The following is a 49,790-nucleotide window of genomic DNA, read 5'->3' as shown; positions in this document are numbered from 1 at the left end:
CCGCCGGGGCGGGCGTCGTGGCCTTCTCCGCCGGAGCGGAGGAGGCGCACGAGGTCATCAGCGCGGACGCGCACACGGCGACCCATCCGCGGGCTGCATGGGAGAAACGTAGGGGGTGCGGTTTCAAGGGAAGCTCCTGGACGATGGACCTTCAGCGCCGGCAGGGGGGCAGGGCCCCGGTGCCTGGAAGACCCGCGATATAGACGGTCTGGCGCCGCAAGGGGTGGTGCGAACACCGGCACCGTCGATTTCATCCCGACCCGTGTGAGGGAACCCCCGGGTGGAGGGAGACTCCGACGGGCGGTGGGGGGCACCATGACCTGCCGCGTTACCTGAGGTGTCGAGAACTTCTCGCGCGCTCGTCCGTTGAGAGGCCCCATGACCTTGCATGTCCCGCGCGCCTCGCGCGTGCTCCTGGGCCTGGGCCTGGCCTCCGTTCTCCTTCTGTCGTCCCCCCGGGTCTTCGCGGCTCGGACCTCCACCCGCGCCCTGGGCGGTGCGAACCGGTACGTGACCTTCGTCACCACGGACAAGCCGTTCTACCGCGCTGGAGAGCAGGTGCTGGTGCGCGGCCTCCTGCTGGAGGCCCTCACCCGCAAGCCCTACGCGGGCTACCTCCAGGCGCAGTTGGAACTGAAGGGGCCGAAGGGCGACGTCATCGCCAGGAGCGTGGTGTCCAGCCAGGACGCCGTCTGGGGCTACGCCTGGACCGTTCCCGCCGGGCAGCCCGGCGGTGAGTACACCCTGCGCGTCACCTATCCCTGGACGGGCGCGGCCCCCGCGGAGCGGAAGTTCGACGTGCGCGCGTACCGCGCCCCGCGCCTCAAGTCACAGATTGTGTTCCTCCGCGACGGCTATGGCCCCGGTGACACCGTCACCGCCACGCTGGACGTGAAGCGCGCCGAGGGCGGCGTGCCCGAGGGCGCGAGGGTGAACGCCACCGCGCTCGTCGACGGCGTCACCGTCGCGCAGGTGCCGTGCACGGTGGACGGCAAGGGGCGCTGCACCGTGCGCTTCCCGCTGCCGTCCGCCATCGAGCGCGGCGAGGGCACGCTCGCCTTCACCATCGAGGACGGCGGCGTGGTGGAGACGGCGGCGAAGACGCTGCCCATCCTCCTCCAGACGCTGGACCTGTCCATGTACCCGGAGGGCGGCGAGCTGGTGGCGGGGCTGGCCTCGCGCGTCTACTTCGAGGCGAAGACGCCCGCGCGCAAGCCGGCGGACCTGATGGGCGCGGTGGTGGAGGTGGGCACGGGCCGCGTGGTGGCCCGCGTGCGCTCCGAGCACGAGGGCCGTGGCCGCTTCGAAATCACCCCCGAGGCCGGCGCGCGGTACGCGCTGCGCATCGACTCGCCGTCGGGCATCCGCAAGACGTTCGCGCTGCCGGAGGTGAAGCCGTCGGGCGCCGTCCTCCGCGCGGCCGAGGATGTGGTGGCCGCGGGCCGGCTGGTGCGGTTCGACGTGGGGCTGAAGAACGTGGGCAAGGGGACGGTGACGCTGAGCCAGCGCGAGGTGCGGGTCGCCTCGGTGGTGCTCCAGGATGGGCACGTGGGCCCCGTGACGCTCGACCCCGGTGAGGCGGACGGCGTGCTCGTCGCCACCGTGTGGGACCATGACGGGCGCCCGCTGGCGGAGCGGCTGGTGTTCCGCCAGCCGTCGAAGGAGCTCACCGTCGAGCTGAAGGCGGACCGCGAGCGCTACGTGCCGGGCAGCCCCGTGCGGCTCACGGCGCGCACGACGCGCGGCGGGAAGCCCGTCTCCGCGCTGGTGATGCTCAACGTCACCGACGACGCCGTGCTGGAGCTCCAGGAGAAGCGCGACCAGGCGCCCCAGCTCCCGGTGATGGTGCTGCTGGAGCCCGAGGTGAAGGAGCTGGCCGACGCGCAGCTCTACCTCGACGCGAAGAATCCGAAGTCGCGGCTGGCGGTGGACCTGCTGCTCGGTACGCAGGGCTGGCGGCGGTTCGCGCTGGTGGACTCGAAGGCCTTCCTGGCCCGCCACGGCGAGGCGGCGATGCGCGTGCTCGCCGTGCGGAATCCGGAGGAGCGGCGTCCGGTTCGCTCGACTCGTGGCTCCGGCGCTGTCCGCACGAAGAGCCGGGCCGGACTCGTGCAGCCGGAGCCGATTCCGGAGATGCCGGTGGATTTCGAGTCCGGGGAGGACATCGCGTTGGAGGCCCTGGCCGGGGCTCCGGCCGTGGCGGCCGCTCCGGTGCCGCAGCTGGCGGCTGCCCCGGCGGCCGCGCCGGCGCCCGCGCCCGCGCAGCAAGCCATGCCCGTGGTCGAGGCGAAGGCCAAGGAGGAGGCGCCAGCGGAGCCCATCATCCATGAGGCCAGGGAGATTGCCCCGGAGAGGGCGAAGAGGCGAGCGCCGGCCATGGACGACGGGCTCCGGACCCTGGTCTACCTCCGCGAGTACGCGCACACGGTGCGGCCGGGCCGCAAGACGGGGGACCGCGTGGACTTCGCGGAGACGCTCTACTGGAACGCGGGCGTCCGCACCGACGAGCGCACGGGCGAGGTCCGGGTGTCGTTCGGCCTGAGCGACTCGGTGACGACGTTCAAGGCGTTCGCCGGAGCGGTGGGCGCGGACGGCGCGCTCGGCTCGGCGGTGGCGGAGCTGGAGTCGGTGCAGCCCTTCTACGCGGAGCCCAAGCTGCCCCTGGAGGTGACGTCCGGCGACGTGGTGCGGCTGCCGGTGGCGCTGGTGAACGGGACGGAGTCGGCGCTCACGGGGGCGGGCGTGAAGGTCGAGCTGAAGGGCGACGTGAAGGTCTCCGGCGGCGCGCCCATGAGCCTGGCGTCGGGAGCGCGGGCGCGGCAGCTCTTCGCGCTGGAGATTGGCCCGCAGGCGCGGCCCGTGGACGTGAAGCTCACGGCGAGCGCCGGTGACTTCACGGACGTCGTCACCCGCACGCTGTCCGTCCAGCCCCGCGGCTTCCCGGCCCGCGTCTCGTTCGGCGGGCTGCTGTCGGCCGGCAAGCCGGTGGCGCACCAGGTGGTGCTCCCGGACAGCGTGGTGCCGGGCAGCATCCGCGCGTCCATCGCCGTGTACCCGGCTCCGCTGGCCAACATGACCGAGTCGCTGTCCCGCCTCATCCAGGAGCCTAGCGGCTGTTTCGAGCAGACCAGCTCCACCACGTACCCGATGACGATGGCGCAGCAGTACTTCCAGACGCACAGCGGCGTCAGCCCGGCGCTGGTGGCGGATGCGCGCGACAAGCTGGAGCGCGGCTACCGGCGGCTGGTGGGCTACGAGACGTCCGAGAAGGGCTTCGAGTGGTTCGGTGAGAACCCGGGCCACGAGGCGCTCACGGCCTTCGGCCTGTTGCACTTCATGGACATGCGCCAGGTGCGCGACGTGGACGCGGCGATGCTGGAGCGCACGCGGGCGTGGCTCCTCCAGCAGCGCGACGGGCAGGGCGGCTTCAACCGCAAGCGCCGCGCGCTGCACGTGTGGGTGGAGGACCCGGACACCTCCAACGCGTACATCCTCTGGGCGCTGCTGGAGAGCGCGGAGCAGCCGGCGGCGCAGGCGCGCGAGCTGGCGAAGGAGGTGGCCGCGCTGAAGGCCTCGGCGGCGAAGAGCCAGAACAGCTACGTGCTGGCGCTGGCGGCCAATGCGCTGTCGCTCGCGGGGGACGCCGGTGGGGCGAAGGTGCTGATGAGCCGGCTCGCGGAGCAGCAGAAGCAGAACGGCGTGGTGGCGGGGGCGACGCAGTCCGTCGTGGGCAGCTCGGGGCAGACGCTGGAAATCGAGACCACGGCGCTGGCGGTGCTGGCGTGGATGCGTGACTCGGCGTACCGCGGCAACGTGGAGCGCTCGATGAAGTTCCTGGCGGAGTCGAACGAGGGAGGCCGCTACGGGGCGACGCAGAGCACGGTGCTCGCGCTGCGCGCGGTCATCGCCTACGACAAGCTGCGCGGCTCTCAGCTCCGGCCGGGCCGGGTGCGCGTCTACGTGGAGGGCAAGCCCGTGGGGGAGCCGGTCCGCTTCGATGGCTCCTCGCAAGAGGCGCTCAAGCTCCCCGACGTGAGCGCGCTGCTCGGGCCGGGGGGACGCCGGGTGGAGCTGCGCATGGAGGACGGCGCGGAGCTGCCGTACACGGTGGAGGTCACCTACAACGCGCTCGTGCCGGACAGCTCGAAGGACACCCAGGTGATGCTGGAGGTGGCGCTGGCGAAGACGGAGCTCACCGAGGGCGAGCCGACGGAGGCGCGGGTGATGGTGGCCAACCGCACGGGCCAGCACCTGCCGACCGCGGTGGCCATCTTCGGCGTGCCGGGCGGGCTGGAGGTGCGGCATGACCAGCTCAAGGAACTGGTGAAGCGCAAGCTCGTGGACGCGTACGAGGTGCTCGGGCGCGACGTGGTCCTCTACTGGCGGGGCATGGAGCCGCGCAAGCGCATCGACGTGCCGCTGTCCCTCGTGGCCGCGGTGCCCGGCACGTACACGGGGCCGGCGAGCCGCGCGTACCTGTACTACGCGGACGAGCACAAGGTCTGGAGCGAGGGCGTGAAGGTCTCCATCGCGCCGAAGCCGTAGCGGTGGTGGGGCCGGGCGGGCCGGGCGTCCACCGCCTGCCCGGTGCCCCGTCACAACCCGCGCCTTGCCTCCTCCCTCCTCCCGGACACGAGAAGGGAATCGCGATGAAGCACGGAGCGCGGAGGGCTGGCTTCTGGCTGGGCGTGGGGCTCATCACCGCCATGCTGGGCGCCTGTGGCCATGTGGAGCGGGCCGAGGACGAGCGGGTGGCCCAGGTGGAGGAGGCCATGGGCGGAGCGGGGACGGCGGGGACAGCGGCGTCCGCGAAGCACCGTGACTCATGCCCGGAACACTTCTCGCGGGAGTGGTACGTGAGCCCGTCGGGCTCGGACGGGGCGGAGGGTTCCGAGGGAGCCCCGTTCCACACCATCCGCCGGGCCCTGAAGGCGGTGGGGCCCGGTGAGGCCATCATCGTCCTGCCTGGCGAGTACGCCGAGAGTGTCGTCATCGATGGCGACGTGAAGGCGGGGCGGAAGGACGCGCCCATCACCCTCATGGCCCGGGGACACGCGCGAATCCTTCCGGGCGCCGGGGGCGCGCTGGTGCAGGTCCGCAAGCCCTACTGGGTGGTGGACGGCTTCGACATCGACGTGAAGGGGCAGCGGCGCTTCGCGGTCGTCTTCGAGGGAGACACCGAGGGCTCCGTGCTGTCCGGCTCGAACGTGCACCATGGCGCGCTGGGCGGAGGCGTCACCACCTACGGTGGAGCCCGGGGCGTGCTCATCGAGGGCAACGACATCCACGACTTCCGGAAGCAGCCCCGCGGTGACTCCCACGGCGTGGTCATCCAGGCGACGTCGCGTGACATCACCCTCCGAGAGAATGACATCCACGACAACTCGGGTGACTCCGTGCAGTGCCTCAAGCCCGACCGGGCCGGGCAGGCGCCCGCGCGTGGCGTGCTCATCGAGAGCAACCGGTTGTACTCGAACGACGAGAACGCGGTGGACATCAAGACGTGCAGCGACGTCGTCGTCCGCGCCAATCACATGCACGGCTTCCGCAAGTCGGCCACCTCCGCGGGCGAGGCGGTGGTCATCCACTACTCGGCCCGGAACGTGCGCGTGGAGGGCAACGACATCGCCGACGCGGGGCGGGGCATCTCCGTCGGTGGCGTGAGGGACGGCAACCAGCCCCATCCTTCCGAGGTGGAGGTGAAGGACAACCGCATCTCCGACATCTCCCAGAATGGGGGCGGCGACGGCGTGGGCATCCGCGTGGAGAACGCGCGGGACGTGGAGGTGGTGGGCAACACCATCGAGAAGACGGAGGGCTACGGGATGATGCTCGGCCTGGGAGCCAACGACGCGCCCAGCGAGAACGTCACGGTCCACGACAACTCCCTGCGCGGCCAGAACCTCGTGCGCCTGGGCCGGCACCGCCCCGGACTGAGGATGGACCGCAACCGCTACGCCGCTGGAGGGCGCTTCAAGGCCGACCCGAGGGAGGTGAGAGGCCTCGACACGTGGAAGCAGGTGTCGGGAGTGGACGAAAAGTCGGTCGAGCTTCCTTGAGGGTTGTCCGTACGGTGGGCCGGGTGGCAGGGTGGGGAGCACCGAGGGCCTGCATTCCGAGGCGGGCCGACGGACCTTGCCCCCTGGAGGCGTGAGCACATGGCCTGGCAGATGCCCGACGAGCCCTACATCGAACCTGGACCGGAATGCGCCGTGGAGACCATCGTCGTGCCTCGCACGCGCGACCTGGGAGACGGCTTCGAGGTGCGCCGCGCGCTTCCCTCGGTGCGGCGGCGGATGGTGGGCCCCTTCATCTTCTTCGACCAGATGGGGCCGGCCGCGTTCCGCTCGGGCCATGGACTGGACGTGCGGCCGCATCCGCACATCGGCCTGGCCACGGTGACCTACCTCTTCGAGGGCGAAATCCTCCACCGCGACAGCCTGGGGACGGTGCAGTCCATCCGTCCCGGCGCGGTGAACTGGATGGTGGCCGGGCGTGGCATCGCCCACTCGGAGCGTACGCCGCCGGAGCTGCGGCCCACGGGCGGGAAGCTCTTCGGCATCCAGATATGGGTGGCCATCCCGAAGGAGCACGAGGAGACGGCGCCCTCGTTCGCCCATACGCCCGCCGAGTCGCTCCCCGTGGTGGAGGACGGAGGGGCGCGCGTGCGGCTCATCGCCGGCTCTCTGTACGGGGCCCGCTCGCCGGTGCGCACGCTGTCGGAGCTGTTCTACGCGGACGTGGTGCTCGCGGCCGGGGCGCGCGTGCCCCTGGACGCCGGGCACGAGGAGCGCGCGGCGTACGTGGCGGAGGGCTCGGTGGAGCTCGGAGGTGACACGTACACGGTGGGGCAGCTCATGGTGCTGCGGCCCGGTGTCGACGTGGTTCTCAAGGGGCTCGGTCCGACGGGAGCGCGCGTGCTGCTCTTCGGCGGCGAGCCCATGGATGGGCCGCGCCACATCTGGTGGAACTTCGTCTCCAGCTCGAGGGAGCGCATCGAGCAGGCGAAGGAGGACTGGAAGGCCCACCGCGTCGGCCAGGTGCCCGAGGAGACGGAGTTCATCCCGCTCCCCGAATCCGAGCCGACCGGCGTCGTGAAGTACCCGTGAGCGCGCGGGCTACCGGGTGACGTCCACGTTGTACGTGCCGTCGCCCGACGTGGCCGTGCCCGTCACGCGGGTGGCGCCGGAGGTGCGGCGGACCTTGCCCGTGCCGTCGTCCTCGATTTCGCCGGTGAGGGTCAGGTTCAGGGTGACCTTGCCCTTCAGGTCTCCGGTCATGTCGAAGTCGCCCTTGAGCTCGCCGGTGAACGTGCCGCCGGGGATGTTGCGCAGCTGGAGGGTCAGCTCCGGCTGAGCCTCCGTGCTGGCGTTGGTCGCGTAGGTGATGTTCACCGGGTCCTCGTCCTCGCTGACGGCAATCTCCCCGTCGGAGTAGCCCGTCATTCCCACGCGCAGGCGCATGCCCTTGTTGTCGGACGAGCCCTGGTCCACCTGGCCGGTGATGAGCAGCGTGCCCGCGGCGTCTCCCGCGCCCGACTGGGGCGGGATGTTCGCGCTCGACGCGGCGTTGAAGCCGGCGAAGCCGAGCTGCAGCGACTTGCTGATGGACTCGTCGAGTCCCAGGTACGCGCGGCGGGCCTGCTCGTCGGAGCTGACCTCGTCATCACCGCAGCCAACCAGGCCCACGGACAGCAAGCAGGAGATGGCGACAACGCTCACGACTCGAGAGAGGGATGGGTGCATGGGCATGCGTGTAATGCACGCCATGCCTGATGCGCCATGCGGAGTCGGGCTTATGAAAATGCGGGGCTTCGGTGTGGCCGATGCGCGTCAGCGAGGGTCCGAGCCTGCGTAGAGCTTGAGATATCTCCGCGCCTCCTCGGCCGAGGGACCTTCGTGTTCCAGGGCGAGGTGGTGGGTGAAGTGTTTCATCGCGTCGCGGATGGCACCACGGCGCGCGTAGATACGAGCCAGCTCCAGGTGACACCGCGCCGAGGAGCGGTCGTGCCGCAAGCACTGCTGGAACCAGCCGAGCGCCCGGTTGTCGTCCGCGCGTGAGAGCCAATACAGCCCGTTCTCCATCGCGAGCCGTGTCTCATCCTCCGCTGACGTCGGCGCGGTGGAGGGCTCGCCGGCCGCGGGAGCCGCATGGGCGGACTCGGTGCCGGCCAGATGGGTGGAAGACTCTCCGGTGGCGGGAGCCACATGGGCGGACCCGGTGCCGGTCGGCGGGGCCGACGTCGGCGCCCCATCAATCATGCCCATCTGTCCCGACGCCGTGGTGATGCGGGGCTGCGTGGAAGAAGCGTCACCGACGACGAGCCTCGCCTGGAGCCCAGCGGAGGTGGCGGCGGACACGGAAGGCTCCGCGCGAGCCGGCGTCATCGTGGGCGGTTGCGCGGGCGCACTCCCGCCCGCGGTGGCCGTGGTGCCCGGAGCCGGGGCAGGGGAGGCCGTCGCAACCCGGTGCGCCCCCGCGTGCGACACCCAGAACGCCGTCGTGCCCACGATGCCCAGGACCGTCACCACGAGCGCGGCGAGCACGCCCTTCACCACGGCCGAGCGGCGCAGGAGCCGCGCACGGAACCGCGAGCGCATGCTCGCGCGTGGTGGTGTCTCGGCGGTGGGCGCGGCGGCGTTGCCCGCGCCCAGCGCGGGTCTGCCCAGGGGGAAGGCCCGGGGCGGACTCATGGGCGTCGTCATCCCCCGCGAGGCCGGCGCGGGCGCGGCGCTCCTGCCTCGCCAGGACTGGAGCTGCGCGAGGAAGTCCGAGGGAATCGTGGGTGCGCGCTTCATCGCCGTGAGCTCTTCCTGGAAGAGCCAGCTCATGAAGTGCTTGCGCGCGTTGGCCGGGAAGCGCGGCGCGCGGAAGCCCATCCAGTCGGACAGCGCCTGCTGGAGTGCCTCCGCGCTCAGGTAGCGCTTGTCCCGCGAGGTGCCCAGCGCGAGCTGGAGGATGCCCTGCAGGTCCGAGTCCAGCGTGGGGTTGAGGCTGAGCGCGGGCGTCAATTCGCCCTCGGAGATTCGGCGCATCACCTCCCACTCGCTGGAGCCATCCACCGGCCGCTGGCCGCACAGCATCTGGTACAGCACCGTGCCCACCGTGTAGACGTCGGAGCGCGCATCCAGCACCTCGCCTCGCGCCTGCTCCGGCGAGAAGTAGAGGTACTTGCCCTTGACGATGCCCACCTCCGTCTCCGGCCTGCCCGCGAGCCGCGCCTTGGCGATGCCGAAGTCGGTGAGCTTCACCTCGCCCTCGTAGCTCAGCAGCACGTTGTCCGGAGACAGGTCGCGGTGCACCACGCCGAGCGGCTCGCCGCGCGCGTCCAGCCGGGTGTGCGCGTGGTGCAGCCCCCGGCACATCTCCAGGGCGATGCCCACCGCCAGCGGCGCGGGGATGCAGGCCAGGCCCTTTGCCTTCGCCGCCCTGAGCACCCGGCCCAGGGTGTGGCCATCCACCAGCTCCATGGCCAGGAAGTACTCGCCGTCGACCTCGCCGAAGTCGAACACCTGCACGATGTTGCCGTGGCTCAGCCCCACCGAGATGCGTGCCTCGTTGAGGAACATCTGCGCGAATGCCGGCTCCTCCGCGTAGGTGCTCAGCACGCGCTTGATGACCACCGGCTTCGTGACGCCGGGAGCCGCCGTGTACAGCGCCCGGTACACCACGGCCATGCCGCCGCTGCCCAGGCGCTCCTGGAGCTCGTACTTCCCGAATCGCTTGGGGCGGAGGTCGCTCACGTCTTCCGAAGTTACCAGGGAGGCGGTAAAGCCAGGGAACTCGGGGCTCCGTGCTCTTGTTGACATGGGGACGGACACTCCATGGCCGGCAGTGCAGTCGCGGTGCCACGCCTTGAAGACCGCCCTGGCGGAGCGGACCGGAGCCCGGCGGATGCACCGAGTAGCGTCCCGGGCCACAAGCCGTCTCCGGCTGTGACGCGCGGCGCTACACGGGCCTGCGATACCGCGGGCTCCGCCATTTTCCCCTGCGTTCCAGACGACCGGTTTTTAGTTAGTGGCCCGCCGCTTCCGCCTCGTCCGCGCGCGCTTCGCGCCAGCCGGGACGTGGAGCGCGCCATCCGAACGTCTCCCTTCCCCCAGGAGCAGGCTCATGCCGCAAAGGGATACCGTCAATCGCCGTGTCGTCCTCGCCGCCCGCCCGCGCGGTCTTCCAACGTCGCGGGACTTCCGTCTCGAAGAGGCCGCTGTCCCGACGCCAAAGGAAGGCGAGGTGCTGTTGCGTACGCTGTATCTGTCGCTCGACCCGTACATGCGCAACGTGATGGAGGAAATCGGGCCGGTCTACGCGCCGTCGGTGCCATTGGACGCGCCCATGCCGGGCGGCACCGTCAACCGTGTGGTCGCCTCCAGGAACCCGCGCTTTCGCACCGGTGAGCTGGTGCTCGGTAACGCCGGCTGGCAGGACTACGCGCTGTCGGACGGTCAGGACCTGGTCCCGCTCGGGGAAATGGCGCAGCCGTCGCAGGCGCTGGGCGGGCTCGGCATGCCTGGGTTCACCGCCCACGTCGGCCTGCTCGACATCGGCCAGCCCAAGCCGGGCGAGACCGTGGTGGTTGCGGCGGCGACGGGGGCGGTCGGCTCGGCGGTCGGGCAGATCGCGAAGCTGAAGGGCGCGCGCGTGGTCGGCATCGCTGGCGGCGCCGACAAGTGCCGCTACGCGGTCGAGGAGCTGGGCTTCGACGTCTGCCTCGACCGCCGCGATTCGCGACTGGCCGAGCGCCTCGCCGCTGCCTGCCCGAAGGGCATCGACGTCTACTTCGAGAACGTCGGCGGCGACGTGTTCGACGCGGTGCTGCCGCTGCTCAACGTCGGCGCCCGCGTGCCGGTGTGCGGCGTCATCGCGCATTACAACGAGCAGACGCCGCCGCCCGGTCCGAACCGGCTGCCGCTGTGGATGTCGACGGTGCTGCAGAAGCGCATCCGCGTGCAGGGCTTCGTCATCCTCGACCACTACGGCGAGCGCTTCGACGCCTTCCGCCGCGAGATGGGCCAGTGGGTCGACGCCGGCCGGGTGAAGCTGCGCGAGGACCGGGCCGACGGGCTGGAGAACGCGCCGTCCGCGTTCATCGGCCTGCTCGAGGGGCGCAACTTCGGCAAGCTCGTGGTGCGCGTCGCCGACGAGTGACGCGCCGCCTCGGCGGCCCTGTCCCCAGTGTCAACGCACGGCGAGTGAGGCGCGACGCGAGGGCGACGCGCCGGCTCCCGGTGAACCCTTTCGTCCTGGTGCGTCATGCATTCCCGGGGAGGGAGCGGGTAGGTAGGCGATGCGGCCCCCGTCTTCCCTTCGGGGGCGGGAAGCCGCGACACTGGCGGGCTCACGCCTACCGTCACGAGGAGACCATGGCGCACCTGGAGTTGATTCAGAAGCGGGACCTGTCGAGCTTCCGGAAGCTGGCCATCGGAAGCTGGAAGACGGCGTATGACCCCACCGTCTACGGGACGCTGACCGTGCGCATGGACAAGGCGATGGCCTACATCGAGGCCTTCCGCCAGCGCACCGGCGTGCGGCTCACGGTGACGCACCTGGTGGCCAAGGCCATGGGCGAGGCGCTGCGCCGCTGCCCGGACGCCAACGCCATCCTGCGCTTCAACAAAATCTACCTGCGCCAGCGCGTGACGCTCTCCACGCTCGTGGTGCAGACGGACGGCGGCAAGGTGGACCTCACCTCCGCGCGCATCGAGGACGCGGACAAGAAGAGCCTGAAGGAAATCGCCGCGGACCTGGAGGAGGCCGTGCGCCGCGTGCGCGAGCGCCGCGACGTGGCCCTGGAGAAGGGCAAGGGCACCATCCAGAAGATTCCGTACCTCTTCCTCAACACCTTCACGTGGCTGTTGTCCTTCTTCATGTACACGCTGAACCTGGACCTGAGCCGGTTCGGCATGCCGAAGGACGCGTTCGGCTCGGCCATCATCACCAACGTGGGCTCGCTGGGGCTGGACACGGCGTACGTGCCGCTGGCGCCGTACACGCGGGTGCCCATCTTCGTCGCGCCCGGCGCGGTGAAGGAGGTGCCGGTAGTGGAGGACGGCAAGGTGGTGCCGGGCAAGGTGATGAACATCAACGCCACCTTCGACCACCGCTTCATCGACGGCTTCCACGCGGGCGTGCTCGCCAACACCCTGCGCGAGATGCTGGAGAACCCCTTCGAGCAGTTCGACGCGCTCCCCGAGCCCGTCGAGGCCCCGGCCCCCGTGGCCCGGGCGGGCTGAGTCACGCTCCCTCCGCCCTGGCATGTCAGCCCCCTCCGGTGGAGGGGGAGTCGTGGAGGAATGATTCCTCCAGCGAGGGGACTCTCAGGATGTCCTCGCGAGTGCACTGACAGGGCGGGGCCTGGCCTATGCTTCGCGTGAACCTCGATGCCGAAGGGTCATGAGGAGGCGCGGCATGCTGGCAGATTCGCTCAAGGGAAAGTCCGTCATTGTCACAGGTGCGAGCAAGGGCATTGGCAAGGGCATTGCCAGGGTCTTCGCGCGACACGGCACCAAGGTGTTGGTGGTCGGGAGGGACTCCAAGGCGGCCGAGGCAGCGGCACAGGAACTCGTCGCGGCCGGTGGCACGGCCAGCGGCTTTGGCGCCGACGTCACCCAGCTGGAGGACATGGAGAAGATGGCCAGGGCGGCGGCCGAGCGTCATGGTGGAATCGACGTGCTGTGCGCCAACGCGGGCGTCTTCCCGCAGGTGAAGATGGAGGACATGTCGCCGGAGCTCTGGGACGAGGTGATGGCGACGAACCTCAAGGGGACCTTCCTCTCGGTGAAGGCGTGCATCCCGTATCTGAAGAAGTCCGGTCAGGGGCGCGTCATCATCACTTCTTCCATCACCGGCCCGGTGACAGGCTTTCCCGGCTGGACCCATTACGGCGCTACCAAAGCGGGGCAGCTGGGCTTCATGCGCACGGCCTGCATGGAGCTGGCGAAATACGGCATCACGGTCAACGCCGTGCTGCCCGGCAACATCGTGACGGAGGGCCTGGTGTCGCTGGGCTCGGAGTACATGAAGGGCATGGCGGCGGCGGTGCCGCTGGGCAGGCTGGGCGAGGTCGAGGACATCGGCCATGCCGCCCTGTTCTTCGCCAGCCGCGAGGCCGGCTACATCACCGGGCAGACGCTCATCGTGGATGGCGGGCAGGTGCTGCCCGAGTCGCAGGACGCACTGGCGCAGATGTGAGCGGAGGGCCGGGGGGACCAGGCAGGCGGGCCTTCCCGCGCGTGGGCCCCTGGCCCCTCGCCAGTCCTGGCACCACCGTGAATGACGCGTTAAGGGGCTCACCCCCTCACGTCCTTCCCGGTGGTGCGAATGCCCAAAGTCGTACGAATGCCCGGAGCCCGCGGTCGTCCCCAGCCCACTCCGTCCGGTGACACGAAGGCGGGCTTCGTCCGGGTGCGAGGGGCCCGCGAGCACAACCTGAAGAACGTGGACGTGGAAATCCCTCGGGACGCGCTGGTCGTCTTCACGGGGGTCTCCGGCTCGGGCAAGTCCTCGCTGGCATTCGGCACGCTCTACGCGGAGGCGCAGCGCCGGTACTTCGAATCCGTGGCCCCGTATGCCCGGCGGCTCATCGACCAGGCGGGCATCCCCGAGGTCGACGCCATCGACGGCCTCCCTCCGGCGGTGGCCCTCCAGCAGCACCGCGGCGCCCCCACCACGCGCTCCTCGGTGGGCAGCGTCACCACCATCGCGAACTCGCTGCGCCTCCTGTACTCGCGCGCGGGCACGTACCCGCCGGGCCAGCCGCACCTGGACTCCGACGCCTTCTCGCCCAACACCCCGGCGGGGGCCTGCCCCCACTGCCACGGCCTGGGCCGCGTCTACGAGGTGACGGAGAAGTCGATGGTGCCGGATGACTCGCTCACCATTCGCGAGCGCGCCATCGCCGCGTGGCCGCCCGCGTGGCACGGACAGAACCTGCGCGACATCCTGGTGACGCTCGGCTACGACGTGGACACGCCTTGGCGCGACCTGCCCCAGAAGGACCGGGACTGGATTCTCTTCACCGACGAGCAGCCCACCGTCCCCGTCTACGCGGGCTTCACCCCGGAGGAGACGCGCCGCGCCCTCAAGCGCAAGGAGCCGCCCAGCTACATGGGCACCTTCACGGGCGCCCGGAAGTACGTCCTGCAGACGTTCGCCACGACGCAGAGCGCGCTGATGAAGAAGCGCGTGTCCCAGTACATGGTCAGCGGCGAGTGCCGCGTGTGCGAGGGCAAGCGCCTGCGCCGCGAGTCCCTCTCCGTCATCTTCGCGGGGCTCGACATCGGCGAGCTGTCCCGGCTGCCGCTGAAGCGCGTGGCCGAAATCCTGCGGCCTTTCGTGGACGGTACCGCCCCCGGGGCGGCGAAGCTGGCGCGCGAGCACCCGGAGAAGGCGCTCGTCACCGCGCGCATCGCCAAGGATTTGCTGGAGCGCATCGAGGTCCTGGCCGAGCTCGGGCTGGGCTACCTCTCCCTGGAGCGCAGCACGCCCACGCTCTCGCCCGGCGAGCTCCAGCGCCTGCGGCTGGCCACCCAGGTGCGCTCCAACCTCTTCGGCGTGGTGTACGTGCTGGACGAGCCCTCCGCGGGCCTCCACCCGGCGGACACGGAGGCGCTCTTGAAGGCGTTGGATCAGCTCAAGGGCTCCGGCAACTCGCTGTTCGTGGTGGAGCACGAGGTGGACGTCATCCAGCACGCCGACTGGATTGTCGACGTGGGGCCCGCCGCCGGTGAGAAGGGCGGGCGCGTCCTCTACAGCGGTCCGCTGGAAGGGCTCGCGGCGGTGGAGGCCTCGCAGACGCGGCGCTACCTCTTCGGGGAGAACACCGTGGAGCGCCGCACGCCCCGCGCGCCCAAAGGGTGGCTGCGCCTGGAGGGCGTCACCCGCAACAACCTGCGCAGGCTGGACGTGGACTTCCCGCTGGGCGTCTTCACCACGGTGACGGGCGTGTCCGGCTCGGGCAAGTCGAGCCTGGTGAGCCAGGTGCTGGTGGAGCTGGTCGCCGAGCAGCTCGGCCACGAAGTCCCCGTGGACGAGGACGAAGGCGAGGAGCTGGAGCGCACCGTCGTGCGCACCGAGGGTGGCCGAATCGCGGCCGGCATGGAGGGCATCAAGCGGCTGGTGCGCGTGGACCAGAAGCCGATTGGCCGCACGCCGCGCTCCAACCTGGCGACGTACACGGGCCTCTTCGACAACGTCCGCAAGCTCTTCGCGGCGACGCCGGCCGCGCGCGCCCGCCGCTACGACGTGGGCCGCTTCTCCTTCAACGTGGCCAAGGGCCGCTGCGAGACATGCGAGGGCGAGGGCTTCGTCAGCGTGGAGCTGCTCTTCCTGCCCAGCGTCTACGCGCCGTGCCCCACGTGCCATGGCGCCCGCTACAACGCGAAGACGCTGGAGATTCAGTACCGGGGGAAGAACATCGCCGAGGTGCTGGGCATGACGGTGGACGCGGCCCACGCCTTCTTCGAGGACGAGCCGCAGGTGCGGCGCGCGCTCGGCGTGCTGCGCGAGGTGGGCCTGGGCTACCTGCGCCTGGGCCAGCCGGCGACGGAGCTGTCCGGCGGCGAGGCCCAGCGCATCAAGCTGGCCACCGAGCTACAGCGCGTGCAGCGCGGCAACACGCTCTACGTCCTGGACGAGCCCACCACGGGGCTGCACCCCGCGGATGTGGACAAGCTGATGACGCAGCTCAACGGGCTGGTGGAGGCGGGCAACACCGTCATCCTCGTCGAGCACGACATGCGCGTCATCGCCGAGAGCGACTGGGTCATCGACATGGGCCCGGGCGCGGGTGACGAGGGGGGCAGGGTGGTGGTGGCCGGAACCCCTGCCCAGGTGACTGCTTCCCGTACCAGTCGTACGGCGCCATTCCTGGCGCGCGCGATGGGGTGACGGACTTCTAGCGGACCGCCGCGGCGTTCGCGGCGTCCTTGGCCTTGAGCGTCTGGGTGGCCATGCCGGCCATGCTCTCGGCCAGCGACTGCACGGAGCGGGTGGCCTCCTGCGTCTCCTGCACCGTCTTCAGCGTGCGCTGCATCTGCCCGGACAGCTCCTGGATGGCCTGCGCCATCTGGTGCGTGCCCGCGTCCTGCGCGCTGACGGCGGCCGTAATCTGACGCACGCTCGCGCCGGTGTCCGCGATGATGATGGCCAGCTCCTGGAACTGGGCGCTGGAGGTGCGCACCGCGTCCAGGCTCTGCCGCACCCGCTCGTCGCCCTTCTCGCTGGAGAGGGCCGCCTCGCGCATGCTCTTGCTGACGCCGTCGAGCACCGCGCGGATGCGGTGCGTGGCCTGGATGGACTGGTCGGCGAGGCCGCGCATCTCGCGCGCCACCACGCCGAAGCCCCGGCCGCTCTCACCACTGCGCGCCGCTTCAATCGCCGCGTTGATGGCCAGCATGTTGGACTGGTCCGCCAGGTCCTTCACCGAGTCCACGATGCCGGAGACCTCGCGCGTGCGCTCGTCGAGCGCGAGGATGCGCCGGGCCATCTCCGACACCTCGGTGCGGATGGCCGCCAGGTCCGACAGCGTGCGCTCCAGGGCGGCGGTGCCCTCGCGGCCCACCTGCTCCGCGTTCTCCGCGGACGCCGCGAGCGCGCTGGCCTTCTCCGCCGTCATCAGCGACGAGCGGCGAATCTCCTTCACCGTCTGCTCCGCCTCCTGCAGCGCCGCCGCCTGCCGGCTCACGCCCTCGGTCTGCTGGTCGCTCGAGGAGCGCAGCTGCTGCACCACCGTGGCCAGCTCGCCGGCGCCGGTGCCCATGCGCTCGGCCAGGCTGCGCACCTCGTGCTGCCGCTCCTCCAGTTGCTTGGTGTGCAGCTCCAGCGCGCGGACCATTTCAATGGAGCGGCGTGCCACCACCGATAGCAGCGACAGCGTCAGCGCCAGGTAGCCCCAGTGGGTGACGTTGCCGAAGTTCCAGTCCACCGCGCCGATGACGGGGAGCACCGTGACGGCGAGCGAGATGACGAGGATGCCGAAGCCGGCGACGAAGAGCCGGGCGTCGGGGTTGCCGCGCCACGCCTCGCCCACGGCGATGCCCAGGCACACCAGCAGGACGAGGAGCGCGATGGGCATGAAGTGGATCTGCAGCCGCTGGCCGGTGCCCAGGTCCACGAGGGCGATGAAGGCGCCCAGCCCGGAGATGACGGAGAACCCCGCCGACGCCTTGCGGAACCAGACCAGCCGGTTGTCCAGGAGCGCGTCCGACACGAAGGCCATCAGTCCCGCCACGAGCAGGAAGATGCCCAGGTTCATGCCCTTCGTCGCCAGGGCGGACGCGCCCCAGAGCGCGCCGGGCAGGCCGCTCAGGCTCAGGAGCACCATGCCGCCGCTGGCGGCGAAGACGGCCAGGCCCGCGAGCATCCGCCGGCGCCAGTGGATGATGAAGGCGCCACCCGCGCCGAGCGCCACGGCCAGCAGGAGGTTGCCGGTGACGAAGGGAACCTGTCCGTCGCGCGTGTGCGTGGCGAGCAGCTCATGGTGCGCGCCCACCTGCACCGACTGGAACACGCCGATGTTCGGGTTGTTGGACTGGATGCGCAGCAGCGCCCGCTGGCCGAGCGCCTCGCGCGGCAGCGACGCCAGGTGCCAGGCCAGGTTCTCCGAGACCTCGCGGCCGTTCCGGTTCATCCTGCCGCTCGTATAGACGAGCCGCCCGCCCGCGTAGACCTCGATGGCGTTGGTGACCTCGCCCATGAAGAGGGCCGGCTCGTTCCACGTGCCCTCGGGCAGGGGGATGCTGATCCACACGAAGGTGTTGTCGCCGCGATCAGGCGGCTCCTTCAGCGGCTCCATGGAGCGCCAGCCCTGCTGGCCGGCCGCGTCCTTCACCCAGGTAGGCACTCCGTCCGCACCCACGGGCGAGTCACCCCAGCGATAGCGCCATCCTTCGACAAGGGTGACGGGCTGACCCGCCTCCGCCGCCCACGCACCGGGCGTCAGGGCGAGCAGAAGCAGCAGCGTGCAGCTCCACGTGGCGATGCGCGCGAGCCCACGTAGGAGTCGCCGCGTACGCGGAGAGGAGTCGTGCGGAATACGGAACGAGTTGAGCGAATTGGTCGCACGAACAGTCGGGGCGCGGGGGACATCCATGGCCCTTCCATGCTCGGCCGCCTTGGGTCCATCTGTAAATGGGTCTTACCTGCCTCTCTTATCCTACGAAAGCGCAGTGAAACTTTAAATTTTTAACTGTTAAGGAATTAACACCCTCAGTCCGTGAAGCATCGCTCCAGGCGTGAGTCCGTCCGCAGGAGCTTTTCGACTTCCGGCGCGCAGTCGCGGGTGGAGAGCACCGTATGGAAGTCGTCCTTCAAGGTGGGCGCGAGGCGCACGGCCTCCAGCCACTCGCGCCGGGAGAAGGGGTCCTGGGTGATGCCGCGCCAGAATCCGGTGGCGTCGAGCACCGCGGCCACACGCTCCGTGCCCTGGCCCTGCAGGCGGCTGACGACATAGGTGGCGACCCCCACCTGGAGTCCATGCAGGCGGGGCCGGCGGGACACCGTGTCCAGCGCATGGGACATCAGATGCTCGCTCCCACTCGCGGGCCGTGACGAGCCGCTCACCTCCATGGCAATCCCGTTCAGCATCAGCGAGGTGGCCAGGAGCCGGACTCCCTCCAGGTCCCTCACGGGCCTCGCCATGAACTGGAAGACGGTGGCGTCCGAGAGCAGGGCGGCGAAGTCATTCACCGGCGTGCCCCGGGCGTGGAACGCCAGCTTCCAGTCGGCGATGGCCGTCACCTTCGCGACGAGGTCGCCCACGCCCGACCACCAGAGCACATCCGGCGCGTGGAGGCAGACGTCCGTGTCCACGACGACGCCGGACGGCATCGCCGCGCGCAGCGAGCGGCGCCGGCCTCCCTGCGTGAGGCTCGACTGGGGACTGCAGAAGCCGTCATTCGACAGGGACGTCGGCACGGCGAGGTAGGACAGGCCCGCGAGGAAGGCCACGTACTTGGCGACGTCCAGGGCCCGTCCGCCGCCGAACCCGACGACGGCCTCGCAGCCCGGGGGCACGCGGGAGAACAGGGTGGCGGCGTGCTCGAAGCTCGCCTCGTCCACCTCCTCGCGGCCCGCGAGGAAGATGCCGTCCCGCGCGAGGCTGGCCTCCAGGCGCTGGCCCAGCGCGGGCTGCAGGCCGGTGCTCACCAAGAGGAGGATGCGCCGGTGCCCCGCGCGCGCCAGGTAGACGCCGAGCCGGTCCAGCGCACCGGGCTTGATGCGCACGAGGGCGGGGATGAAGAACGGGTGCGTGCGGGAAGGCATCGGCGCCAGGATGGCAGGCCCGCTCAGGAACTGCACGAGAGCGCAGAGCACCCCGGCTTCGAACGCGCCCAGTCCGGACGCTTCGACGCGTACAGCTCGCGGCCGGGCTGCTCCTCGAAGGGCCTGCGCATGACGTCCAGCAGCGTGTGCACCTTCGAGTCGTCACCCGCGTGCGCGGCGTCGATGGCCTCCTGGGCGAGCCAGTTGCGCAGCACGTACTTCGGATTCACCGCGTCCATGCGCCGCGCCAGCTCCGCCGGCGGCACGTCCTCTTTCCGCGTGCGGCGCCACCACGACGCCAGCCACTCGACGCCCCGGGCCACGTGCGCCTCGGGCACCTCGCCGTAGAACGTCTCGCGCACCACCGGGGGCAGCGACGTGGGGGCCTCCGGCAGCGTCACCACCTGGGACAGGCCGCGGAAGAAGCGCGTCATGTCCGTCTCCTCCGCCGCGAGCCAGGCGAAGCCCTCGTTCACCAGCGCGACGTCCGCCTCGTCCCGCAGCGCGGACAGCCCGAGCTTCCCGGCGAAGCGCTGACTGGCCTCCTCCTCGAAGGTGCGCTGGTATTCGAGCAGGCCCGCCTCGACGAGGGCTTCTTCCTCGTCGAACAGCGGCATCAGCGCGGCGCCCAGGCGCTCCACGTTCCACAGGCCGATGGGGGGCTGGTTGCCGAAGCGGTAGCGCCGCGTGGCCGCGTCGGTGGTGTTGGGCGTCCAGCCGGGGTTGAAGTCATCCACCCAGCCATAGGGGCCGTAGTCGATGGTGAGGCCGAGGATGGACATGTTGTCGGTGTTCATCACGCCGTGGACGAAGCCGACGGCCTGCCAGTGCGCGATGAGCTTCGCCGTGCGCCGCGCCACCTCGCGGTAGAAGGCCGCGTACGTCTCCTTCGACGGCGCGCCCAGCTCCGGGAAGAAGTGCTTCAGCGTGTAGTCCGCGAGCTGCTTCAAGAGCGCCACCTCCCCGCGGCTCGTGAGCAGCTCGAAGTTGCCGAAGCGCAGGAAGGTGGGGGACACGCGGCAGACGATGGCGCCGGGCTCGGCCTCGGGGTTGCCGTCGTAGAACATGTCGCGGATGACCTTGTCGCCCGTGGTCACCAGCGACAGCGCGCGCGTGGTGGGCACGCCGAGGTGGTGCATGGCCTCGCTGCACAGGAACTCGCGGATGGACGAGCGGAGCACCGCGCGCCCGTCGGCGCGGCGGGAGTAGGGCGTGGGCCCCGCGCCCTTGAGCTGGAGCTCGTAGCGCTGCCCGTCCGGGGCCAGCAGCTCGCCGAGGACGATGGCGCGGCCGTCCCCGAGCTGGCCGGCCCAGTTGCCGAACTGGTGGCCACCGTAGGCGGCGGCATACGGCACCATGCCCGGCCAGAGGGCATTGCCGGCCAGCACCTGGACCCCTTCCGGGGACGTCAGGGTGGCCTCGTCCAGCCCGAGCATCCGCGCGACCTCGGGCGACCAGGCGACCAGCCGCGGCGCGGACACGGGCGTCGGCTGCACCTTCGACCAGAGCGCGCCGTGCACCTGGCGCGAGCGGCGTTCGGTGGAGGGGTCTCCAGGAGTGGATTCGATGAAGCGGGAGTGGAACTGAGGCATGGGGATGGGATGCGGCGGCGCCGTCGGGGGTGCACGGTCCATTGGCCCCAGCGCCGGGGGAAGCGGGCCTGACTGTTCGTAAGGCAGGCACTCGGGCCCTTGCCACCTTTTTTGCTGGCCGCGACGGTGCTCAACTCCGCGCATGACGGCACGGATTCGTGACCTGTTGGTGCAGCGGGGGCTGCTGAGTCCCGAGCAGTCGGAGCGCGCGCTCCGGAACCCCGCCGGCCAGTGGCCGGTGGAGTACGCCGTGCGGCAGGGCTGGTGCGACGACGAGGCGGTGGGGCGGCTCATCGCGGAAACCTGCGCCGTGCCCTATGTCGACATCACCGTCTTCGATGCCGACCCGGACGTCCTGTCGCTCGTCCCCCCGGAGTTGTTGCTCAAGCACCGGCTGCTGCCGTTCGCGTTGCACGGTGACGTCCTGGTCGTGGTCATGGCGGATCCGACCAACATCTACGCCCAGGACGACGTGAAGTTCCTCACGGGCCGCGAGCTCGAGGTGTGCACGTCGGGGCCGGTGGCCATCATCGACGCCATCCACCGGGAAGAGGATTTGGGATGGCCTGACACGTCCTCCTTCGCCCTGGGCTATATGCTCCAGCGCAAAGGCGTGGCCGCCGGCATGCGGGAGTGGGTGATGGGCCGGGCCTTCGCCTTCCACCCGGGCTCCGAAACCGTCCTGTTCCTTCGCGACGACCGGGAGCACGCGCTGGGAGACGTCGCCACCGCGAGTGCCCTGGGCCTCGGGCCCTCCGCGCCGCGCATCCTCTTCACGGACCGCGAGCTGTATGGTCCACGGGACATCATCCGCGTGGGTGTGTTCTGCGCGGCCAAGGCGGGCAAGCGCGCGCGTGTGATGCTGCGCACGGGGACGTCGATGCTTCCGCCGCTCGACCTGGAGCTGGACGGCAACGGCCTCGGGTGGACGTCCCTGCCCGCGCCGCCTCCGGGCTCCTATACCTTGATGACCGAGTGGGGAGGCTCGGCCTCCTTCTCCGTCGCGACGTACCTGCTGTCTCCCTTGCAGGTGCGGTGGTGCGGGGAGCGCGCCGACGGCGAGGCGCTGGAGGGCGAGCTCGAAGCGAGCGTGCTGGGCGAGCCGCTGGAGGGAACGCTCGTCCTCGGCCTGATGGACGAGTCCGGGATTCCCGCGCGTCGGGTCCACACGGCACGCGTGACGACGGATGGCTCGGGCCGGGCCCGGGTGCGCCTGCCCCGTGTCACGCGGGGCCCGGCCAGCCTGGAGGTGCGGGTGGAGGGCCGGGCGGGGCTGACCGCGACCGTCCGTCTGGCGGGCACGGAGCAGGAGTCGCGTGAGCCCGTGGTGCTCTCGCGGTGGCAGGAGGAGCGGCTCGCGAGCAGTCTGCCCTTCGCCGGCTCCCAGCCATTCCGGGGGCTTCATGTGGGCCCGGGGGCGGGCGGCGTGTCCGCGCCGCTGCGCATCGTGGAGGTGACACGGGAACGGGTGCTCCTGGAGCTGACGCGTCCCGTCCATCGGGGCCAGGTCGTGGCCGTCGTCCCCGGGCTCGAGCGATTCGAGGTCCCCATCACCGGAGGTGTCCCTGGGCTCCGACTGGAGCTGCCGGCGCGTGGGCCCTGGACGCTGCTGATGGTGGGGGTCCTCGAACGAAGCGAGGCGGGGCTGCGCTGCTGGGAGGGGCGCGCCGCGGTGCTGCCGCCGAGCCTTCCTCTGGAATTGGATGTGCCTCCGACGGCGCGGCCCGGGGACGCGGTGGCGTTGGCCCTGCGGGGGAGCCCCGGCGCGAGCGTCTGGGTCTCCGTGCGGGACGCACGGCTGACGGCCCGCGCACCGGGAGAGGTCGCCGCGGCGGCACTGCGGAAGGACCTGGACGACACGCTCGCGGGGCTGCGCGACGGGGAGCCGGATGCCATCCTGGGTGACCTCTTCCCGCGTCGGCGCAGGAGCAGGGTCCTCATGGACGAGATCATCGTCGGGGCCGTGCTTGACACCGCCGCGGGTGACAGGTCGGAGGCCGCTGCTCCTCCAGCGCTCGCGGAGGAGCCCCCGGCCGTCGTGCTCTGCCAGGTGGTGACGCTCGACGCGGAGGGCCTGGCCCGGCTGGACTTCCGCGCGCCGCGCCTGCGGGGACGGTTGGAGGTGGACGTGCTCGCGGCGCTGGGCCTGGACTGGGTGGACACCCGCGCGTCCCTCACGGTGCACCAGCCCGTGCACGGCGAGCTGCTCCTGCCGCGCTACGTCTCCGCCGGTGAGCGCGCGGCGGGCACGCTGCACGTGGCCCTGGACTCGGGCTCGGCCGAGGTGGAGGTGCGCTACGAGGGCACGCCGCTGCTCCTGCACGCGCAGGGGCGGAGCGCCCATCGCCTGCGGCTCTCCGCTCCCGGCGCGGAGGTGCTCTTCGACGCCATGGCGGGGCGCTTCGAGGCCGAGGTCCGCGCGGACAGCGGAGAGGTACAGCGGGTGGGCGGACAGGTGGACCACCCCGGCCGTGCGCAGTGGCTGGAGCGCACGGTGGTGGCGCTCGCACCGGGTGGGCGGCTGGAGGTGGAGGGGAGGGAAGCGCGGGCCCGGGTGTTGCTCGGCGTCGACGTGCAGGCTCGGCGGATGGCGCAGGCCCTGAAGGACTACTCCTACAGTTGCTCGGAGCAGACGAGCGCCATCATCCTCGGGTGCATCAGCGAGTTCCTCCTGGGCTGCGACCGCCCGCGCGAGCTGGAGCATCACCTGACGGGCGCGGTGCGGCGGCTGGAGAGCATGGCCCTGCCTTCCGGCCCCTTCCGCGCGTATCCCGACGCGGAGGTGAACGAATGGCTGTCGAAGGCCGCCGCGGCCCACCTGCTGGAATTGGAGGGCGTGGAGAAGGTGCCCGAGCTGGAGCCTGTCTGGTTCCTCATCGAACGCGTGCGGGAGCTGGGCCTGCGAGCCGCCACGGCCCACCGGCTCGACGTGGCTCCCGAGCAGCCACGCACGGCACGGCAGGCCCTGGCCTGCCTGCGGCGCAACCCCGGACGGGCGCGGGAGCTCGCGGGGTTCGTGCTCGCGGGGGTGGGAATCTGGGAAGGGCGCGCGGCGGTGCTGGGGCTGGAGTCCAACAAGGGCGATGGACGCTCGCGGTTCTCCATGGCGTCCGAGATACGGGCGGAGACCGCCTACGGCGCGGCGGTCCTCCTGCGCGCGGGCCCGGATTTCCTCACCCAGGCCACGCCGCTGGTGCGCACGGCGCTCGGGGAGCTCACCGAGGCGGGTCGTTGCTACTCCACGCTCGACAGCGTGGCCGCCCTGGCGCTCCTCGCCGCGATGCCACGCGTGGAGACCGCCACGGGGAGCTGCGGCGTGGATGGGGAGCGGCTCTCCTTCGTGGAGGCGTCCCGCCGCGCGGCGACCCGGTCCATCGAGGCGCTCGACACGTCGCTCCTCGTCGAGCTCGAGCGACTGCGCGAGGAAGACCTGGGCACGCGGGTGCGCAATGACGTCGCGGCCACCGTGCGCCTGGAGCGCGAAGACCCGGAGCAGGGCGGCCCGCTGCGGCCGGGCGAGTCCCTGAAGCTGGTGGTGCGGCTGGACGCGGGCTACCGCGCGGGGGACCTGCTCCAGGTGTTCCTGCCCCCGGCGCTCGCGTGGCTGCGCGGGGGCGCGCAGGCGCGGGGCTTCGCGCTGGACTTCCAAGGGCGGAACGTCCTGGACGTGCCGCTCGTCATCACCGGCGCCACGGTGGATGCCGCGGGCAGGTGTGTGCCGCAGCGCTGCGGCGTGTACCTGCGCGGCATGTATGACGAGCGGCGCGGCTCGGCCTTCGAGGCCCTCACCCTGGTGGTGCCTCCCGCCGGAGCGCGGGAGGCGGGAGGGCAGGGCGTGCTCGAACAGCGCGTGGTGCCTTCAGGTCACCTGCCGGGGACACCGTAGGCCGCGGGCCACGTGCCAGGGGCCGCTACTGCCGGTACGGGTACCACCCGACGCGAAGCAAGCGCGGCCCCCATGAGTCAGCCCGGACGCCCCCTCCCGGGAATGGCTGGCGGTGTGGCATGTTCCGCGCCCCCAGCGCATCCCCGCGCTGGCGCACTGGATTCCCGTGGAGTGTCTCGACGAGTCGGCGCTGGGGCGCCTCGCGTTGAACGCGTTGCCCGAGGCGGAGGCGTCGCGCGCGGGAGCCCATGTCGCCACGTGCGAGTCCTGCCGGGCGCGGCTCGATGCAGTGGCGGGAGGGCCGTCGCCGGAGCCGGGGTGGGAGGAGGCTCCGACGCGGACCGTCGACGCTCCGGTGCGCACGGTCTCACAGGAGGGAGCGCTTCCGCGGGGAACGTCCCTGGGCCGCTACCTCATCCTCGAGCGGCTCGGCGCGGGCGGCATGGGCGAGGTGTACGCGGCCTTCGACCCGCAGCTCAACCGCAAGGTGGCGCTGAAGCTGCTGCTGCCCTCGGGCAGCGAGGCGGCGCGGGAGGAGGCGCGCCTGCGGCTGTTGCGCGAGGCGCAGGCGATGGCCCGCCTCTCCCATCCCAACGTGGTGCCCGTCTACGACCTGGGCGAGTTCGGCGACCGGGTGTTCGTGGCCATGGAGCTGGTGGAGGGACGCACCCTGCGCACGTGGCTCGAGGAGGAGCCGCGCGACTGGCGCACGGTGGTGCGGACGCTGGCCGAGGCGGGACGGGGGCTGATGGCGGCGCACGCCGCGGGGCTGGTGCACCGCGACTTCAAGCCGGACAACATCCTCATCGGCCGGGACGGGCGCGTGGTGGTGCTCGACTTCGGGCTCGTGGTGGGCCGCGGCATCGAGGCGGCGGCGACGCGCGCCTTCCACCCGGAGGCCGCCGCCGAGGAGCCCGCGCCCGCGCCGCTGGACACGCCGGTGACACGGCAGGGCACGGTGCTGGGCACTCCCGGCTACATGGCGCCGGAGCAGTACCGGGGCGAGGAGGCCGGGCCCGCCACGGACCAGTTCGGCTTCTGCGCGACCCTCTACCACGCCCTCTACGGCACGCGCGCCTTCGCGGGCAACAGCACCGCCACGCTCTTCTTCGCCGCGAGCGAGGGCCGCGTGAAGCCTCCGCCGCCCGAGGCGAAGGTGCCCGCGTGGGTGCACGCCGTCGTCCTGCGCGGCCTCTCCCCGAGCCCGGCGCACCGCTTCGACTCCATGGAGTCGCTCCTGGAGGCGCTGCGCAAGGACCCGGCGGTGCGGCGGCGCCGGCTGCTCGTCACCGTGGCCGCGGGGGCGCTGGTGCTCGCGGGCGTGGGCGGCATGGCGAAGCTGGCCCATGCGCGCGCCACCCGTTGTCAGGGCGCGGAGGCGCGGCTGGAGGGCGTCTGGGACGCGAGCCGGAAGAAGGCCATCGCCCGCGCCTTCGAGGCCACGGGCGCGCCCTACGCGGCGCGGGCGTGGGAGAGTGTCCAGCAGGTGCTGGACGGGTACGCGGCCGAGCTCGTGGCGCAGCGCACGGAGGCCTGCGAGACGACGCGCGTGCGCGGCGAGGCCAGCGAGCGGGTGCTGGCCCTGCGCACCGAGTGCCTGGAGCAGCGGCGCGGAGAGCTGCACGCGCTCACCGAGGTGTTCCTCACCGCGGACGCGGAGTTGCTGGAGAACGCGGTCCAGGCGGCGCGCGGCCTGCCGGAGCTGGCCACGTGCGCGAACGTGGACCTGCTGGGCGCGCGCGTGCCCCTGCCGGCCGATGCCGCGCAGGCCGCTCGGGTCGCGCGCCTCCGCGAGTCGCTCGCGCAGGCCCGCGCCCAGTGGGCCGCTGGGCGCTACAAGGCGGGCCTGGAGGTGGTGCGGCCGCTCGTGGCCGAGGCCGACGCGGTGGGCTACCTGCCCTCGAGGGCGGAGGTGCTGCTGCTGCAGGCCCAGCTCGAGGAAGGCTTCGGGAACTGGGAGGTGGGGGTGCGTCTCATCAAGCGCGCCGCGTGGCTCGCGGAGGAGGCGCACGACGACACCGTGCGGGCCGAGGCGCTGGTGGGGCTCACCAGCATGCTGGGCTACAACGCGACGCGCGCCGCCGAGGCACATGACGTCTTCGAGCATGGCCGCGCGCTGCTCGCGCGCCTGCGCACGGGAGGCCGGCTGCTGTCGGAGCTCCACAGCGCGCAGGGGCTGGCCTTCGCCTCCGAGGGTAGGGCCGCCGAGGCCGAGGCCGCCCAGCGCGAGGCGCTCGTCGCGGCGGAGCGCTCCACGGGGCCGGACAGTCCGGAGGTGGCGGTGGTGCTCCGGCGCCTGGCCAACACGCTCACCGCGCAGGGCCGCCACGCCGAGGCGCTGCCCGAATATGAGCGCGCGCTCATCATCTTCCGCACCACGCTGGGCACCCACCATCCGCGCGTGGGCAGCACCCTCGTCAACCTGGGCACCACGTACAGCGAGCTGCGCCAGCACGCCCAGGCGCTGCCGCTGCTGCACGAGGGGCTGCGCATTCTCGAAGCGGCGCTCGCGCCCAACCATCCGTTCATGCCGCGCGCCCATGGGGCCTTGGGCATGGCGCACTGGAAGGCGGGCAGCCACGCGAAGGCGCTGGAGCACCTGCGGCGCGCGCTCGCCGTGTCGGAGTCGGCGCGCGGGGCGGACCATCCGGACGTGGCCGTGACGTGCACGGCCCTGGGCGAGGTGCTGCTGGACGCGGGACGCGCGCGGGAGGCCGTCGGCTACTTCTACCGCGCGCTCGACATCCAGGATCGCGCCCTCAAGCAGGACCACCCGGACCTCGCCGCCGCGCTCACGGGGCTGGGCGAGGCGCTGCTCGCTCTCGGGAACTCACGCGAGGCCCAGGGGGCGCTGGAGCGCGCGCTCGCCATCCGCGTGGCCGCGCGCGTCTCGTCGGTGGAGCTGGGCACCACGCGCCTGGCGCTCGCGCGGGCCCTGTGGACCACGGGCACGGAGGGACGTGTCCGGGCGCGCGAGCTGGTCCGGAGCGCGGAGTCCTCCCTCTCGGGCCATGTGGACGGAGCCGAGCTCCGGGACCGCGTCGCCTCCTGGCTCGCCGCCCACCCATGATGCGCAGAGGTGGATGTCATTGGGACGCGAGGTGGGGTTGGCCTATGTTCCCGGCGCGCTCCAGGGAGGGAGTCTGTCGATGAAGAGCTTCGTGGCCATCCTGTTGACCCTGCCGATGGCGGTGCACGCCTCGGAGGAGACCGCGACGCCGGAAGAGAAGGTCGCGGAGGCCAGCGCCGAGCCCGCGAGCACTCCCGCGCCCGTCGCCGCCACGGGAGCGAGCCTGCGCGTGGACCCGTCGCTCCTCCGCCGGCTTCCGGTGAACAGGCCTGGAAGCGGCGGCGGCGCGGACCGCGCGTTCGAGGACCTGGCGGAGCTGGCTCCGGGCGTCCAGCGGGACATGTACGGTGTCTCCATCAACGGCGCGACCTCCGCCGAGAACGCCTACCGCGTGGATGGCCTGTCCACCCGGAACCTGTCATTGGGTGTCAACGCCAGCGCCCTGAGTGTCGAGTTCCTGGACGAGGTGGACGTCATCCTCGGGGGCTACCTCCCGGAGTACGGCCGCGCCCAGGGCGGAATCATCCAGGCGGTGACGCGCACGGGGACGAACGAGTTCCGCGGCTCCGTCTTCGCCCACTGGACTCCCGGCGCGCTGGATGGCCAGCCCGGGTCCATTCCGAACAGCGCCGTCATCCAGACCCGCACCTCGCTGAAGAACCTCGGAGACCTGGGTGCCACCCTCGGAGGCCCCATCGTCAAGGACCGGCTGTGGTTCTTCGCGGGCTTCGTCCCCTCGTTCACCCGCTACGCGTACGTGCGCGAGCTGGTGCCCATCTCCACCGTCGGCGACGCGCAGCTCCAGCCGATCCCCGGCTCCGGGCGTGGCTACTTCCTCGATGACCGCAGCCTCCAGTACCTGGCCAAGGTGACCTTCCGGCCGGCGGAGAACCACCACCTGTCGCTCTCGCTCTCCGGCATCCCGTCCACCGAGAGCAGCCGGTCCTGGGCCATCTCACAGGGCCGCGACCTGTCCGGCGGCGCCCGGCAGTTCCAGACGGGCATCCTGGGTTCCCTGGAGATGGAGCTCGAGACCACCGCGGGCAGCCTGACCTACGCCGGCGAGTTCCTGGACCGGCGGGCGCGCGTGGAGGTCAACGCCGGTTGGTTCCGGCAGGCCAGGTCCACGCAGCTCCTCGACTCGATGACGTCCGGGGCGGTCCACGCGCCAGGCGTCGCGGACGTACGGGGGGCCTCCCAGGTCCGCGGCGCCATCCTCGGCGCGACGCCGCGCCCCGCGGAGGGCACGACGGACCGCTATCAGGCGAACGCGACGGCCGCCTGGCGGTTCGACGGTGCTGGCAGCCACGTGCTCAAGGCAGGAGGGGATGTCGAGCTGCTCCAGTCCGAGTGGGAGAGGCTGGCAGCCTTCCCGCCCGTGTCCGAGCCCATGCTCCAGACGGCCCGGAGCACGCTGGTGGGCGCGTTCGTGCAGGACTCCTGGAGCGTCACGAGTCGGGTGACCGTGAACCTCGGCCTGCGCTACGACGTGCAGTCGCTGTCCCGGGAGGACATGCCGGTGGAGGTGGACGTGTCCGGTCAGTTCTCTCCCCGCGTCGGCGCCGTGGTCGACGTCCTGGGCGACGGACGCACGCGGGCCTTCGCCCACTTCGCCCGGTACCAGGAGCAGGTTCCCCTCCAGCTGATGGAGTCCGTCGGCGCGCGGGGTGCCCTGTCCGTGGAGCGTGGGCTCCTGCCGCAGTCCTCCACCGAGCTGATGGCGGGCGCCGAGCATGAGCTCGCGGGCGACACCCGCCTGGGCGCCTGGTACGTGCACCGGAACCTCGACCAGGCCGTCGAGGACATGAGCGAGGATGACGGTCTCACGTACTTCCTGGGCAACCCCGGCCGGGGAAGAATGGGTTCGGGGTTCCCCGAGCCCATGCGCACCTACGACGCCGGCACCGTGTATCTGAGCCATGCCTTCTCCGACGGCTGGCTGGCCCAGGCGAGCTACACCCTGTCGCGGCTGCGCGGGAACTACTCGGGCCTGCTCCGGCCGGACACCAGCATGCTCAGCCCCAACACCCTTCCCGACTTCGACTCCCCGGAGCTGATGCGCAACAGCGAGGGCCTGCTCCCGCTGGACCGCACGCACGCCATCAAGCTGTTCGGCGCGAAGGAGTTCCACCTCTCGGCGAAGGTGTCCACGAGCGTCGGGCTGGCGTACCGCGGCGGCTCGGGGACTCCGTACAACGCCCTGGGCGGGCACCCGCTCTACGGCGGCGACGCGACGTTCATCCTCCCGCGCGGCGTGGCCGGCCGGACGCCGTGGGTCCACACCCTCGACTCCAACCTCGGCCTCGACTACCGGCTCTCCGGGAGCCAGGTGCTGTCGCTCACCGTGGCCGTGTTCAACCTCTTCAACTTCCAGGCGGCGACCCGGGTGGACGAGATGTACACGGACCGGTACGTCTTCCCGGTCGAAGGGGGCACGCGAGCAGACCTGCCGGGCCGCGTACAGCTGACTCCCGAGGATGGCTCGGGCTTCCTCGCCTCGTCGGACGTGAACGGGAACTTCGGCAAGCCCATCCAGCTCCAGGCGCCGCGGCAGTTCCGCCTGGGTGTTCGCTACAGCTTCTGACGTCGGGCCCTCGGGCGTTGTAACTGGCTTGCGCGAAGCGGTTTCGCTACAAGCGGCCCTTCCAACGTCAGAGGAGCCATCTTGAGCGAGCACACCGTCGACCTGACGGCGGAGAACTTCGAGCAGACCACCGGCAACCCTGGGGTCGTGCTGGTGGACTTCTGGGCCGAGTGGTGCGGACCCTGCCGCGCCTTCGCCCCCATCTACGACGCCGTCGCGGCCGGGAACCCGGACGTGCTCTTCGGCAAGGTGGACACCGAGGCGGAGCACGACATCGCGGGCCGGTTCGACATCCAGTCGATTCCCACGCTCATCGCCTTCAAGAACGGCGTCGTCGTGCACCGCTCGGCCGGGGCGCTGCCACGGGGCCGGCTGGAGGCGTTGGTGCGCTCACTGAGGACGCTCGACCCCGCCGCCATGAGCCGGGCGGAGGAGAACAAGAAGCTGACGGAGCAAGGCATCCGCCCCCCGGGCGTGCCCCCCGAAGCCGAGTGGGACGCGGGCGACCAGGAGTGGGCCCACGGCGCGCTGGATGACGGCGGAGAGAAGCACGGCCCGTGGAGGTTCTGGCGCGCGGACGGCACCCTCTGCAACGAGTGCATCCTGCAACACGGCAAGCCGCATGGCGCCTTCAAGCGCTTCCATGAGAATGGCGAGGTGTCCCAGGACGGCCAGTTCGTGGACGGCGCGCTGCACGGTGCCCGCACCTGGTACGCCACCGACGGCGTCACGACCGAGCGGATGCACGAGAACGGCGTCTCGGAGACGGTCCGCAAGACGGTCATGGTCTACGACCATGGGCGGGTGATTCAGGTGCGGCACTTCGACGCCCAGGGCCAGCGCGTGGTGCCGGGCACCGGCGAGCCGTACCCCGAGCGTCCCGCCAGCATCCCGGCGGAGGCCGAGTTCCGCGAGGACCTGGGCCAGTGGGCCCTTGTCCGGCTGGACGCCGAAGGCGAGCGGCACGGGCTCTGCCAGTTCTGGACGCCCACGGGAGAGCTCGTCTGGGAGTCCGAGTACGCCCACGGCCAGCGCTCCGGCCGCTACCGCTCGTCCGCGGAGGGCGAGTACGCGGATCCGCGCGTCGCGTTCGACGAGGGACAGTCCGAGGCGGACCTGGTGTGCGGCATCTGGTCGCTGCTCGACAAGGACGGCCAGGTGGTGCTGACACGAGACCTGGGTATCGCGCAGGGCGAAGCGGAGCTGATGCGCTCACCCGTCTTCTCGAATCAGCCGCGGACGGCGCTCGCGTGGCGCGAGCATGCCAACGCGTGTCTCGCGGGGAAGCGGCATCGCGAGGCACTCCTGGCCCTGGCGCGCGCGGCGGCGTGCGACCAGCGGATGGAACTGCTGGTGGAGCTGCTGTCCCGGGTGACGCTGCCTCGCCTTCCGGAGAGCGCGAGGGAGACCGCCGAAGCGGTCGTGGAGGAGGCGGGACAGAGCTGGGCCCCCATGGTGGACTGCCTGCTGCGTGGCGGCGACGCCGCGATGTTGCTGCGGGGGTATGCGGTGCTGCTCGACCAGTCCGAGCGTCCCCGGGCCGCGCTCGACTTCATCAACGCCGCGCTGCTGCTCGCGCCGGAGCGCACGCCGTACCTGTTCACCCGGGGGCTCATCCTGCTGAACCTGGGGCTGGACTCGCAGGCCCTGAAGGACGCCGACACGCTGGCCCCGGTGGAGTCCGGTACCGCCGCGTTCCTCCGGACGTACACGCGGAGCCTGTTCCCCCGGTTCGACTTCTGGCCGGCGCGGGAGACGCCGCACTCCACCTACGACGGCCTTCCCGAGGCGCCGGGCCAGGACCTGGAGGCCATCCAGCGCGTCATCCAGAAGTACGCCACGCGGCTGCACGGGCTGCGCTCGGCGCTGCTGACGCGCTTCAAGCCCGGAGCCGTCCCGCCTTGGATGCCTCCGGACGTGTCCGAGCTGATGCCCGGCGGCCCCGTGGACCTGGCGGTGGAGGAGCTGGAAGCGGAAGACGAGACGGTCTCCATCGACGAGACGCTGCCCATCGAGCAGATGGGCCTGCCGGACCTCGTTCGCGCGGCCCGCGCCGACTGGAACGCGCTCACGTGGCTGCTGTGGGCGTGTGGAGAGAGCCGCGTGGCCATGCCTCGGAAGGTGTCGCCGCCGGAGAACTTCGGGCATGCGGCGGGCATGGCCAGCCAGCGGCTCTGGCGGTGCAGGGACCGCCGGGTGACGGGCGGGCAGGGCGCGCGGATGTCGAAGTCCCCGGGCTTCCAGTTCGAGGGTGTGGAGATTGACGAACTCCACACGAACCTCGTGGGCATCGCCGAGCGGCAGTACGCCGAGATGCAGGCGATGTTCCTCTGGCTGATCAATGCCTCCAACGTGTCGCCCTGGCAGGACAACCTGAGGGGGAGCTGAGCCATGAACCGGACCCTTCGCACAGTCAGTATTTCGGACCCGCTCTGGACCGCGCTGGAGACGATGAGCCGCGAGATGGGCGTGGACCGCGACGTGCTGGTCAACCAGGCCATCTTCGCGCTCGCGCGGCAGTTCGGGTTCATCACGCCCACGCAGGTGAGCCTGCTGGGCACCCCGGCGCCACGCGCTCCCGAGTCCCGGCCGGGGGAGGGAGGGGAGCGGGTCCTCGACCTCGTGCGGGACAACGACAACACGGTGGTGCCCCTGGAGCCGCGGCCCGGCGCCGGGGAGGCGGAGAAGGGGCGCGGCGGCGACAGCACGGTGGTGCCCCTGGAGCCGCGGCCCGCTGGCGGGACGGAGGGGCAGGGCGCCCAGAATGACGTGAGCGGCGGCGGCAGCACCGTGGTGCCCCTGGATTCACATCCCGCCGTGACGGAAGAGGCGCGGAAGGAGACGAAGGCCGCTCCCGCCGAGAGCGCACCGGCCGCCTCGGAGCCCGAAACGGCCGCCGCGCCCGATACGGAAGCCCTGCGCCCGGCCGTCGCGGCCCGCATCCGGGAGCTGGTCGAGGATGTGGACCGCCAGGTCCAGCCGCTGGAGGACCGCCCGCTCGACGAGGAGGACTCCGACGCCGACGAAGCCGAGGACGAGGCTGACGACGCCGATGAGGCTTCGGACGACGCCGAGGCGGAGGGCGACGAGGACGAGGAGGGCGACGAGGACGAGGCCGACGACGCCGAGGCGGATTCGGACGACGCCGAGGCAGAGGGTGACGAGGACGAAGCCGACGACGCCGAAGCGGATTCGGACGACGCTGAAGCGGCGGGCGACTCGGCCCTGGCCGCGGGAGAGGACTCCGAGGAAGAAGACGAGGCGCCCACGGGCGAGCACGGCGTCATGGCCACGGGCGCGGAGGACGACGCGAAGGGCTCGGGGCGCGGCTCCGAGGAGGAGCCCGAGGACGCGAGCGACGCCGAGCCCACCCGGGCCGAGAAGGAGCCCGGTCCGCCGAAGTCAGGCGGCCGCCCGGAGACCACCATCATCGTCCCGGCCGAGCCGGCACTGTCGCTGCACATCCAGCTCGATGAAGGTGAGCCGGTGCTCATCGCGAAGGAGCGGTTCATCATCGGCCGGGGTCCGAGCTGCGACCTCATGGTGAAGTCCGCGCGCGTCTCCCGCGAGCACGCGGCCGTGGTGCGCGAAGGCGCGGAGTACTTCATCGAGGACCTCAACTCCTCGAATGGCACCTGGTTCGACGACGCGCGCATCACCCGCCGTCTCGTGGCGGATGGGGAGGAGTACCTCCTCGGCGGCATCCGGGTGACCTTCACCCTGGGCTGACGCGGTCCGCGAGCAGGACGGCCATCTGCTGACCATCCGGCATCAGCGATGCGCCGTCCTGTCCCGAGCCCCGGGGCCGTGGTCAGGTGCGCGGCACGAAACCCCCATCTCGGAGGACGGATGAAGCTCGAGGGTTCCTGCCACTGCCGCGGCGTGCGTTTCAGCGTGGAGACGAAGCATCCCCAGCCGTTCATGCTCTGCTACTGCTCCGTCTGTCGGAAGACGCAGGGAGGCGGCGGCTACGCCATCAATCTCTCGGGGGACTCCAGCACCCTGAAGGTGCGCGGCAAGCAGCACCTCAAGGTGTACCGCGCGCGCATCAAGAACCCCGAGGACGCGAAGGCGCGCCTGAGCACGGGGCGGCGTCACTTCTGTGGGCGGTGCGGCTCGGCGCTCTGGCTCCACGACCCGTCGTGGCCGGAGCTGGTCCACCCCTTCGCCTCCGCCATCGACACGCCGCTGCCCGTGCCTCCCGAGCACGTGCACATCATGCTCGAGTTCAAGCCGGACTGGGTCTCCGTCCACGCCGCGAAGAAGGACAAGAAGTTCCAGCGCTACCCGAAGGAGTCCATCGCCGACTGGCACCAGCGCCACGGCGTGGAGGCCGAGTAGCCCGGCCCGCTCAGCGCGGGTTGCGCGCGGGGACGAGCGGCCGCCCGGCGAGCGTCCCCGGGTCCACCGCGAGCTGCTCGACGCGGTAGTCCGGCAGCGCGCGGAACAGCAGCCACTCGCCGCTCCGGAGCGGCCCCTTCACCAGGTGCCCGGTGTCCGCGAGCTGCCGGCCGAAGGAACCGGAGAGGTCGCCGAGCACGTGCTCATGGCGGAACGGCTCCAGGCGGCCATCGTCCAGCTTCACCTCGCCCTCCAGGAGGACGCGGTCCTCGCCGATGAAGACGCGCGAGGCACCCTCCACCCGGCCGTAGGAGTTGTCCGCCAGGAGCAGCTCGAAGTCATCCTCCAGGAGCAGCGAGGGGCAGTCGCCGCTGGGCGTGTGCCCCACCACGAGCCGGTGGATGCCCGAGCGCGTGAGCGTCCCGATGAGCTCCGCCGAGGGAAGGCTGGGATGATTGATTTCGTTGGCCATGCGCCCGTACACGACGCTGGCCGTGTTGAAGCGCTTGCCCGGGGTGGGCGCCTGATACGCGATGACCGGCTCCCAGGCCGGCTGTCCCTCCGCGTCGAAGCGCCCCTCGGCGAAGGACTCCAGCTGCTCGCGGTACCACCGGTTGAGCGCCTCGCTCCAGGCGTCCACGCCCTCCACGTGTCCGAGGGAGGGCACCAGCCCGAGGCTGTCCTCGTGCAGCCCGCCGTGGAGGAAGAGCGTGTTGCCGATGCGGTGCGTGAGCTGGCACGCGGAGAGGTACTCGCGCAGCTCGCCTCCGGGCCCCAGGTCCTCCAGGTAGCTGTCCACCACGTCTTCGTCGCTCACGGTGTCGCCGGAGCGAGCCAGCTCGGCCCTGCGGAACTCGAAGGCACCGCGCGCGCCCATGGTGTTCTCGAAAATCCACCGCAGCAGCACGGGGCGGGGAGCGCTGCGCATCTCGGCGGGCGTGCGGGCCAGCGGGTGCCCGTGCAGCTCGCGCACCAGCCGCAGCTTGTTGATGTCCCGGTTGCCCGCCAGCAGCACCACCTGGGTGGGCTGCCGTCGCCGGGCCTCCAGCAGCGTGCGCACCACCCGCCGCCCGTCAGGGCCGCGGTCGATGGCGTCTCCCCCGAAGACGAATGTCGCCCCGGGTGACACCACGAGCCGCTCCCCGTCCACCAGGGACACGAGCGGGTTGTCCTGGCAGAAGCTCGTCAGCTTCCGCCAGAGGCCCTCCACGTCGGTGAGGTAGGCGACGGACTTCGACATGGACCGCTTCTAACACTCCGCCCGGGCCCGCTGGGGAAGAGCCTCGGCTCGCTCCGCCCCCTGCCTCCCCTGGAGCCCGACGCCCCTCGGTCCTTGCCCGGGCCGGGTCATCCCCTCCAGGATTCGCCTTCCCGGAACCGGGGCAGGGAGCCGAGATGACCATCGCGGGGCTGGAGTTCATCGACACCGCCGTTCAGATGCCTCTGATGAAGCTGCCCGTGCGGACGGTGATTGTCCCGGTCGCGTCCGGCCGCGTGCTGCTGTCGCCCGCGTCGACCCTGACGCGGGAGGAGCTCCTCCAGGCCGGAGCGGTGACGGACATCGTGGCACCGAACCTGTTCCATACCGGGGGCATCCAGGCCGCTGCCGCCGCCCACCCACGGGCGCGCGTGTGGGGCCCTCCCGGATGTCGCGAGAAGCAGCCGGGCGTCTCCTGGCATGGGGTCTTCGGCGAGGCCGCCTGGCCCTACGAGGGCGAGCTACCGATGTTCCGCGTGGCGGGGATGCCCGAGTTCAACGAGCACGTCTTCCTCCACAAGGCGAGCCGCTCCCTGCTGGTCACCGATCTGGTCTTCAACCTGCTCGACGCGCGGGGCGTGGGCGCGTGGCTCATCCTCTCGCTGTTCGGCACCCACCGCCGCCTCGGCGTCAGTAGGGTGTTCATGCGGTTCGCGAAGGAGCGTCCGGCCTTCGAGGCCTCGCTGAGAGACATCACGGCGCTGGAGTTCGACCACCTCCTGCCGAGCCATGGTGCGGCGGTGATGAACGAAGGCCGGGCCGCGCTCATCTCGGCACTGAGAGAGCGCGGCGTGCGCGTCTGAGCCCGCTCAGCGCGAGGCGACGGCGAAGTGCTCGACCGGGGCCTCGGGCACGGCGGGAGCCGCGCTCGGGGCGGCGGGCGGCCGGAGCCAGTCCCACTGCTCGCCGTTCCAGCGCAGCTCGTGCCAGCCCTTGCGAGCCGCCTCGTCACGCGCCTTGGTGCCGTTCTTGAGCAGCGCCCAGCCCACGCGGGACTGCTTGCACTCGCCGCTCTTGAACTTCAGGAGCCGGTGCTCGCCGCGCGCCTCCTCGAGGTCCGCGTCCCAGAGCGCTTGATGCAGGACGCCTTCGCCCTGGTAGTCGACGAGGTTCCTGTCACACCAACCAAACACGTCCCTCGCCCGAACCAGGGGCATGCTCCGAGACAGTTCCGTGACTGCGGCCACGAGCAAAGACGCGTTGATGACACGCATTGCGTGCTCCAGGAAGGGGGTGCACCGGGGCAGGGCAGCGACGAGCCAAACGTAACGAGTCGTGTGTGGTCGAAGGGTCATGAAGTCTTCGCGTCTTTGTCATGGTTCTGTCATGGCTCCTCGACGCGGCGCGGCAGTTGCCCGCTTTTCAACGGGACTTCCGGGGCTCTGACTTCGAGCCCCGGGAAACCCCGGTTCTAGAACGGCGTTTCGATGCAGCACGACGCGCAGAGTCGATAGCGGGACAGGCAGGTGTCGTAACAGGATTGCGTGGTGCAGCTGTCCATGCAGATGTCGAAGTTGTCCTCGCAGGTGACGCAGTAGTACGCGCGGCACGCGGGAGCCTGCTCGCCCGCCGGTTCGGTGGCGGGCTTCGCGCTGACACACACCGCGAGGCTCGACGCGTCCTCGGAGCGTGAGGGCGAGGGGGCCGGCTCGGTGGTGCTCGCGTGGGCCAGACCGGCCAGCAGGACTCCCGCACCCAGGATGGACAGCAATGCGCGCTTCATGAGGGACCTTCCGTGGAATGCCGCGGGCGGGGTTGCCTCGCGGTCCGTGGAAGTCTACTCGCGGGGTGCGCGCTTCCCCGGCCGCCGCGGCGTTTCCTCGGCGCCGAAGAGGGCGTCGACTTCGGCCTGATGTTGCCCCGGGGTCTACCGGGCTCGGGCCCTGTTGCGGCGCAGGCAACAGCCGGCGGCGCGTGATGCCCCGAGGCTCCTCGATGCGCCCAAAGGCGCCGTCAGGGCACATGCGTTGCACAAAGCCCCCGCGGATGCGTGATGCGCACCTCTCCGGACTCAGCACCCCTGGAGACAACACGACGCACGACCTGGAGGCGGTACATGAGGAAGTTGGTGGGAGTGGGCCTGGCGATCGGAATGCTCAGCGGCTGTGGATCCCCCATGGAGCAGACCGAGCCGGCCCCGCAGGTGAATCGGGCGAGGCAGACGGATGCGAGCGGACGCGACCTGTTCCGCGGGCTGTTCTTCGGCCGCGGCCCCGTGGCGCAGGCGCTGCCCGAAATCTGGAACGACTGCGACTCGGGCGGTCCCGCGCCCGAGACGCACATGTCGAGCGACGACATCGCGGAGCGCATCCAGAAGGAGACCGAGCGCCTGGCGTCGGAAGGGCTCTCGCGGGAGATGACGGAGCGCTTCTTCAGCTTCGCGGAGCAGCTCAAGGAGCAGCAGCGCTCCGCCGAGGAGATGAACGCCGCACTGAAGGAGGACATGGACAGCACCGCCCGTCGCGCCACCGACGAGGAACTCTCGAAGCTGATGGACGTCATCGAGTCGAGGGACCCCGAGTTCTTCGAGCGCTTCCGCCAGGAGATCACCAGCGGTGACGTGTGGGCCGTCTCGAAGATCATCGACGAGAGCACGGTGAGCATCCTCAACAGCGTCGCGGAGGCGTACCAGGTGGTGGACGCCAAGATTCCGGGCGTCGGCCTGGTGCTCGACCGCGCGTCCTCCGTCTGGCTCTATGAGACCATCGCGGTCGCTCGCGACTACGCCGCGGTCGTCCACGTCGCCGCGGTGGGCAACCACGTCGTGTTCTGGAGCCGCGGGAACTTCGGGGACCACTCCGACGTGCTCCGGCGCGAGATGTACATGAAGATCATCACCGAGCGGATGGCGGGCTTCTGAACCACCGGTGTGCCCCGCCGGGCGGCGTCCTTCGTGGATGCCACCCGGTGGGGCCCGCCCCTTCTTCCGAGGCCACCGATGAGCCCATCCCCGACGACCCCGCGGCGCGCAGCGGCGCCTCGGAGCTTCGTGCTGGCGGTCATCACCGCGACAGCACTCTATGGCGTGCTCGCCACGTACTCCATCCACTCGCGGCTGCCGTTCAACACGGTGCGGCTCCCGGGCGAGCGCTCGCACCTGTCCGGCCCCTTCTCCATCCAGTTCGTGCTGCCACAGGGTTGGAAGTTCTTCACCAAGAGCCCGCGGGAGCCGGAGCTCGCCCTGTACCGGCGGCTCGACTCGGGGACGTGGGAGCACGTGAACCCGCTGCCCGTGAGTGACTCGAGCGGCTTCTTCCGGCTCGACCGGACGGCGCGAGCGCAGGGCGTGGAGATGGCGCTGCTCACCCACGCCATTCCGGCCTTCGATTGGAAGGCGCGGTGCCGGCGCTCCGACGAGGACTGCCTGGGAGACACCGTGCCCGTGCGCACGGTGCGCAACCTCACACCGACGCCGACGCTCTGCGGAACCATTGGCTTCGTCGCCCGTGAGCCGCTGCCGTGGGCGTGGGCGTCCCATCGCGACACCACCCGGATGCCCGCGAGCAGCCTGGTCCTGAGGGTTCAATGCTGACCGGATACTTCAAGAAGCTGTGGTCCGCGTCCCGCCGGACGTCGCCGTGGAGCGTCTCCGTGGGGCTGGCGCGCACCCTGATGGCGCTGGCCACGCTGGGCACGCTCCTGGCGTCTCCCGCCACGGCGCTGTTCCGTCCCGCGGTGGGGGACCCCGTCGCGCCGCGCTGCACGGGGCTGGCGGAGGCGTCCTTCTTCTGCGTGGGCAGCGGCCCGCTCGAGCTCTACAAGTGGGGGGCCATCGCGGTGCTCGCCGTCGTGGCGTCCGGCTGGCGGCCGCGGGTGATGGGCGTGCTGCACGTGTGGGTGACGTGGAGCCTCGTCGCCTCGGCCATCATCGTGGATGGCGGGGACCAGGTGAACGCCAACATGGCGCTGCTCCTGCTGCCGTGGACGCTCACGGACGGCCGCAAGTGGCACTGGACGCGCGTCGAGGCGCCCACGGCGCCCACGGCGGGGTACGCGCTGGCGTGCGGCCTGGCCCTGGTGGCCTGGACGGCGGCGCGGGCGCAGGTGGCGCTCATCTACCTGGACGCGTCCATCGGGAAGATGTTCGTGAAGGAGTGGATGGACGGCACCGCCGTCTACTACTGGTTCACCCACTCCACCTTCGGCGCGCCCATGTGGCTGCGCGGGGTGATTCTGCCCATCGTGCACAACGGAGTGACGGTCGCCCTGGTGAGCTGGGGGACCATCGTCCTCGAGTTCTTCCTGGCCATCGCCCTGTTCCTGGACCGCCGCTGGCAGCGGGCGCTCTTTCCCATGGGCCTCGCGCTGCACGTGGGCATCCTGTTCGTGCACGGCCTGACGAGCTTCTCCACCACCATGTGCGGCGTGCTGCTGCTGTACATCGGCCCGCGCGAGCTGGAGCTGAGCGCCGTGTGGGGCCGCTGGCGGGAGGTGCTCGCGCGAAGGCGCCATCCGCCGGTGCTCACTCCGCCGGTGGCCTGAGCACCGCGCGCTTGTGTTCTCCATTGAATTCTGGGAATTCAATATTTCCTACTTCAGAGGAGAGCACATGAAACCCGTCCGATACGCCGCGCTGGTGTCCCTCCTGTCCGTGGCACTCGCCGGCTGTGGAGAGGGGCAGCCCGTCGAGCACGGCGCCGACGAGGACACGGCGTCACAGGCGCTGGCCGGCGTCTGTGACGGCGTCACCTGTGGTGGGCACGGCGTCTGCCGGGACAACGGCGGGAGCGCGCTGTGCGTCTGTGACGAGGGCTTCACGGGGCCCTCATGCGGGGCGCGGGGCGGTGACTACGGGGCGCGCACGCTGCTCATGCCGGGGCTGGCCGACCCGGACGTCTACAAGGAGCACGACGACCTGTTCTTCCTGTCCGGCACCGGCAACGGGTGGCAGCTGCCCATCTACGAGACGAACGACCTCGTGAGCTTCCGGCTCAAGCGCTCGTACGACCCGTCCGTGGCCGACCCCGTTTACGACTACTGCTTCCTCTGGGCACCGGACCTCGGGAAGTACAACGGGGCGTACCAGCTCTACTTCTCCGCGCACCGGGTGCCCAACGGCGCGGCGTGCCCGCCGTCCGGTCAGGAGGTGACGACCTTCGTGGCCACCGCGTCCGACTTGAACTTCCACTTCGGCGCGCCGCAGCCCATCAACGCCAACACCACGTGGCCGCGCACCACCACGGGCACGGCGTGCCTGCCGCAGGGCTGCAACCGGAACATCCGCATCGACTCGGCCACGTACAACGACACGTCCGGCCGCTGGTTCTTCTACGTGTGGTTCGACCGGGGCAACAACATCTCCTCCTTCAACGTCGCGGCGCCGGGCACCGTCTACAACCATCTGGGCCCCGCGCTGTACTCGACGCCCGCGCACGAGGAGGGCATCAACGAGGCGCCCGAGGTCTTCAAGCGCAATGGCATCTACTACCTGCTCTTCAGCGGCGGTTGGTACAACAGCCAGTACGCGATGTACTACGTGATGGGGGACTCCATCCCCGCGCTCACGCGGGCGCGCGCGGTGCGGCGGCTCTCCATTCCCCTGCGCAACTCCGCGGGCCGGCTGGTGCAGAGCCATGGCCACAACGTCATCGTCGAGCGGCGGGGGGAGTTCTTCAACGTCTTCCACGTCGGCGCCTTCGATGCCGCGGGCAACCTCACCGGGCGCAGCACGTACAAGCAGCGCGTCGCCTTCAAGCCGGATGGTTCGCTGCACTCGCTCAACCAGGTGAACGTCCGCTGGAACAAGCTGACCGGCTACAGCTACTCGCTCGACGTCGTGCTGCGCGACGGGACGGTCATCGGTCCGTGCAACTCGGTGGCCCTCCTCGGCCAGTCCAACAAGCATGTCTTCGACGGCGTGTGCCGCAGCGCCGGGGACCGCGTGGTGACGAAGGGGGAGATCGCCGCCTTCCGCATCTTCTATTCCAACAACAACGTCTGGGGGCCCTTCGTGGAGACGGCCTATGACGGCATCTCCGACGACGTGGCCCTGAACCTGCCGGGAGGCTACACGCCCTTCGTGGACCTGAACTGGAGCGAGGAGGAGACCACCGCCCAGTACTCCATCGACGTGCAGCGGCGGGACACGGGGGCGTGGATTGGCCCCTGCATCGGGGTCAACTCCGTCAACAAGAGCCTCTCCTGGACCTACCAGGGGCGCTGCGACACGCCCGGCATCAACGTGCCGTACTCCAACATCCAGGCGTTCCGCATCTGCTCCGCCGTGAATGGCGACTGGTCGCGCGCCCGCTGCGGCGCCACGCCATACGACGGCCGGAGCATGCACTCGCACATCGTCATCCCCTGAGCGGGAACGGTAAGCCGCGAGCCGCCCCCATGGATGCCAGGGGCGGCCCGTTGCTTCCTGGCGGCGTGGGACTACGGCACCGGTAGGGCGAGCACTCCCTGGCGGTTCCCGCGAGTGAGATAGGACGTCCCGCGTGCTCAACAGCTGGAGTCACACGTACGGTTACACATCGTGCTGCAGGACTGGTGGCAGGCCTCCCAGGTCTCGAGGGTGCAGGCCTCCATGCATGGTTCATATTGGGGGTAACAGATCGAGCAGCAGGCCCGAGCGGCCGTCTCCTCGCTGCCCACCGTCGCGGTTCCGACAGCCACGGCAGCTCCGAGCAGCAAGCCGATGAGTCCAATCTTCAGGGACTTCATGTTGTCGCCTCCTGTTACGTGGTTTTGCTTTTCGTGGGACGTCCCGTTTCAAAGGGAAGTCCCATTTTCCAGTCTACAGAGCCGATCCCTGAATTTGATAGGAACAACCCACGCAAGGGTCCACGCCGGGGACAACCGGAACGTCAGCAGTGACTCCCACGTCTGGGGCCTCCTGCCAACGCGACATGTCAAAGGACGGGCCTGGCTGCGATTCTGGCCTCTGGCTCGCGCCGGCCTCGTTCCTTGACCACGGGACACCGTGCCCCTCGCGGGAAGCGAGGGGCGCGGTGCGTACCGGAGCGACTCAGGGCTGGAAGCGGCCCGTGAACGCCGACGCGGTGTAGTCCCAGGGCGCGTCGAAGTTCGGGCTGCTGGTGTCGCCGCCCACGCGCATGTTGGCCTGCACGTGGACGTAGTAGTGCTGGCCGTCGGTGAGGAAGCCCGGGGGCAGGCGGAGCTGCGTGTCACTCGTGTAGACGGTCGCCAGCTGCAGGCGCTGGGTCTGATTGGTGCTCGACGCGGAGAGCCGCCACACCCTCACGGTGTACGAGGTGGCGGTGCCCACGACGGGCGCATCCCAGGTCACCAGCGGCGTCAGCCCCACGCCCTGCAGCCCGTCGTCCGTGGCGGGCTGGCCATTGATGCGCAGGTTGCGCGGCGGTCCCACCTGGGGGCTGAGCTCGAGCGGGGTGCCGGCCGCGAACGGCGCGTGCGCGTAGACGCTGAACCGGACCGTGGCCGGCACCGATTGGCCGCCACCCGGCAGCGGCACCGAGTAGGTCATGTTGCCCGACGCGATGTTGTTGGCGAACCGGGTCCACCACGAGGGGAACGGGTCGGCGAGCTGCAGCTCCGGGGCGACGAGCACCTGGCCGGGGGTGAGGTTGATGCCACGCGCCAAATCGGTCCAGCCCGCGTAGCCGCCGAACTGCATGAAGCCCGGCATCACGCCCACGCTCATCTCCTGCGAGTTGCGCAGCGCGGCGCGGGGATGGGCGGCGAGCACCATGGCCTCGAACTCGCTGGCGTGGATGCGGAGCGCCCGCTGGGTGGTGGGCAGCGGCGCGAGCACTCCGGACAGGGACACCGCTCCGTTCCCGGTGGTGAGGCCGCCCGGGTTCCCGCTGGAGATCTGGAAGCCCTGGCGCAGCTCGCGCAGCACGTCCAGGCCTCCCTCATTCGAGGAACGCAGCACCAGCTGCCCGACGTACAGGGTGTCTCCGCGGGTCACGTCGATGCGGCCAATCGTGTTGCCGCAGTTGGAGATGGCCTGGTTGTAGCTGGTGGTGGCGAAGAGGTTCGTCGCGCCCACCGCGGGCTCCAGGGTCGACGCGGCGCACTCTCGCTGGCTGAAGTAGGTGATGCCCGCGCCGAACGCGCTGAGCTGGAGGTCGTCGTCGGGCTGCCAGGGATTGAGGCCCTCCAGGTTCACGTGGAAGGACGTGCCGTTCGGCTCCAGCGCCACGTCGCGACGGCCCGCGACCGCCTTGCTGAGGTCCGGCGTGCGGCTGTGGGTCCAGTAGTAGTCCGTGCCCACCTGGAGGAGGTAGGGCGTGCTCTCCACCTCGTAGACGACGAAGGAGCCATCCGGCAGGCCACGGCCCTCGCGCCAGGCGTAGGAGCCATCCGCGGTGGGCACCCAGGCGGCGATGGTTTCGAAGCTCAGGTCGGTGGGGTACGGGATGGAGGAGCCGTCCTCGTGCACGTGGTAGTCCGAGCTCCGGCCGAGGACCGTCCGCTCACCGCACGGCATGGGAACCGCCGGGCGGAAGGTGAAGGTGACGCTCGTGGAGGCGCCGCCCGCGTCCGTGGCGATGGCGTACACCTCGGCGGGGCCGTCGAAGCACGCCGGGGCCATCCACTGCGCGGAGCCCGAGTTCGGGCCGTGCTGGGTCGCCAGGATGGCGCCCCGTGAGGCCATCCAGGTGATTCTCACCGCCGTCCCCTCCGGGTCGTACGCGGAGGCCGCGAGCGTCGCCTGCTGGCCCACGTCGATCCACTCGGTGGACTGGTAGACGCTGGTCACCACGGGAACCCGCTGCATGTCCACCACGGGGCCGGGGCCCACCTGAAGGGTGAGGTGGCCCGAGTGGAACCCGCCCTGCGGGTCCGAGACGTAGACGATGAACATGCACCGGTCATCGGCGGGCGCGGCGTTCAGGGTGAACGTCGGGGTGCGCGTACCATCGCCCTGGAAGCTCCCCTGGCAGGTGGAGTCCCAGAAGTGGGTCACGGTGTCGCCATCCCCGTCGACGACGTTGGCGGCCAGCTGCGTGGTGCGACCCACGGCGAGCACCGAGGGCGCCCCCATCATCGCCGTCACCTCCGGCCAGGTGTTGACCCGCACCGTCACCTGGGCCCGTCCCGACGGGCCCACGTTCCGCACGGTGAGGTCGAGGGTCAGGGTGGCGGTGGTGTTCTTGGAGTCGCGCACCTCGAGCTGGATGCGCCGCACGCCCTCGGTGTCGGGCGCGGTCCACGTGGTGGTGGCGGCGGTCGGCGAGCTGAACGTGCCCTCGGTGGCGCTCCACGCGTAGGTCACCGTGTCGCCCGGGTTGTTGTCATGGGCGACGGCCGACAGGGTGACGCTCGCGCCCGGCTCCACCTCGTTGGTGGACACCGCGACGGAGTCGATGATGGGCGCCTCGTTCTCGTACGGCGGCGGGCGGTTGAGCTGCTGCAGCAGCACGAAGACCGCGGCCACGCGGCCCGGCTGGATGGCCATGGGGCCCGCCTGGCCCGAGTAGAGCGCGTTGGCGTCGATATCGTAGGCGGTCGCCACGAAGACGCGGTCGGCCCCCGCGGGGATGTCGCGGAGCGTGCCGTTCCATTGATTGCCATCGCGGACGAGGTCCATGCCCAGCGGGCCGGTGATGCCCGGGCCCTGGACCGACACGTGGATGCGCGCGATGGCTTCGGGAGAAAGGGCCTGACCCAGCGTGACCCTGACGTCGGCGCTCGCCGCGGAGCCCGGGTCAGTCTTGCCTCCGCCGCAGGCTGCAAATACCCCCAGGGCAAGCACCGCCGTCATCAGCGACGCGGCCCGCCCGAAACGACCCAACACAGACATGAATCCCCCTCTGGGTGAGGGCCCACCCTATAGACCGGAAGCCATAATCGCTGCAAACTTACCGCGTGGGCATATTGGGTGCCCGGGGCTCCGTGATGATGCGCGACTTCAAATGGCTCGTGCTGTTCGCTGCGCTCCTCGGAGCCTGCCGGCAGCCGCCTGCTCCGTCGTACAGGGTGGACGGGCTGTACTTCGCTGACCATGGCATCGTCAGCGAGCTGGAGGCCCCGAAGCTGCTGCTCCTGGAGCAGGGGCGCTTCGAGCTGCTCCGGGGCAAGGACGTCCTGCTGAGCGGCACTTTCGATGCGGACGCGGGGGTCTTGCGGCTGAGGCCCGTCAACGGCGCGGTGGGGGCCGAGCTGGAGGCGACCTACGCCGTGGTGGACGGCCGCCTGCTGCTGGGCGTGTTGCGCCGGGTGGATGCCAGCCGCCCGCGGTGGAGGTCCGCCGCGCTTCCCGCGGAGTTCCTGGGGCTGCAGCGCATGGCGAAGGTCCAACCGGGGGCCTTCAGCGTCGACTGGGACATGGACACGGGGGAGTGGCGGTTCACCTCCGGAGAGCGCGAGGTGGTGCTGAGCGGCGTGGCGCGCGTCGAGTCCTCGGCGGATGGGGAGCGCGCGTTCGTCCCCGTCTTCCAGCGCCCGGAGCGGCGGGGAGGAGGGGATGACCCGGAGGCCATGCTCCAGGCGGGGCGTGAGCACGCGGGGGGCGCGCTGGAGGAGCCCTCTCCCTTCGGGTTGATGGTTGGCACCGACGCGGAGCTGGTGTGGAGGGGCGGCGTCGTCCGCACGCGCAACGGAGGCTCGGGGCCCTGGGAGGCCGCTCGCCCCTACGAGCGCCGGGGCTCGGTGATGGTGACGCCCTGGACGGTGGACCTCGGGCCCGTGGGGCTCCTTCCCGTCCGTGCCGAGCCCGCGGCCGTCGCGGGCACCTACGAGTATGAGGACGAGGCGTTCGTCGTCTCCGCGCAGCCTCCGCCCTCCCGGTCGGACGACCCGTATGCCACGGGCTTCCGGTACCGGGGCGATGAGCAGCGCTGCCACTATGTGCCGGACGAGCGGGGCCTGGTGGCCCGGGACCTGGGAATGGACCACCCGCCGATGTCCCACTGGGACAAGCCGGTGACGCTGTTCTGCTTCTCGCTCGGGGATGGACGGTTCGTCCGCTACGTCTCCGCGGGGGGCTGCAACGGCGGGAGCCCCGCGGACCTGACGGTGTTCCACCTCCGTGGCGGGTAGGGGCTCTGGACGGGCCAGTGGTCGCCGCCGAAGCGGTATGCTTTCCCTCCCGGCAGCCGTTCTTTAAAGAGGGACCATGGCCTACTCGGCGGAGATCAGCCGCACCAGCCCGGCGTGCATCCTCATTCTCATCGACCAGTCCGGCTCCATGGAGGAGCCCTTCAGCGGGAGCCAGCGGCGCAAGGCGGATGGCGTCGCGGATGTCACCAACAGGCTGCTGCAGAACCTGGTGGTGCGGTGCGCGCGCGAGGAGGGCATTCGCGACTACTTCCACCTGGGAGTGCTGGGCTACGGCGCGGACGTGGGGCCGGCCTTTCGAGGCGTGCTGGCGGGGCGTGGGCTCGTTCCGGTCAGCGAGATTGGCCATGCGCCCGCTCGGCTGGAGGAGCGCACGCGCGAGCGTGAGGACGGCATGGGCGGGCTGGTGCGCGAGAAGGTGCGCTTCCCCATCTGGTTCGAGCCCGTGGCCAACGGCGCCACGCCCATGTGTCAGGCGTTGACGCGCGCGGCGGGCCTGGTCGGGGCGTGGGTGCGGGAGCATCCCGAGGGGTTCCCGCCCATCGTGGTGAACATCTCCGATGGGCAGCCCACCGACGGAGACCCCACCGCCATCGCCTCCGAGCTGCGCGGCATCCGGAGCTCGGATGGAGGCGTGCTGCTGCTCAACGTGCACCTGTCGTCGCACCCGGCGATGCCCATCCAGTATCCCGACGCGGAGGCGGGACTGCCGGATGCGCACGCGCGGCTCCTGTTCCAGCTGTCCAGTCCGCTGACGCCGGGCATGCGCTCGGCCGCGCCGGAGGAGGGACTCCACCTGAGCGACGCGGCGCGCGGCTTCGTCTTCAACGCGGACATCGTCTCGCTCATCAAGTTCCTGAACATCGGAACGCGCCCGAGCAATCTGCGCTAGCGCATGCGAATCCGAATCGAAGCCTTCTCCGTGCAGAAGGACGGGAACGCGCCCGCCGAGAACGAGGACGCCTGCGCGCCCGCGGACGGCGGCGGCCCTCGCGAGCCGGTGCTCCACGCGGCCGTGGCGGACGGCGCGACGGAGAGCCTCTTCTCCGGCCACTGGGCCCGGCTGCTCGCGGGGGCCTTCGCGAGCGGGGAGGTGCGGGACGCGCGGGGCCTCCTGGCCGCCCTTCCCGGACTCCAGGCGCGATGGCACCAGCACGTCGCCGGGAAGTCGCTGCCCTGGTACGCGGAGGAGAAGCTGCGGGACGGCGCCTTCGCCACGCTGCTGGGCGTGCGCGTCGACGCGGGCACGTGGAGCGCGCTGGCGGTGGGGGACTCGTGCCTCTTTCAACTCCGGGAGGGGCGCTTGTCGCGGAGCTTCCCCCTGGAGCAGTCCGCCGCGTTCGGCGCGAGCCCCTTCCTGCTGTCCACGCATGTGCACCAGAACGCGCGCGTGGAGCCCCAGGTGCGGACGGCGGCGGGGGACCTGCGTGAGGGGGACACGCTGCTGCTGATGACGGATGCGCTGGCGTGCTGGTTCCTCGCGGAGCACGAGCGGGGCCGCGCGCCCTGGGCCGAGCTTCCCGGCTCGCTGGAGGCGTTCAGCACGTTCCTCGGCCGATTGCGGCGGGAGAAGGTCATCCGCAACGATGACTGCACGCTGATGCGTCTGTCGGTGGAGGCGTGAGCGGCGACCGATGAAGCTCCCTTCCGACAGCGACTACCAGCTGGCCCTCCAGAACCCGAGCCAGGCCTTCTCGGACCCCGAGCTGCGAGAGGGCCGGCCGGAGTTGGGAACCCTGGGGGCCATGGAGGGACTGCCCCGGCCCCGCGCGGGAAACTTCGCCACCGTCTACAAGCTGGAGTGTGGCTCGCGGGCCTTCGCCATCCGCTGCTTCACCCGCCCGGTGCAGCCGGACCAGGAGGCCCGCTACCACGAAATCACGAGGCACCTGACGCTCCACCGGTTGCCGTACTCGGTGGACGTGGCGTTCCTTCCGCGCGGCATCCAGGTCCAGGGGCAGTGGTTCCCCATCGTGAAGATGGAGTGGGTCCAGGGCGAGTCGCTGAGCCGCTTCGTCGAGAAGCACCGCGAGTCGCCGAGGATGCTCTTCGAGCTGGCCACCGCCTGGGTGGAGCTGCTGGCGGACCTGCGCCGGGCGGGCGTGGCCCACGGAGACCTGCAGCACGGCAATGTGCTCGTCACGCCCGAGGGCCTGCGCCTCGTGGACTACGACGGCATGTTCGTCCCCGCGCTGGAGGGGCGCCGGAGCCATGAGCGCGGCCACGCGAACTACCAGCACCCGCTCCGGGACGCGGCCTTCTTCGATGCCCGGCTGGACCACTTCTCGGCGTGGGTGGTGTGGCTGTCGCTGGTCGCGCTGGCGCATGAGCCCGGGCTGTGGGAGCGCTTCCAGGGCGGCGATGACTGCCTGCTGTTCCGGAAGCGGGACTTCGACGGAGACGGGCGCTCTCCGTTGTTCCAGGCGCTCCAGGAGTCACGCCACGAGCGGGTGAGAGCGGCGGCGGGCTTCTTCCAATCGCTGCTGGCCCGCTCGCCAGCAGACGTGCCCGCGCTGGATGGGGCGGCCCTGTCGGCCATTTCCCTGTCCGTGATGCCCAGGGCGCTCCCGAGCGGCACACCTGGCGGACAGGCCCCGCCGGACGCCGTGCCGGAGCCCACCGCGTTGAATGCCTCGCGCGAGGTGGGGCGTTTCATCGCGCCGGTGCCCGCGGCTCCTGTCGCCTTCACCCCGCTGTCCGAGGCCGAGCAACAGGGGGCCGCCGGCATCCTGCTGGGGGCCGTGCTGTCCGGCGTCCTGTCCGTGTTCGTCTCACCGTTCTGCCTGGTGGGGCTGGGGCTCTCG

31 protein-coding genes and 1 pseudogene are annotated in these 49,790 nt (G+C 70.9%); 23 read left to right on the top strand and 9 right to left on the bottom strand.

Features of this window, described 5'->3' with window-relative positions:
- Positions 1-378: 378 nt before the first annotated feature.
- From HG543_RS56285 to HG543_RS13700, 3 genes are all read left to right on the top strand, one after another.
- Entirely contained in the window at positions 379-4,545 is a 4,167-nt protein-coding gene (locus tag HG543_RS56285; RefSeq protein WP_169345186.1) for an MG2 domain-containing protein, read from the top strand.
- A gap of 104 nt (positions 4,546-4,649) precedes the next feature.
- A complete protein-coding gene (locus tag HG543_RS13705; protein WP_169345185.1) occupies positions 4,650-6,059 on the top strand; it encodes a right-handed parallel beta-helix repeat-containing protein in 1,410 nt (469 codons plus the stop codon).
- A gap of 99 nt (positions 6,060-6,158) precedes the next feature.
- Complete coding sequence (locus HG543_RS13700; RefSeq protein WP_169345184.1) at positions 6,159-7,109, top strand: pirin family protein; 951 nt, start codon at positions 6,159-6,161, stop codon at positions 7,107-7,109.
- Between the two features lie 9 nt (positions 7,110-7,118).
- Here HG543_RS13700 and HG543_RS13695 read toward each other — a convergent pair whose 3' ends face one another.
- Complete coding sequence (locus HG543_RS13695; RefSeq protein ID WP_169345183.1) at positions 7,119-7,721, bottom strand: hypothetical protein; 603 nt, start codon at positions 7,719-7,721, stop codon at positions 7,119-7,121.
- 111 nt (positions 7,722-7,832) lie between these two features.
- On the bottom strand, positions 7,833-9,743 hold the full coding sequence (locus HG543_RS13690) for a serine/threonine protein kinase (RefSeq protein ID WP_343073347.1): 1,911 nt from the start codon (positions 9,741-9,743) through the stop codon (positions 7,833-7,835).
- A gap of 370 nt (positions 9,744-10,113) precedes the next feature.
- On the opposite strand from HG543_RS13690, the gene curA reads away from it, so the two are divergent.
- The 4 genes from curA (at position 10,114) to uvrA (ending at position 15,888) form a co-directional block, all read left to right on the top strand.
- On the top strand, positions 10,114-11,148 hold the full coding sequence (gene curA / locus HG543_RS13685; RefSeq protein WP_169345181.1) for an NADPH-dependent curcumin/dihydrocurcumin reductase: 1,035 nt from the start codon (positions 10,114-10,116) through the stop codon (positions 11,146-11,148).
- Positions 11,149-11,363: 215 nt separating this feature from the next.
- Complete coding sequence (locus HG543_RS13680) at positions 11,364-12,233, top strand: 2-oxo acid dehydrogenase subunit E2 (RefSeq protein ID WP_169345180.1); 870 nt, start codon at positions 11,364-11,366, stop codon at positions 12,231-12,233.
- A gap of 175 nt (positions 12,234-12,408) precedes the next feature.
- On the top strand, positions 12,409-13,191 hold the full coding sequence (gene fabG, locus HG543_RS13675) for a 3-oxoacyl-ACP reductase FabG (protein ID WP_211193909.1): 783 nt from the start codon (positions 12,409-12,411) through the stop codon (positions 13,189-13,191).
- A 147-nt stretch (positions 13,192-13,338) separates the two neighbouring features.
- Positions 13,339-15,888 (top strand): excinuclease ABC subunit UvrA, encoded by a 2,550-nt coding sequence (uvrA, locus tag HG543_RS13670; RefSeq protein ID WP_169345179.1) that lies wholly within the window; start codon positions 13,339-13,341, stop codon positions 15,886-15,888.
- Between the two features lie 7 nt (positions 15,889-15,895).
- Here uvrA and HG543_RS13665 read toward each other — a convergent pair whose 3' ends face one another.
- The 3 genes from HG543_RS13665 to HG543_RS13655 form a co-directional block, all read right to left on the bottom strand.
- On the bottom strand, positions 15,896-18,091 hold the full coding sequence (locus HG543_RS13665) for a methyl-accepting chemotaxis protein (protein ID WP_169345178.1): 2,196 nt from the start codon (positions 18,089-18,091) through the stop codon (positions 15,896-15,898).
- A 116-nt stretch (positions 18,092-18,207) separates the two neighbouring features.
- Positions 18,208-19,314, bottom strand: coding sequence for an iron-containing alcohol dehydrogenase family protein (locus HG543_RS13660; RefSeq protein WP_343073346.1), 1,107 nt, complete (start codon positions 19,312-19,314; stop codon positions 18,208-18,210).
- Entirely contained in the window at positions 19,287-20,855 is a 1,569-nt protein-coding gene (locus HG543_RS13655) for a protein adenylyltransferase SelO (RefSeq protein WP_169345177.1), read from the bottom strand. Before HG543_RS13655 ends, HG543_RS13660 begins: the two co-directional genes overlap by 28 nt.
- A 142-nt stretch (positions 20,856-20,997) precedes the next feature.
- Between HG543_RS13655 and HG543_RS13650 the strand changes: the two genes are divergently transcribed.
- The 6 genes from HG543_RS13650 to HG543_RS13625 all read left to right on the top strand — a co-directional run bounded on the left by HG543_RS13650 (position 20,998) and on the right by HG543_RS13625 (position 34,736).
- A complete protein-coding gene (locus tag HG543_RS13650) occupies positions 20,998-24,741 on the top strand; it encodes a GspE/PulE/PilB domain-containing protein (RefSeq protein WP_169345176.1) in 3,744 nt (1,247 codons plus the stop codon).
- A 112-nt stretch (positions 24,742-24,853) separates the two neighbouring features.
- Positions 24,854-27,811, top strand: coding sequence for a tetratricopeptide repeat protein (locus tag HG543_RS13645; RefSeq protein ID WP_169345175.1), 2,958 nt, complete (start codon positions 24,854-24,856; stop codon positions 27,809-27,811).
- Positions 27,812-27,890: 79 nt separating this feature from the next.
- Positions 27,891-30,395: a TonB-dependent receptor plug domain-containing protein gene (locus tag HG543_RS13640; protein WP_169345174.1), complete on the top strand. Its 2,505-nt coding sequence runs from the start codon at positions 27,891-27,893 to the stop codon at positions 30,393-30,395.
- 81 nt (positions 30,396-30,476) lie between these two features.
- On the top strand, positions 30,477-32,783 hold the full coding sequence (trxA, locus tag HG543_RS13635; protein ID WP_169345173.1) for a thioredoxin: 2,307 nt from the start codon (positions 30,477-30,479) through the stop codon (positions 32,781-32,783).
- Between the two features lie 3 nt (positions 32,784-32,786).
- The gene (locus HG543_RS55265) at positions 32,787-34,124 is read left to right on the top strand and encodes an FHA domain-containing protein (protein ID WP_246356997.1); all 1,338 of its coding nucleotides are present in this window, start codon (positions 32,787-32,789) and stop codon (positions 34,122-34,124) included.
- Positions 34,125-34,244: 120 nt separating this feature from the next.
- Positions 34,245-34,736: a GFA family protein gene (locus HG543_RS13625; protein ID WP_169345172.1), complete on the top strand. Its 492-nt coding sequence runs from the start codon at positions 34,245-34,247 to the stop codon at positions 34,734-34,736.
- Between the two features lie 10 nt (positions 34,737-34,746).
- On the opposite strand, the gene HG543_RS13620 is transcribed toward HG543_RS13625, so the two are convergent.
- Positions 34,747-35,976, bottom strand: coding sequence for a metallophosphoesterase family protein (locus tag HG543_RS13620; protein WP_169345171.1), 1,230 nt, complete (start codon positions 35,974-35,976; stop codon positions 34,747-34,749).
- Between the two features lie 155 nt (positions 35,977-36,131).
- Between HG543_RS13620 and HG543_RS13615 the strand changes: the two genes are divergently transcribed.
- Positions 36,132-36,797, top strand: coding sequence for a hypothetical protein (locus HG543_RS13615; RefSeq protein ID WP_169345170.1), 666 nt, complete (start codon positions 36,132-36,134; stop codon positions 36,795-36,797).
- A gap of 6 nt (positions 36,798-36,803) precedes the next feature.
- Here HG543_RS13615 and HG543_RS13610 read toward each other — a convergent pair whose 3' ends face one another.
- Both HG543_RS13610 and HG543_RS13605 read right to left on the bottom strand, forming a co-directional pair.
- Positions 36,804-37,151 (bottom strand): hypothetical protein, encoded by a 348-nt coding sequence (locus HG543_RS13610; RefSeq protein ID WP_169345169.1) that lies wholly within the window; start codon positions 37,149-37,151, stop codon positions 36,804-36,806.
- Positions 37,152-37,405: 254 nt separating this feature from the next.
- The gene (locus HG543_RS13605) at positions 37,406-37,717 is read right to left on the bottom strand and encodes a hypothetical protein (protein WP_169345168.1); all 312 of its coding nucleotides are present in this window, start codon (positions 37,715-37,717) and stop codon (positions 37,406-37,408) included.
- Between the two features lie 393 nt (positions 37,718-38,110).
- Between HG543_RS13605 and HG543_RS13600 the strand changes: the two genes are divergently transcribed.
- From HG543_RS13600 to HG543_RS56280, 5 genes are all read left to right on the top strand, one after another.
- The gene (locus HG543_RS13600; RefSeq protein ID WP_169345167.1) at positions 38,111-38,854 is read left to right on the top strand and encodes a sporulation delaying protein family toxin; all 744 of its coding nucleotides are present in this window, start codon (positions 38,111-38,113) and stop codon (positions 38,852-38,854) included.
- A gap of 78 nt (positions 38,855-38,932) precedes the next feature.
- Positions 38,933-39,526, top strand: coding sequence for an SdpA family antimicrobial peptide system protein (locus HG543_RS13595; RefSeq protein ID WP_169345166.1), 594 nt, complete (start codon positions 38,933-38,935; stop codon positions 39,524-39,526).
- Complete coding sequence (locus HG543_RS13590; protein WP_169345165.1) at positions 39,520-40,476, top strand: sporulation-delaying protein SdpB family protein; 957 nt, start codon at positions 39,520-39,522, stop codon at positions 40,474-40,476. The genes HG543_RS13595 and HG543_RS13590 overlap by 7 nt, the downstream gene beginning before the upstream one ends.
- A 67-nt stretch (positions 40,477-40,543) precedes the next feature.
- On the top strand, positions 40,544-42,301 hold the full coding sequence (locus HG543_RS13585) for a family 43 glycosylhydrolase (RefSeq protein WP_246356996.1): 1,758 nt from the start codon (positions 40,544-40,546) through the stop codon (positions 42,299-42,301).
- A 333-nt stretch (positions 42,302-42,634) separates the two neighbouring features.
- Positions 42,635-42,907 carry a S26 family signal peptidase gene (locus HG543_RS56280; RefSeq protein WP_343073345.1) on the top strand — a complete coding sequence of 91 codons (273 nt, stop codon included), beginning with the start codon at positions 42,635-42,637 and terminating at the stop codon, positions 42,905-42,907.
- Positions 42,908-42,964: 57 nt separating this feature from the next.
- On the opposite strand, the gene HG543_RS13575 is transcribed toward HG543_RS56280, so the two are convergent.
- Positions 42,965-45,730 (bottom strand): PKD domain-containing protein, encoded by a 2,766-nt coding sequence (locus HG543_RS13575; RefSeq protein ID WP_169345164.1) that lies wholly within the window; start codon positions 45,728-45,730, stop codon positions 42,965-42,967.
- 95 nt (positions 45,731-45,825) lie between these two features.
- Here HG543_RS13575 and HG543_RS13570 point away from each other — a divergent pair, with 95 nt between their 5' ends.
- The 4 genes and pseudogenes from HG543_RS13570 to HG543_RS13555 form a co-directional block, all read left to right on the top strand.
- Positions 45,826-46,968 (top strand): hypothetical protein, encoded by a 1,143-nt coding sequence (locus HG543_RS13570; RefSeq protein ID WP_169345163.1) that lies wholly within the window; start codon positions 45,826-45,828, stop codon positions 46,966-46,968.
- 76 nt (positions 46,969-47,044) lie between these two features.
- Positions 47,045-47,878, top strand: coding sequence for a vWA domain-containing protein (locus tag HG543_RS13565; RefSeq protein ID WP_169345162.1), 834 nt, complete (start codon positions 47,045-47,047; stop codon positions 47,876-47,878).
- Positions 47,879-47,881: 3 nt separating this feature from the next.
- A complete protein-coding gene (locus tag HG543_RS13560) occupies positions 47,882-48,610 on the top strand; it encodes a protein phosphatase 2C domain-containing protein (protein ID WP_169345161.1) in 729 nt (242 codons plus the stop codon).
- A gap of 10 nt (positions 48,611-48,620) precedes the next feature.
- Positions 48,621-49,790, top strand: a pseudogene (locus tag HG543_RS13555) (hypothetical protein); the annotation flags it as partial.

The organism is Pyxidicoccus fallax (assembly GCF_012933655.1).
Taxonomy (GTDB): Bacteria; Myxococcota; Myxococcia; order Myxococcales; family Myxococcaceae; genus Myxococcus; species Myxococcus fallax.
Note: the sequence above shows the minus strand (reverse complement) of the source record. Positions and strands in the feature narration are given on the sequence as shown.

Excerpts from the sequence above, each read along its gene's own strand:
- HG543_RS56285 (WP_169345186.1), top strand. The coding sequence starts at position 379 with ATGACCTTGCATGTCCCGCGCGCCTCGCGCGTGCTCCTGGGCCTGGGC.
- HG543_RS13705 (WP_169345185.1), top strand. The coding sequence starts at position 4,650 with ATGAAGCACGGAGCGCGGAGGGCTGGCTTCTGGCTGGGCGTGGGGCTC.
- HG543_RS13700 (WP_169345184.1), top strand. The coding sequence starts at position 6,159 with ATGGCCTGGCAGATGCCCGACGAGCCCTACATCGAACCTGGACCGGAA.
- curA (WP_169345181.1), top strand. The coding sequence starts at position 10,114 with ATGCCGCAAAGGGATACCGTCAATCGCCGTGTCGTCCTCGCCGCCCGC.
- HG543_RS13680 (WP_169345180.1), top strand. The coding sequence starts at position 11,364 with ATGGCGCACCTGGAGTTGATTCAGAAGCGGGACCTGTCGAGCTTCCGG.
- fabG (WP_211193909.1), top strand. The coding sequence starts at position 12,409 with ATGCTGGCAGATTCGCTCAAGGGAAAGTCCGTCATTGTCACAGGTGCG.
- uvrA (WP_169345179.1), top strand. The coding sequence starts at position 13,339 with ATGCCCGGAGCCCGCGGTCGTCCCCAGCCCACTCCGTCCGGTGACACG.
- HG543_RS13665 (WP_169345178.1), bottom strand. The coding sequence starts at position 18,091 with ATGGATGTCCCCCGCGCCCCGACTGTTCGTGCGACCAATTCGCTCAAC.
- HG543_RS13655 (WP_169345177.1), bottom strand. The coding sequence starts at position 20,855 with ATGCCTCAGTTCCACTCCCGCTTCATCGAATCCACTCCTGGAGACCCC.
- HG543_RS13650 (WP_169345176.1), top strand. The coding sequence starts at position 20,998 with ATGACGGCACGGATTCGTGACCTGTTGGTGCAGCGGGGGCTGCTGAGT.
- HG543_RS13640 (WP_169345174.1), top strand. The coding sequence starts at position 27,891 with ATGAAGAGCTTCGTGGCCATCCTGTTGACCCTGCCGATGGCGGTGCAC.
- HG543_RS55265 (WP_246356997.1), top strand. The coding sequence starts at position 32,787 with ATGAACCGGACCCTTCGCACAGTCAGTATTTCGGACCCGCTCTGGACC.
- HG543_RS13625 (WP_169345172.1), top strand. The coding sequence starts at position 34,245 with ATGAAGCTCGAGGGTTCCTGCCACTGCCGCGGCGTGCGTTTCAGCGTG.
- HG543_RS13620 (WP_169345171.1), bottom strand. The coding sequence starts at position 35,976 with ATGTCGAAGTCCGTCGCCTACCTCACCGACGTGGAGGGCCTCTGGCGG.
- HG543_RS13615 (WP_169345170.1), top strand. The coding sequence starts at position 36,132 with ATGACCATCGCGGGGCTGGAGTTCATCGACACCGCCGTTCAGATGCCT.
- HG543_RS13610 (WP_169345169.1), bottom strand. The coding sequence starts at position 37,151 with ATGCCCCTGGTTCGGGCGAGGGACGTGTTTGGTTGGTGTGACAGGAAC.
- HG543_RS13605 (WP_169345168.1), bottom strand. The coding sequence starts at position 37,717 with ATGAAGCGCGCATTGCTGTCCATCCTGGGTGCGGGAGTCCTGCTGGCC.
- HG543_RS13600 (WP_169345167.1), top strand. The coding sequence starts at position 38,111 with ATGGAGCAGACCGAGCCGGCCCCGCAGGTGAATCGGGCGAGGCAGACG.
- HG543_RS13595 (WP_169345166.1), top strand. The coding sequence starts at position 38,933 with ATGAGCCCATCCCCGACGACCCCGCGGCGCGCAGCGGCGCCTCGGAGC.
- HG543_RS13590 (WP_169345165.1), top strand. The coding sequence starts at position 39,520 with ATGCTGACCGGATACTTCAAGAAGCTGTGGTCCGCGTCCCGCCGGACG.
- HG543_RS13585 (WP_246356996.1), top strand. The coding sequence starts at position 40,544 with ATGAAACCCGTCCGATACGCCGCGCTGGTGTCCCTCCTGTCCGTGGCA.
- HG543_RS56280 (WP_343073345.1), top strand. The coding sequence starts at position 42,635 with ATGAGTCCAATCTTCAGGGACTTCATGTTGTCGCCTCCTGTTACGTGG.
- HG543_RS13575 (WP_169345164.1), bottom strand. The coding sequence starts at position 45,730 with ATGTCTGTGTTGGGTCGTTTCGGGCGGGCCGCGTCGCTGATGACGGCG.
- HG543_RS13570 (WP_169345163.1), top strand. The coding sequence starts at position 45,826 with ATGATGCGCGACTTCAAATGGCTCGTGCTGTTCGCTGCGCTCCTCGGA.
- HG543_RS13565 (WP_169345162.1), top strand. The coding sequence starts at position 47,045 with ATGGCCTACTCGGCGGAGATCAGCCGCACCAGCCCGGCGTGCATCCTC.
- HG543_RS13560 (WP_169345161.1), top strand. The coding sequence starts at position 47,882 with ATGCGAATCCGAATCGAAGCCTTCTCCGTGCAGAAGGACGGGAACGCG.